Source organism: Agrobacterium fabrum str. C58 (assembly GCF_000092025.1).
Lineage (GTDB): Bacteria > Pseudomonadota > Alphaproteobacteria > Rhizobiales > Rhizobiaceae > Agrobacterium > Agrobacterium fabrum.
The window spans coordinates 1018538-1074647 of record NC_003062.2 but is presented as its reverse complement, the minus strand read 5'-3'; the positions used below and the strand labels follow the sequence as shown (position 1 = coordinate 1074647).

Annotated in this window: 58 protein-coding genes; 35 read left to right on the top strand and 23 right to left on the bottom strand. The window is 59.9% G+C overall.

Annotated elements, in window-relative coordinates; all coding sequences use genetic code 11:
* Positions 1-73 precede the first annotated feature (73 nt).
* From ATU_RS05365 to ATU_RS05355, 3 genes are all read right to left on the bottom strand, one after another.
* Complete coding sequence (locus ATU_RS05365) at positions 74-376, bottom strand: AzlD family protein (RefSeq protein ID WP_010971385.1); 303 nt, start codon at positions 374-376, stop codon at positions 74-76.
* Complete coding sequence (locus ATU_RS05360) at positions 373-1077, bottom strand: AzlC family ABC transporter permease (RefSeq protein ID WP_010971384.1); 705 nt, start codon at positions 1075-1077, stop codon at positions 373-375. Before ATU_RS05360 ends, ATU_RS05365 begins: the two co-directional genes overlap by 4 nt.
* A 98-nt stretch (positions 1078-1175) precedes the next feature.
* Entirely contained in the window at positions 1176-2033 is an 858-nt protein-coding gene (locus ATU_RS05355) for an AraC family transcriptional regulator (RefSeq protein ID WP_035256476.1), read from the bottom strand.
* Between the two features lie 86 nt (positions 2034-2119).
* On the opposite strand from ATU_RS05355, the gene alr reads away from it, so the two are divergent.
* The 13 genes from alr (at position 2120) to rarD (ending at position 13808) form a co-directional block, all read left to right on the top strand.
* Positions 2120-3295 (top strand): alanine racemase, encoded by a 1176-nt coding sequence (alr, locus tag ATU_RS05350; RefSeq protein WP_010971382.1) that lies wholly within the window; start codon positions 2120-2122, stop codon positions 3293-3295.
* 65 nt (positions 3296-3360) lie between these two features.
* Positions 3361-3630 (top strand): type II toxin-antitoxin system ParD family antitoxin, encoded by a 270-nt coding sequence (locus tag ATU_RS05345; protein ID WP_006314561.1) that lies wholly within the window; start codon positions 3361-3363, stop codon positions 3628-3630.
* Positions 3584-3937: a type II toxin-antitoxin system RelE/ParE family toxin gene (locus tag ATU_RS05340; RefSeq protein WP_338081340.1), complete on the top strand. Its 354-nt coding sequence runs from the start codon at positions 3584-3586 to the stop codon at positions 3935-3937. The genes ATU_RS05345 and ATU_RS05340 overlap by 47 nt, the downstream gene beginning before the upstream one ends.
* Before the next feature lie 6 nt (positions 3938-3943).
* A complete protein-coding gene (gene radA, locus ATU_RS05335) occupies positions 3944-5350 on the top strand; it encodes a DNA repair protein RadA (protein ID WP_010971380.1) in 1407 nt (468 codons plus the stop codon).
* An 89-nt stretch (positions 5351-5439) separates the two neighbouring features.
* Positions 5440-6027 (top strand): CvpA family protein, encoded by a 588-nt coding sequence (locus tag ATU_RS05330; protein ID WP_006314559.1) that lies wholly within the window; start codon positions 5440-5442, stop codon positions 6025-6027.
* Between the two features lie 138 nt (positions 6028-6165).
* A complete protein-coding gene (purF, locus tag ATU_RS05325) occupies positions 6166-7674 on the top strand; it encodes an amidophosphoribosyltransferase (RefSeq protein WP_006314558.1) in 1509 nt (502 codons plus the stop codon).
* 145 nt (positions 7675-7819) lie between these two features.
* Positions 7820-8560: an SDR family NAD(P)-dependent oxidoreductase gene (locus tag ATU_RS05320; protein WP_010971379.1), complete on the top strand. Its 741-nt coding sequence runs from the start codon at positions 7820-7822 to the stop codon at positions 8558-8560.
* A gap of 212 nt (positions 8561-8772) precedes the next feature.
* Positions 8773-10158 (top strand): cysteine--tRNA ligase, encoded by a 1386-nt coding sequence (cysS, locus tag ATU_RS05315; RefSeq protein ID WP_010971378.1) that lies wholly within the window; start codon positions 8773-8775, stop codon positions 10156-10158.
* Positions 10159-10416: 258 nt separating this feature from the next.
* A complete protein-coding gene (locus tag ATU_RS05310) occupies positions 10417-10785 on the top strand; it encodes an endonuclease domain-containing protein (RefSeq protein WP_010971377.1) in 369 nt (122 codons plus the stop codon).
* Complete coding sequence (locus ATU_RS05305) at positions 10782-11255, top strand: GFA family protein (protein WP_006314552.1); 474 nt, start codon at positions 10782-10784, stop codon at positions 11253-11255. The genes ATU_RS05310 and ATU_RS05305 overlap by 4 nt, the downstream gene beginning before the upstream one ends.
* Complete coding sequence (locus ATU_RS05300; protein ID WP_010971376.1) at positions 11255-11713, top strand: GFA family protein; 459 nt, start codon at positions 11255-11257, stop codon at positions 11711-11713. Before ATU_RS05305 ends, ATU_RS05300 begins: the two co-directional genes overlap by 1 nt.
* Before the next feature lie 3 nt (positions 11714-11716).
* Complete coding sequence (gene pip / locus ATU_RS05295; RefSeq protein WP_010971375.1) at positions 11717-12673, top strand: prolyl aminopeptidase; 957 nt, start codon at positions 11717-11719, stop codon at positions 12671-12673.
* A 226-nt stretch (positions 12674-12899) separates the two neighbouring features.
* Positions 12900-13808: an EamA family transporter RarD gene (gene rarD / locus ATU_RS05290; protein ID WP_010971374.1), complete on the top strand. Its 909-nt coding sequence runs from the start codon at positions 12900-12902 to the stop codon at positions 13806-13808.
* 36 nt (positions 13809-13844) lie between these two features.
* Here the strand turns inward: rarD and ATU_RS05285 are convergent, their stop codons facing one another.
* Both ATU_RS05285 and ATU_RS05280 read right to left on the bottom strand, forming a co-directional pair.
* A complete protein-coding gene (locus ATU_RS05285) occupies positions 13845-15605 on the bottom strand; it encodes a peptidoglycan D,D-transpeptidase FtsI family protein (protein ID WP_010971373.1) in 1761 nt (586 codons plus the stop codon).
* Positions 15606-15867: 262 nt separating this feature from the next.
* Positions 15868-16488, bottom strand: coding sequence for an LOG family protein (locus ATU_RS05280; RefSeq protein ID WP_080817300.1), 621 nt, complete (start codon positions 16486-16488; stop codon positions 15868-15870).
* Positions 16489-16644: 156 nt separating this feature from the next.
* Here ATU_RS05280 and ATU_RS05275 point away from each other — a divergent pair, with 156 nt between their 5' ends.
* From ATU_RS05275 to ATU_RS05255, 6 genes are all read left to right on the top strand, one after another.
* Positions 16645-18669: a LysM peptidoglycan-binding domain-containing protein gene (locus ATU_RS05275; RefSeq protein WP_010972650.1), complete on the top strand. Its 2025-nt coding sequence runs from the start codon at positions 16645-16647 to the stop codon at positions 18667-18669.
* 111 nt (positions 18670-18780) lie between these two features.
* On the top strand, positions 18781-20667 hold the full coding sequence (locus ATU_RS05270; protein ID WP_010971371.1) for an ABCB family ABC transporter ATP-binding protein/permease: 1887 nt from the start codon (positions 18781-18783) through the stop codon (positions 20665-20667).
* 175 nt (positions 20668-20842) lie between these two features.
* The gene (locus ATU_RS05265; RefSeq protein WP_010971370.1) at positions 20843-21541 is read left to right on the top strand and encodes a phosphatidylserine decarboxylase; all 699 of its coding nucleotides are present in this window, start codon (positions 20843-20845) and stop codon (positions 21539-21541) included.
* A 23-nt stretch (positions 21542-21564) separates the two neighbouring features.
* The gene (gene pssA, locus ATU_RS05260) at positions 21565-22431 is read left to right on the top strand and encodes a CDP-diacylglycerol--serine O-phosphatidyltransferase (protein WP_010971369.1); all 867 of its coding nucleotides are present in this window, start codon (positions 21565-21567) and stop codon (positions 22429-22431) included.
* A gap of 171 nt (positions 22432-22602) precedes the next feature.
* Complete coding sequence (locus ATU_RS26885; protein WP_006314540.1) at positions 22603-22734, top strand: hypothetical protein; 132 nt, start codon at positions 22603-22605, stop codon at positions 22732-22734.
* A 387-nt stretch (positions 22735-23121) separates the two neighbouring features.
* Positions 23122-24414: a GGDEF domain-containing response regulator gene (locus tag ATU_RS05255; protein ID WP_010971367.1), complete on the top strand. Its 1293-nt coding sequence runs from the start codon at positions 23122-23124 to the stop codon at positions 24412-24414.
* A gap of 46 nt (positions 24415-24460) precedes the next feature.
* Here the strand turns inward: ATU_RS05255 and ATU_RS05250 are convergent, their stop codons facing one another.
* Entirely contained in the window at positions 24461-25222 is a 762-nt protein-coding gene (locus tag ATU_RS05250; protein ID WP_010971366.1) for an SOS response-associated peptidase, read from the bottom strand.
* A 10-nt stretch (positions 25223-25232) separates the two neighbouring features.
* Positions 25233-25556 carry a YnfA family protein gene (locus tag ATU_RS05245; RefSeq protein WP_010971365.1) on the bottom strand — a complete coding sequence of 108 codons (324 nt, stop codon included), beginning with the start codon at positions 25554-25556 and terminating at the stop codon, positions 25233-25235.
* A 131-nt stretch (positions 25557-25687) separates the two neighbouring features.
* On the opposite strand from ATU_RS05245, the gene ATU_RS05240 reads away from it, so the two are divergent.
* The 9 genes from ATU_RS05240 (at position 25688) to ATU_RS05200 (ending at position 31657) form a co-directional block, all read left to right on the top strand.
* Positions 25688-26104, top strand: a complete 417-nt coding sequence (locus ATU_RS05240) for an NUDIX hydrolase (protein ID WP_006314525.1) — start codon at positions 25688-25690, stop codon at positions 26102-26104.
* 98 nt (positions 26105-26202) lie between these two features.
* A complete protein-coding gene (locus ATU_RS05235; protein ID WP_010971364.1) occupies positions 26203-26640 on the top strand; it encodes a TIGR02301 family protein in 438 nt (145 codons plus the stop codon).
* Between the two features lie 105 nt (positions 26641-26745).
* Positions 26746-27003 (top strand): hypothetical protein, encoded by a 258-nt coding sequence (locus tag ATU_RS05230; RefSeq protein WP_006314521.1) that lies wholly within the window; start codon positions 26746-26748, stop codon positions 27001-27003.
* Positions 27004-27017: 14 nt separating this feature from the next.
* Positions 27018-27785 carry a hypothetical protein gene (locus ATU_RS05225; RefSeq protein ID WP_006314519.1) on the top strand — a complete coding sequence of 256 codons (768 nt, stop codon included), beginning with the start codon at positions 27018-27020 and terminating at the stop codon, positions 27783-27785.
* Positions 27786-27907: 122 nt separating this feature from the next.
* Complete coding sequence (ygfZ, locus tag ATU_RS05220) at positions 27908-28756, top strand: CAF17-like 4Fe-4S cluster assembly/insertion protein YgfZ (protein WP_010971363.1); 849 nt, start codon at positions 27908-27910, stop codon at positions 28754-28756.
* 2 nt (positions 28757-28758) lie between these two features.
* Positions 28759-29382 carry an HD domain-containing protein gene (locus ATU_RS05215; RefSeq protein ID WP_035256472.1) on the top strand — a complete coding sequence of 208 codons (624 nt, stop codon included), beginning with the start codon at positions 28759-28761 and terminating at the stop codon, positions 29380-29382.
* Positions 29379-29897, top strand: coding sequence for a tyrosine phosphatase family protein (locus ATU_RS05210; RefSeq protein ID WP_010971361.1), 519 nt, complete (start codon positions 29379-29381; stop codon positions 29895-29897). The genes ATU_RS05215 and ATU_RS05210 overlap by 4 nt, the downstream gene beginning before the upstream one ends.
* Positions 29898-29974: 77 nt before the next feature.
* Complete coding sequence (locus ATU_RS05205) at positions 29975-30796, top strand: mechanosensitive ion channel family protein (protein ID WP_010971360.1); 822 nt, start codon at positions 29975-29977, stop codon at positions 30794-30796.
* 177 nt (positions 30797-30973) lie between these two features.
* Positions 30974-31657: a ZinT family metal-binding protein gene (locus ATU_RS05200; protein WP_010971359.1), complete on the top strand. Its 684-nt coding sequence runs from the start codon at positions 30974-30976 to the stop codon at positions 31655-31657.
* 51 nt (positions 31658-31708) lie between these two features.
* Here the strand turns inward: ATU_RS05200 and ATU_RS05195 are convergent, their stop codons facing one another.
* From ATU_RS05195 to ATU_RS05185, 3 genes are all read right to left on the bottom strand, one after another.
* Positions 31709-32527, bottom strand: a complete 819-nt coding sequence (locus ATU_RS05195; RefSeq protein ID WP_010971358.1) for an ABC transporter permease — start codon at positions 32525-32527, stop codon at positions 31709-31711.
* The gene (locus tag ATU_RS05190) at positions 32524-33312 is read right to left on the bottom strand and encodes an ABC transporter ATP-binding protein (RefSeq protein ID WP_035256469.1); all 789 of its coding nucleotides are present in this window, start codon (positions 33310-33312) and stop codon (positions 32524-32526) included. The genes ATU_RS05195 and ATU_RS05190 overlap by 4 nt, the downstream gene beginning before the upstream one ends.
* A gap of 250 nt (positions 33313-33562) precedes the next feature.
* A complete protein-coding gene (locus tag ATU_RS05185; RefSeq protein ID WP_010971356.1) occupies positions 33563-34606 on the bottom strand; it encodes an ABC transporter substrate-binding protein in 1044 nt (347 codons plus the stop codon).
* A 291-nt stretch (positions 34607-34897) separates the two neighbouring features.
* Between ATU_RS05185 and ATU_RS05180 the strand changes: the two genes are divergently transcribed.
* From ATU_RS05180 to ATU_RS05165, 4 genes are all read left to right on the top strand, one after another.
* The gene (locus ATU_RS05180) at positions 34898-36457 is read left to right on the top strand and encodes a VOC family protein (protein ID WP_010971355.1); all 1560 of its coding nucleotides are present in this window, start codon (positions 34898-34900) and stop codon (positions 36455-36457) included.
* Positions 36458-36589: 132 nt separating this feature from the next.
* On the top strand, positions 36590-39361 hold the full coding sequence (locus tag ATU_RS05175; RefSeq protein WP_035256467.1) for a DUF2339 domain-containing protein: 2772 nt from the start codon (positions 36590-36592) through the stop codon (positions 39359-39361).
* Positions 39358-40002 carry an HD domain-containing protein gene (locus tag ATU_RS05170; RefSeq protein WP_010971353.1) on the top strand — a complete coding sequence of 215 codons (645 nt, stop codon included), beginning with the start codon at positions 39358-39360 and terminating at the stop codon, positions 40000-40002. The genes ATU_RS05175 and ATU_RS05170 overlap by 4 nt, the downstream gene beginning before the upstream one ends.
* Positions 40003-40013: 11 nt before the next feature.
* Positions 40014-40856 (top strand): MOSC domain-containing protein, encoded by an 843-nt coding sequence (locus ATU_RS05165; protein ID WP_010971352.1) that lies wholly within the window; start codon positions 40014-40016, stop codon positions 40854-40856.
* Between the two features lie 209 nt (positions 40857-41065).
* Here the strand turns inward: ATU_RS05165 and ATU_RS05160 are convergent, their stop codons facing one another.
* Positions 41066-41800, bottom strand: coding sequence for a class I SAM-dependent methyltransferase (locus tag ATU_RS05160; protein WP_010971351.1), 735 nt, complete (start codon positions 41798-41800; stop codon positions 41066-41068).
* A 164-nt stretch (positions 41801-41964) separates the two neighbouring features.
* Between ATU_RS05160 and ATU_RS05155 the strand changes: the two genes are divergently transcribed.
* Positions 41965-43179: an MFS transporter gene (locus tag ATU_RS05155; protein ID WP_035256756.1), complete on the top strand. Its 1215-nt coding sequence runs from the start codon at positions 41965-41967 to the stop codon at positions 43177-43179.
* Between the two features lie 54 nt (positions 43180-43233).
* Here the strand turns inward: ATU_RS05155 and recO are convergent, their stop codons facing one another.
* From recO to rpoZ, 11 genes are all read right to left on the bottom strand, one after another.
* Positions 43234-43998 carry a DNA repair protein RecO gene (gene recO, locus ATU_RS05150; RefSeq protein ID WP_010971349.1) on the bottom strand — a complete coding sequence of 255 codons (765 nt, stop codon included), beginning with the start codon at positions 43996-43998 and terminating at the stop codon, positions 43234-43236.
* A 56-nt stretch (positions 43999-44054) separates the two neighbouring features.
* Positions 44055-44432: a response regulator gene (locus tag ATU_RS05145; protein ID WP_010971348.1), complete on the bottom strand. Its 378-nt coding sequence runs from the start codon at positions 44430-44432 to the stop codon at positions 44055-44057.
* Between the two features lie 135 nt (positions 44433-44567).
* A complete protein-coding gene (locus tag ATU_RS05140; RefSeq protein WP_006311539.1) occupies positions 44568-45320 on the bottom strand; it encodes a Crp/Fnr family transcriptional regulator in 753 nt (250 codons plus the stop codon).
* Positions 45321-45468: 148 nt separating this feature from the next.
* A complete protein-coding gene (gene era, locus ATU_RS05135; protein ID WP_006311538.1) occupies positions 45469-46419 on the bottom strand; it encodes a GTPase Era in 951 nt (316 codons plus the stop codon).
* A gap of 74 nt (positions 46420-46493) precedes the next feature.
* The gene (gene rnc / locus ATU_RS05130; protein WP_010971346.1) at positions 46494-47213 is read right to left on the bottom strand and encodes a ribonuclease III; all 720 of its coding nucleotides are present in this window, start codon (positions 47211-47213) and stop codon (positions 46494-46496) included.
* Positions 47210-47956: a signal peptidase I gene (gene lepB / locus ATU_RS05125; RefSeq protein WP_006311536.1), complete on the bottom strand. Its 747-nt coding sequence runs from the start codon at positions 47954-47956 to the stop codon at positions 47210-47212. Before lepB ends, rnc begins: the two co-directional genes overlap by 4 nt.
* Before the next feature lie 206 nt (positions 47957-48162).
* Positions 48163-48567 (bottom strand): holo-ACP synthase, encoded by a 405-nt coding sequence (gene acpS, locus ATU_RS05120; protein ID WP_010971345.1) that lies wholly within the window; start codon positions 48565-48567, stop codon positions 48163-48165.
* On the bottom strand, positions 48564-49142 hold the full coding sequence (locus ATU_RS05115) for a DUF2062 domain-containing protein (RefSeq protein WP_010971344.1): 579 nt from the start codon (positions 49140-49142) through the stop codon (positions 48564-48566). Before ATU_RS05115 ends, acpS begins: the two co-directional genes overlap by 4 nt.
* Before the next feature lie 267 nt (positions 49143-49409).
* A complete protein-coding gene (locus ATU_RS05110) occupies positions 49410-49556 on the bottom strand; it encodes a hypothetical protein (RefSeq protein WP_035214828.1) in 147 nt (48 codons plus the stop codon).
* Between the two features lie 196 nt (positions 49557-49752).
* Positions 49753-51987, bottom strand: a complete 2235-nt coding sequence (locus ATU_RS05105) for a RelA/SpoT family protein (protein ID WP_010971343.1) — start codon at positions 51985-51987, stop codon at positions 49753-49755.
* 132 nt (positions 51988-52119) lie between these two features.
* Positions 52120-52509 carry a DNA-directed RNA polymerase subunit omega gene (gene rpoZ / locus ATU_RS05100; protein WP_006311530.1) on the bottom strand — a complete coding sequence of 130 codons (390 nt, stop codon included), beginning with the start codon at positions 52507-52509 and terminating at the stop codon, positions 52120-52122.
* Between the two features lie 392 nt (positions 52510-52901).
* Here rpoZ and ATU_RS05095 point away from each other — a divergent pair, with 392 nt between their 5' ends.
* On the top strand, positions 52902-53471 hold the full coding sequence (locus tag ATU_RS05095) for a LabA-like NYN domain-containing protein (protein ID WP_006311529.1): 570 nt from the start codon (positions 52902-52904) through the stop codon (positions 53469-53471).
* Positions 53472-53684: 213 nt separating this feature from the next.
* The gene (locus ATU_RS05090) at positions 53685-55184 is read left to right on the top strand and encodes a globin-coupled sensor protein (RefSeq protein WP_010971342.1); all 1500 of its coding nucleotides are present in this window, start codon (positions 53685-53687) and stop codon (positions 55182-55184) included.
* Between the two features lie 304 nt (positions 55185-55488).
* Here the strand turns inward: ATU_RS05090 and smpB are convergent, their stop codons facing one another.
* Positions 55489-55971 carry an SsrA-binding protein SmpB gene (gene smpB / locus ATU_RS05085; RefSeq protein ID WP_010971340.1) on the bottom strand — a complete coding sequence of 161 codons (483 nt, stop codon included), beginning with the start codon at positions 55969-55971 and terminating at the stop codon, positions 55489-55491.
* Between the last annotated feature and the right edge of the window lie 139 nt (positions 55972-56110).

Here is a 56110-nt window from a genome sequence, read left to right as displayed (position 1 = left end):
TTTCACCCCCGCTGCCCGCTTCGCATTACAGACGCCGAGTCCGGAGTCTTTTCAGGACGTTGGCGCGATTTTCTTACAATCCGATTCCGCGCAGCAACGCCACGGTGACGACGCCGAGCGTGGCGGCCGGCAGCAGGCTGAGCCGCAGCGCCGCGATTGCCGTTACCGCGCAGGCGATAGTTTCGGCCGCCCCGCTGGCGAGTGCAGTCGGCGTGACCACGGCCATCAGGACGGCAGGCGGCACCACGCCGAGCGCCTTTTTCAGACGCGGCGTCAGGGTGAAATGACTGACCAGCAGCAGGCCGCCAAGGCGCGTTGTAACAGTTGCCGCCATCATGGCGAGGATCGTCAGGAGCGTGTTCGGATCGAGCGTCATGCCGGCTGCTCCACCTGTTCCGCACGGCCGAAGGCGGCGACCGCAAGCCCCGCCATCGCGCCGGCGGCGATATACCAGGCGCCCGGGACCAGCGCGTGGGTAAGACAGGCAGCGGATGCGCTTGCCAGAAGCACCAAGCCGGTTTCCCTGCCCTTCCAGAAGCCCATGAGCAACACGATGAAGACGGCTGGAAAGGCGAAATCCAGACCGATGACCGACATGTCCCCCACCACCGCACCGAGTAGCGCGCCGGCGAGTGTTGCAAGATTCCAGACCAGATAGATGGAGAGCGCGGCACCGGCGAAAAAGGCTGCCGTGAGCCTGCCGGCAATGACCCGGAATTCCGCAAGGGCCCAGGATTCATCCGTCAGCACCAGCATGGCCGCATATTTCCGCCAGCCCTTGAAATCATCCAGCTTGCCGGCAATGGAGGCGCTCATCAGCACATGGCGCAGATTGACCAGTAGAGCCGCAAATCCGAGTGCGGTCCAGCTGGCCGGGTGGGTCCAGAGATCCATGGCGACGAATTGCGAGCCGCCGGCAAAGACCAACAGCGACATCAGCGAGGCCTCGAGCGGCGACAGGCCCTTGCCGATGGCAACCGCGCCGAACACCACGCCGATCGGCACCATGGCAACCAGCAAAGGAGCGGCGGACCTCAGCCCCGCAATCAACTCTGCGCGTTTTTCCGATGTGGACATCGCATTCTCCCTTTCAGGCGGGAGGAATTACGCCGGGGACGCCAGGGTGGTCTTGAACGAAAGTGCTGCCGCACGGTTTTTATGGAAAACCGTTGCCCTTACCCAAGCCGAAATTGGCCCGGCGTGACGCCGGTGCGCGCCTTGAAATGCCGGGTAAAATGCGCCTGATCGGCAAAACCGCACAGTGCCGCCACCTCGGCCGGCATCTCACCGGCGCGTAGCAGGCGGCGCGCCTGCCGGATGCGCACATCCGTCAGATAGGCATGTGGAGTGATGTGAAACTCCTTGCGAAACGCGCGGATGAGGTGGGCACGGCTGAGACCGGCGATGGACGCCAGTTCCTCCAAGCCGATATCGGTTTCGTAATTATCGGTAAGATAGTCGCGGGCGTTATAGACCGCCGTTTTTTCGCGGGTTTCGACGGCCAGGATGATGGCGCTGCCGTGCCTTCCAAACAGCGCGGCGAGAACCGAGAACATGCCCTCATCCGCTTCCAGCGCGCCGGTTTTGGCTTCCAGCCGCCGATGCGCCATCTGGAAGGAGGCGGCCATCTGAGGATCGCGCGGCAGAAACTTCGGGAAGGACGGCATGCCGTGAAAGACCCTGCCCGTCACGTCCTCGATGATGTCGCGCAACAGTTCCGCGTCGGGGTAGATCATGCGGTAGCGATAACCGCCACCGCCCGGCGCTCCGTCGTGAACCTCGTCGGGATTGATGAGATAAAGGTGCCCCGGCCCCGTCTGTTCAGTGGTGCCCTGAATGGTGGAAATCTGCGAGCCGCTTTCGATGGCGCCTATGGAAAACGTGTCATGCGCATGCGGCGAATATTCATGGGTGAGGAACGTCGCGCTCAGGCATTCCATGCCGCCAAAACGCCGGTCACGCCAGAAACGCGTGGTTTCCGTCGTGGCAACGGGCATGACATCCAGAGCCTGTTCCTGCGAAACATTGTGCATGAGTCAAGTTTAAAGCATTCGATCCTTACCGTCTTGAACAAAAGTGCTAGGGTCTGGCCGGTTCCAAATCAACCGGACGCAATGGCATGACAGACGACTTCGAAGACAGCTTTCCCGACAACGAAACCGATGCGTTCGAGCAAGCCCCGCTGCGATTGACCGTCGATCTCGGCGCTCTCGCCGACAATTGGCGGGACATGAAGAAGCGGTCCGGAAGAGCCCGCACGGCCGCCGTCGTCAAGGCCGATGCCTATGGTCTCGGCATCGAGGATTGTGGTGCGACGCTTTACCATGCCGGCGCGCGGGACTTCTTCGTGGCGACGGTGGCCGAGGGCGCGACCCTTCGCTCCTATGCTCCGGAAGCGCGCATCTTCGTATTGTCAGGCATCTGGCAGGGCCAGGAACGGCAGGTGTTCGACAATGATCTGGTGCCGGTGCTGGCCTCCGAGGAGCAACTGTCCTTCTGGATGGCGACGGTCGCCGAGCGGGGTGACCACCCCTGCGCGCTGCATGTGGACACCGGCTTCAATCGCCTCGGCCTGCCGCTTGATGACGCGCTGTTTCTGGCCGACGACGTGACACGGCCGGCGAGTTTCGACCCGGTTCTGGTGCTGTCGCATCTCGCCTGCGCCGATACACCGTCCTCCCCCATGAACAGGGCGCAGCTCGAATCATTCCGAAGGGTTAGCGCCGCCTTCGAAGGTATCGAATCAAGCCTTTCGGCATCCGCCGGTATCTTTCTCGGTCCCGACTATCATTTCGACCTCACCCGCCCCGGCATCGCCCTTTATGGCGGCGAGGCGGTCAACGATGTGGCCAACCCGATGCGGCCCGTCGCCAAGGCCGAGGCCCGGATCATCCAGATACGCGAAGCAGGCGAAGGCCAGACGGTGAGCTATGGCAGCAGCTTCCTGCTCAAGCGCGCAAGCCGGCTTGCCATCGCATCCGTCGGTTATGCGGATGGCTATCAGCGTTCGCTGTCCGGCTCGGGCATTCCCTTACGTGAAATGGGCCATGGCGGTGCATATGGCGTCGTCAACGGCCACAAGGTGCCCGTGGCCGGGCGCGTGACCATGGACCTGACTATTTTCGACGTCACGGATGTGCCGGCAAATGCCATTCGCGCTGGCGACTATATCGAGCTTTTTGGCCCCAACGTTCCAGTCGATGAAACCGCACGGGCGGCCGGCACGATCGGTTATGAGATGCTGACGGGGCTCGGCCTGCGTTACGAACGGCAATATCTGGTAGCGGATGACTGAGGGCGGCCTTTAGCTCTTGGAAAGCCGACGCGACCTGTGCTAAAAGAGAACAAAAGGAGATCGAAATGCCCGAAATCCATTTGAGCGAGCAGGACGAGAAGTTCATCGAGGAGCAGGTTGCGGCAGGCATCTATAGCGATGCAGATGCCGTTATTCATGCGAGCTTGCAATTGCTGAGCAGTGACGAAGGCAAAAGAGCCGCGCTGAAGTTGCTGATACAGGAAGGCATTGACGACGCTGAGGCTGGACGGGTTCACCGCTATGCCTCACAAAACGACTTTCTGAGCGATATCAAACGCGTTTCCGCCCAGCAAAAAACGGGGACCGATCATTAAAATTCGGACCCCTATCTGGACCACGAGGGCAAGGCGCGATCTTGCCGAAGACCATGCTTACATTGAGACCGAAAATCCCGTTGCTGCGGATCGCCTCGTTCTCGATATCTACAACAAAATCGAATCGATAGCGGCAATTGGTTTGACCGGCGTCTCAAGACATGGATACGGCACGGGGCTTCGCAGCATTGCGTATCGAGATCGTGTGATTTTCTTTCGTGTCAACAATGGCGAACTAACCGTAATGCGCGTGCTGCACGGCCATCAAGACATTTCCGCCGACGATTTTAAACAAGAAGAAAACTGACGAAACATGGCCAAAGCCAAGACCCAATTCGTGTGCCAGAACTGTGGCACGGTGCATAACCGCTGGGCGGGGAAATGCGAAGGCTGCGGCGAGTGGAATACCATCGTCGAAGAAGACCCGATGGGCGGCATCGGCTCCGGGCCGGGCAAAGTGCCGAAGAAGGGCAGACCCGTCACGCTGACATCGCTGTCCGGCGAGATCGAGGAAGCGCCGCGCATTCCGACCGGCATCAGCGAGCTGGACCGGGCGACCGGCGGCGGTTTCGTGCGCGGTTCGGCTGTGTTGATCGGCGGCGATCCGGGCATTGGCAAATCGACCCTCTTGATGCAGGCGGCGGCCGCCCTTTCGCGGCGTGGTCACCGCGTCATCTATGTCTCGGGCGAAGAGGCGGTGGCACAGGTGCGCCTGCGCGCCCAGCGGCTCGGTTCGGCGGATACCGACGTGCTTCTGGCGGCGGAAACCAATGTCGAGGATATTCTGGCGACGGTTTCCGAGGGCAAGCGGCCCGATCTCATCATCATCGATTCCATCCAGACATTGTGGAGCGACACGGCCGATTCCGCCCCCGGCACGGTGACGCAGGTGCGCACCGGCGTGCAGGCGATGATCCGTTTCGCCAAGCAGACGGGTGCGACCATGGTGCTTGTCGGCCATGTCACCAAGGAAGGCCAGATCGCCGGGCCGCGCGTGGTGGAGCACATGGTCGATGCCGTGCTTTATTTCGAGGGCGACCGCGGCCACCACTATCGAATCCTGCGTACCGTCAAGAACCGCTTCGGGCCGACGGACGAGATCGGCGTGTTCGAAATGTCGGATGGCGGTCTGCGGGAAGTCTCCAACCCCTCCGAATTGTTCCTCGGCGAGCGCAATGAAAAATCCCCCGGTGCTGCGGTTTTTGCCGGTATCGAAGGCACGCGGCCCGTGCTGGTCGAAGTGCAGGCGCTGGTCGCGGCGACGTCGCTCGGCACCCCGCGCCGCGCCGTGGTCGGTTGGGACAGTTCGCGGCTCGCGATGATCCTTGCCGTGCTGGAGGCCCATTGTGGCGTAAAGCTCGGCCAGCATGACGTCTATCTGAACGTTGCCGGCGGATACCGCATTTCCGAACCGGCGGCGGATATGGCGATTGCCTCGGCTCTGGTTTCCTCGCTTGCCGGTCTTGCCCTGCCCGCCGATTGCGTCTATTTCGGCGAAATCAGCCTGTCGGGTGCCGTCAGGCCAGTGGCGCATACGGTGCAGCGATTGAAAGAAGCTGAAAAACTTGGCTTTTCCGCCGCACTTCTGCCGTCAGGTTCGGCTGAATTGCCGAAAGCGGGCAAGGGTCGCTGGACGGAAATTGAAAGCCTTCCGGACCTCGTGGCCCACATCGCCGGCTCCGGCAACCGGTTCAAACAGGTTGAGGACGACGAATATTGATCCTTTCGCCAAGGGAAACAGTGGTGTAAGAGGATCGCAAAATTGGCAAGGCAGCGTCTGACAAGGCGTCGCACCTCCGGAGTTGGTATATGCCCATTACAATTTTCGACGGCATCGTCATCGCCGTTGTTCTTTTCTCCGCCCTTCTTGCGATGGTGCGCGGTTTTTCCCGCGAGATTCTGTCGATTGCGAGCTGGGGCGGCTCGGTCGCCGCGGCCTATTATCTTTATCCGGTCCTGCTGCCCTATGCGCGCAACTATACCGATGACGACAAGATCGCCATTGCCGGTTCGGCAGGCGTGGTCTTCCTCGTCTCGCTGATCGTGATTTCCTTCATCACCTCGCGCATTGCAGATTTCATCATCGACAGCCGCATCGGCGCGCTGGATCGCACGCTCGGTTTCCTGTTCGGCGCGGCGCGCGGCATCCTGCTCTTGGTCGTCGCCGTCGCCTTCTGGAACTGGCTCGTGGATGTGAAGACGCAGCCGCAATGGGTGACGCAGGCCAAGTCCAAGCCCTTCCTCGACGGGCTGGTGGGCAAGCTGGAGGCGGTTCTGCCTGACGATATCGAACCGCAGATCCGCGCCCGCATCCTTGGAAAACCACAGGAACCGGCAGCCGCACAGACGCCTGCGGAAGATGTGCCGGCAACAAATCAACCGGCAACGAATAATTGACACAGTGTCGCGCCTTGCAATGCATGCAAGGCGCGCTATTTGTGCTAAATATCAAGCACGACACAGATGGGCCGACCGGAAGAGATACTTACCGGAGGGGTCTTTCTTTTTTCTCGGTAGAGAGCAAGGGCAAGCCGGATGATTGAGCCGCTTTCGCATTCCCCGTTTTCTGGGTCCACTTTCAAGGAAGAGATCGATGGCGATACGCTGCATGAAGAATGCGGCGTTTTCGGCATTCTCGGCCATGACGATGCCTCGGCGCTGACCGCTCTCGGCCTGCATGCGCTTCAGCATCGCGGCCAGGAAGCAGCCGGCATCGTCTCCTTTGATGGCAAGCGCTTCCATCAGGAGCGCCATATGGGCCTCGTCGGCGATCATTATACCGATCCGGCAACCCTTGCCCGCCTGCCCGGCTCCATCGCGATTGGCCACACCCGTTATTCCACGACAGGCGAAGTGGCGATGCGCAATGTGCAGCCGCTGTTTGCCGAGCTGGAAGAAGGCGGCATTTCGATTGCCCATAACGGCAATTTCACCAACGGCCTGACGCTGCGCCGCCAGATCATCGCCACCGGCGCCATCTGTCAGTCGACATCGGATACCGAAGTCGTGCTGCATCTCATCGCCCGTTCACGCCACTCTTCCACCGCCGATCGTTTCATCGATGCTATCAGGCAGATGGAAGGCGGTTATTCGATGCTGGCGATGACGCGGACCAAGCTGATCGCCGCCCGCGACCCGATCGGCATCCGCCCGCTGGTCATGGGAGAGCTTGATGGCAAGCCGATCTTCTGCTCGGAAACCTGTGCTCTCGACATCATCGGCGCGAAATTCGTGCGCGACGTGGAAAACGGCGAAGTCATCATCTGCGAAATCCAGCCTGACGGTTCTATCACCATCGATGCCCGCAAGCCCTCGAAGCCGCAGCCGGAGCGTCTCTGCCTGTTCGAATATGTCTATTTCGCCCGTCCCGATTCCGTCGTCGGCGGCCGCAACGTCTATACGACGCGCAAGAACATGGGCATGAACCTTGCCAAGGAAGCGCCGCTGGAAGCCGATGTCGTGGTTCCGGTTCCCGATGGCGGCACGCCGGCAGCGCTCGGTTTTGCGCAGGCAAGCGGTATTCCCTTCGAATACGGCATCATCCGCAACCATTATGTCGGTCGCACCTTCATTGAGCCGACACAGCAGATCCGCGCTTTCGGCGTCAAGCTCAAGCATTCCGCCAACCGGGCGATGATCGAAGGCAAGCGCGTGGTGCTGGTGGATGATTCCATCGTGCGCGGCACGACTTCGGTGAAGATCGTGCAGATGATCCGCGAGGCGGGCGCCAAGGAAGTGCATATCCGCGTCGCCAGCCCGATGATCTTCCATCCGGATTTCTACGGCATCGACACGCCTGACGCTGATAAGCTGCTCGCCAACCAATATGCCGATGTGGACGCCATGGCGAAATTCATTGGTGCCGATTCGCTGGCTTTCCTGTCGATTGACGGGCTGTACCGCGCCGTTGGCGGTGAAAACCGCAACCACGCGCGCCCGCAGTTCACCGACCATTATTTCACCGGCGATTATCCGACCCGTCTTCTCGACCAGAACGGCGAGGCCATGGGCAGCAAGATTTCCATGCTGGCCAGCAACGGCTGATTTTTAACAACGACAAAGCGGCCATCGGCTTCCGGGGCCGCTTTTTTCTTGCCTTTTGTTCAGGCCGGTGCGTGCGACGATATGATCGCTTGCGAAAGGCCGGCAGCGCTTCGTAGAAGGAAGCGCAATCATTTCGGGGGAGACCATGACTATCGATCTCAAGGGCCGCATCGCTCTCGTTACCGGCGCTTCGCGCGGCATCGGCTATTTCACGGCGCTGGAACTGGCCAAGGCCGGCGCGCATGTCATCGCCTGCGCCCGCACGGTCGGCGGCCTTGAGGAGCTTGACGACGCCATCAAGGCCGTTGGCGGCACGGCGACGCTGGTTCCCTTCGATCTCGCCGACATGAAAGCCATCGATGCGCTGGGCGCCAATATCTACGAGCGCTGGGGCAAGCTCGATATTCTGGTCGCCAATGCCGGCGTTCTCGGCGTGATTTCCCCGGTTGGCCATATCGAGGCGAAGGTCTTCGAAAGGGTCATGAACATCAACGTCACCGCCACCTGGCGGCTGATCCGCTCGGTGGAGCCGCTGCTGTTGAAATCGGATGCCGGCCGTGCGCTGATTCTGTCTTCGGGTGTCGCCCATAGCTGTCGCCCCTTCTGGGGCGTCTACGCCACCTCCAAGGCCGCCGTGGAAGCGCTCGCCCGCACCTGGGCCGCGGAAACGCAGAAGTCCCCGCTGCGCATCAACAGCATCAATCCCGGCGCCACGCGCACCGCCATGCGCGCCCAGGCCATGCCCGGCGAGGACCCGGCAACCGTGCCGCATCCGTCCGAAGTTGCCGCTGCCATCCTTCCCCTCGCCTCGCCCGACCTTACCGAAACCGGCAAGCTCTTCCTGGTGCGCGACAAGAAATTCGTGGAATATCGCCAGCCGGAATAAGCTTTTGGCCAGCGTCATTACGGCACCGGCGAGAAACGCTTGACCACACAGAACCGCCGCGCCATAAGGCAAGGTATGAAAACAACGATCTGCACCTGCTGCTGAATAATTTTTGCTGGTTCGCCACCGGCCAGATCGTTTTCGTCTTCCCGCAAGGTCCAACAGACAAACGGTCCGGTCAGGACAATTGACTGCCTTTAGGGAACACCCGCATGTCCTTGCGCCTGAAACTCCACAACACCCTGACCCGCGAAAAGTCGGAATTTGCGCCGATCGACGCTGATAATGTGCGCATGTATGTCTGCGGGCCAACGGTCTATGATTTCGCCCATATCGGCAATGCGCGCCCGGTCATCGTGTTCGATGTTCTCTTCCGCCTGCTACGCCACGTCTATGGCGAAGACCACGTAACCTATGCCCGCAACATCACTGACCTCGACGACAAGATCAACGCGCGGGCACTGCGCGACTATCCGCATCTGCCGCTCAACGACGCCATCCATGCGGTGACGAAAAAGACCGCCGACCAGTTCCATGATGACGTCGCCGCACTCGGCTGCCTTCAGCCGACTGTGGAGCCGCGCGCCACCGACTATATTGCCGAGATGATCTACCTCATCGAGAGGCTCATCGAACGCGGCCACGCCTATAAGGCGGGCGGCGAGGTTCTGTTCGACACCCGGTCGATGGCCGACTACGGCCAGCTTTCCAAACGCCCGCTGGACGAACAGCAGGCCGGCGCGCGTGTTGCGGTGGAGGCCCACAAAAAGAACCCCGGCGATTTCGTGCTGTGGAAGCTCTCCTCCGAGAGCGAACCGGGCTGGGAGAGCCCATGGGGTCTCGGTCGCCCGGGCTGGCACATCGAGTGCTCGGCCATGGCTGGCCGCTATCTCGGCGAAGTCTTCGATATTCACGGCGGCGGGCTCGACCTCATCTTCCCGCACCACGAAAACGAAATCGCGCAATCGCGCTGCGCCCATGGCACACATGTCATGGCCAATGTGTGGATGCATAACGGTTTCGTGCAGGTGGAAGGCCGCAAGATGTCGAAGTCCGAGGGCAACTTCGTGACGATCTACGAATTGCTGCACACGGATAAATTCGGCGGACGGCAATGGCCGGGCGAGGTTCTGCGCCTCGCCATGCTGATGACGCATTATCGCGAGCCGATCGATTTTTCGGTCAAGCGTCTGGAAGAGGCCGAACGCCTGCTCTCCAAATGGCCGGCAGCCGAGACCTCCGACGCCGCGGCGGATGAAACCGTGCTGGAGGCGCTCGCCGACGACCTCAACACGGTTGCGGCCGTGCAAGCACTGCATGCGCTGGCACATGCGGCAAACACCGACCCATCCAGGCTGCCCGCCTTCGCCGCAAGCGCCGCCCTGCTGGGCGTCCTGCCGAAGAAGACGGAGATGGACGAGGCCATCGTTTCGGCCGTGGATGCACTGGTGGAATTGCGCCTTGAAATGCTGAAGGCGAAGAACTTTGCGGAGGCCGACCGGTTGCGGGATGAGCTTTCCGAGAAGGGTATTCAGCTGAAGGATGGCAAGGACAAGGAGACTGGGGAACGGACGACGACGTGGGAGTTGAAGCGGTAGGCCTGCGTTGGTGGTTGGGGCTTACCCCCCTCTGCCCTGCCGGGCATCTCCCCCTCAAGGGGGGAGATCGGCAAGAGGCGCTCCTACCACTGCATTCGCCAACGTTGAGATGGGCGAAACCTAGCGGCATATCGATCTCCCCCCTTGAGGGGGAGATGTCCGGCAGGACAGAGGGGGGTGAGGCCGCACGACGAGCCCTTGCTTTCACCCTGTCGATGTTTCAATCTCGCCGCAACCTGTCAAGCCGCGAGCAGACCCATGCCCCACGCCAAGGTCAAACCCCAACACCGGGAACATGCGCGGCAAATGCGAAAGGCTCTGACCGACGCCGAACTGAAATTCTGGAACGCGGTCCGTGCTCATCGCCTCGACGGCCTCTCTTTCAGACGCCAACTGCCTGTCGCCGGATATATCGTTGATTTCGCTTGCCCGTCACATAAGATCATCGTCGAACTGGATGGGTTTCAGCACGCTGAAGATGCTGCGGCAGCTTACGACCGGCAGAGAACACGGACACTTGAGGAACTAGGCTGGACCGTCCTCCGTTTCTGGAACGATGATATCCTCAAAGACATCGACAACGTCTGTCTCCACATTATCCGAACGGCAGAGGAGAACCAACCATGACCACCCACACCGGCGGATGCCAATGCGGCGCGGTCCGTTTTCGCGCCACGGGCGACCTGCAAGACAGCTCCATCTGTCACTGCCGCATGTGCCAGAAGGCCTTCGGTGCCTATTACGCGCCGCTCGTTTCGGTGCGCAACGTGGAATTCGAATGGACGCGCGGCGAGCCGAAACGGTTTCAATCCTCCAGTGTCGTCAAACGCGGTTTCTGCCCGGAATGCGGCACGCCGCTGACCTATGAGGCACCGGATGGCGTGGCGGTTGCGGCCGGCGCGTTTGACGATCCAGCAGCCCTGCCGCCAACCATTCAATGGGGCGTGGAACGCAAGATCGATTTCGTCGACACGCTTCACACCCTGCCCGCCGTCGCCACCGAGGACGACCTGACGCAGGTAGACTATCTCACCAACCTCGTTTCCTACCAGCATCCCGACCACGACACTGAAAACTGGCCACCGGAGAAAAGATAATGAGTGAAAAAGGGTTTTCCGGCGGCTGCCAATGTGGTGCCGTGCGGTTCCATGCGGGCAAACTCGGCCGGCCCTCCATCTGCCATTGCCGCATGTGCCAGAAACATTTCGGCAATTTCTTCGGCGCGCTCGTCACCGCCGATCAGGCGCATCTGGCCTGGACGCGCGGCCAGCCTACCCTCTTCCGCTCATCGGCAAGAATCCATCGCGGCTTCTGCAATAAATGCGGTACGCCGCTCACCTATCATTATCCCGGCGGTGTGGAGATCGCCATCGGCGCCTTTGATCATCCGGAACAGATCGAGCCGCAGGCGCAGGTCAATATCCACAAGCGCATGCCTTGGATCGAGCAGCTATTCTCCAAACCGGCAATCGAGCAGAGCGTCGACGAGGCGGAGATCACCTCCTACCAGCACCCGGATCACGACACGGCCACGTGGCCGCCCGAAGGACCATAAGACATGACTGAAGAACTGCGCGGCTTTTACCCCGAGATCGAACCTTTCGAAACCGGCATGCTGGATGTCGGCGACGGGCATGTGATCTATTGGGAGCGGGTGGGCACCCGTGGCGCGAAACCGGCGGTTTTCCTGCATGGTGGGCCGGGTGGCGGGGTAAACCCCACCCATCGGCGGGTTTTCGATCCCGCACTTTACGATGTCATCCTGTTCGATCAGCGCGGCTGCGGCCGCTCCACGCCGCATGCGGCGCTTGAGGCCAACACCACGTGGCATCTGGTTGCCGATATCGAAAGGCTACGTGAACTCTGCGGCTTCGAAAAATGGCTTGTTTTCGGCGGCTCCTGGGGTTCGACGCTGGCGCTCGCTTATGCCGAGACCCATCCCGACCGCGTCAGCGAACTCGTCCTGCGCGGCATCTACACCGTCACCAGGCCGGAGCTGGACTGGTATTATCAGTTCGGCGTTTCCGAAATGTATCCGGACCACTGGGAGAGATTCATCGCGCCCATTCCGGAGGGGGAGCGCGGTGAGATGATGCAGGCCTATAATCGCTATCTTACCGGCGCCGACGAAGCGAAAAAGCTGGAATGCGCCAAGGCCTGGAGCCAGTGGGAGGGTGCAACCATTGCGCTCGTCACCGACCCCAGCCGTGTGGATGATTTCGGTGAGGATAAATACGCCATCGCCTTTGCACGCATCGAGAACCATTTCTTCGTCAATGACTGCTGGCTGGAAGAAGAGCAACTGCTGCGGAACGCCGGCAGGCTGAAAGATATTCCCGGCGCCATCGTGCACGGGCGTTATGACATGCCCTGCCCGCTGAAATATGCCTGGCAGTTGGCCAAGGCCTGGCCGAAGGCGGATTTCCACATCATCGAAGCGGCCGGGCATGCGCTGAGCGAACCCGGCATTCTTGACCAGCTGATCCGCGCAAACGATCGCTTTGCCGGGAAATGAGAGTCTTTTCAGATGCTTGAGGCGTCCTGATGAGACATTGATTCACACGTGATTTAAAGCAGGGTTCCTGGGAAGATCAGCCGGCGTATTGCGACGTGAGCTCATTTCAAGGGCACGGCGCCTGTTATTCGTGCAGTTTTTCTCATGGACCCTTCACGGAAATGAATTGGCCGCCGCCAAACCGATCCGGTATAAAATGCCATCCGAACAATTGGCGGCACTCCCCATGGCACTCGACAAAACGCTCCCGGCCCAAGAGGGCGGCGATAGCGCGCGCGGTTTTGCTTTCGCGCTCTCTGCATATCTGCTGTGGGGTTTCCTTCCCTTTTACATGAAAGCGGTCGCGCATATTTCGCCGATCGAGGTCATCGTGCATCGCGTCATCTGGTCGGTGCCGATTGCGGCGGTCGTGCTGATTGCGCTCGGGCGCACGGCGGAAATCAGAACCGCGCTGAGAAATCCGAAAATGCTGGCCATGGCGAGCCTGACAGCCGCCCTCATCAGCATCAACTGGGGCGTCTATATCTGGTCGATCGGTGCGGGCCGGGCGCTGGATGCCGCATTGGGTTATTTCATCAATCCGCTGTTCAGCATCTTCCTCGGCGCCGTTCTCCTGAAGGAGAAACTCTATCCGGCGCAGATCGCCGCCATCTGCCTCGTGGGGCTGGCCGTTGCGATCCTCACCTGGCATGCGGGCAGCCTGCCGTGGGTATCCATCGCGCTCACCGTGTCCTGGGGTTTTTACGCCTTCTTCCGCAAGACATTGCCGATCGGCGCCACACAGGGCTTCCTGCTGGAGGTCATGCTTCTCTCCATCCCCGCCGTGCTGGTCATGATCTGGCTTGCCTTCAGCGGACAGGCGCATTTCATGGGCGGCAATTCCGCCGACACATGGCTTCTGGCGGCAAGCGGCGTGATTACCGCCGTTCCGCTTATTCTCTATGGTAATGGCGCCAAGCTGCTGCGGCTGTCGACCATCGGCATCATGCAATATATCGCGCCGACGATGATCTTCCTCATCGCCATCTTCATCTTCAAGGAACCCTTCGACATGGTGCGGATGGCAGCCTTTGCGATGATCTGGGTGGCGCTGGCGATCTATACCGGCTCCAGCCTGATGCGGCTCAAGCGGTAGGCGGGCGTATTGCCGCCTCCCTCACCAAGTCAGGGCTCAATAATCCACCAGCAATTGCGGCGTCGCGTCATAACCAAAACGCGGCTTCACACCGAGAAGCCCCGCCGTCTGCGCGATGATCTCCCGCGTCATCGGGGCTGCGGTGGAAGCCGCCGTGCGCCCGCCATTCACGCCGGTCTTCGGGGCGTCAATCATCGTCAGCACGACGTATTTCGGCTTGTGCATGGGAAAACCGGCGACGAAGGCGTTGAAATTGATATTCTTGGCGTAACGGCCGTTGATCACCTTGTCGGCCGTTCCGGTTTTGCCGCCCACATGAAATCCCTCCACCTGTGCGCCGCGGCCGGAACCCTTGATGCCGTTCCAGTTGAACAGGTAGCGCATATCCGCGCTCGTCTTCTGCTCGATGACGCTGCGTGAAATCGAGGCCGCATCCTCTTTCGAACGCGGCAGGAACGTTGGCGACATCAGGTTGCCGCCATTGATGAGGGCTGCGGCCGCCACCGCCGTCTGCAGCGGCGTGGTGGCAACGCCATGGCCGAAGGAGATGGTAACGGAATTGATCTTCTTCCACACTCTCGGCTGGGTCGGCGTCGCTACTCCAGGCATCTCCGTGTCCATTTTCGTCAGCAGCCCGAGTTTCGTCAGGAACTGCTGGTGGCCTTCGACGCCCACCTTGTCGGCCACCGCCGCCGTGCCGATATTCGATGAATATTGAAACACTTCCGGGATCGATAGCGGGCGGTTCCGGCCCTTGAAATCCTTGATGGTGAAGCCGCCCATGCGGATTGGCCGCGAGGCGTCCACCACCGAATTGAGGGTGATCGCCCCGGCATCCAGCCCCATGGCGAGCGTGAAGCTCTTGAAGGTGGACCCCATTTCGAAGGTGGCGTTGCTCATGCGGTTGAACCAACCCTTTTCATAGTCCCTGTCGATGCTGCCATCGGCAAGGGTGCGGGACGGTTCGTTGGGGTCGTAGTCCGGCACCGAGGCCATGGCCAGCACCTCGCCGGTCTCCACATCGAGGATGACCGAGCCCGCAGCTTCCGCCTCATAGGCGCTCTTCGCCTTCACGACGACCTCGCGGACGATGTTCTGCACCCGCATATCGATGGAAAGCTTCACGGGCTCCAGCGGTGCGCCGCTGGCAAGGCCGACGGCGCGCAGATCAGCCAGCCCCTGCTGGTCGAGATAACGCTCCATGCCGGCAAGACCCTGATTGTCGACATTGACGTGGCCGATAATATGCGAAGCGGCCGGACCGCCCGGATAGAACCGTCGTTTTTCCGGCCGGAAACCGATACCCGGTATGCCGAGATTGAGAATATCCGCCTGTTGCCGGGGCGTCAGCTGGCGCCGCAGCCACTGGAAGCCGGTGTCCGAACGCAACCGGCGATGCGTTTCACGCCAGTCGAGATTGGGGATGACGCTTGCTAGCTTCTCCACCACCTCATCGGGATCAACCACCCGGCGCGGATCCGCATAAAGCGACACCATGTTGAGATCGGTCGCCAGAAGCATGCCGTTGCGGTCGACAATATCAGGCCGGGAGGCGACGGCATTGGCCCCGGTATTGATCCAGGCCGTCGCCACGGGTTCGGCGAGGCCATATTGGACGAGCCGTGCTGCCACGACGACATAGATGGCGGCGAAGACGGCGATCACAATACCGAGCCTCACCCGCGCATCGACCCGGCGGCGGGCGGCGGAACCGAGGATGGCATCGCCAGTCTTACCGGGATGTCTCTGAATAATAAAATGCGCCCGGCTCCTGAGCCGCATCACAAAAGCAATCATGTCTGATGCCGCCCACTTCATGGCTGCAGAAGAAAATTCCGCACCACCAACGCCTCTGGAGAGGCTGGCACAGGATCAGTCGCGGGGCCATGAAAAGAGCGGGTGGAACGATGCCGCTGTTAAATCTGTATTAATATACACTTAAAATTGTAACGAGCCGCCGGGCGGCCGTTAACAATGGTAGCCTCCATCGCCCGTCTGCCAAAATATGCAGCGGTTTTGGACGAGCGCGTTACATGAATACGACTAGACGCGACGCGCTCTAGAGCCGGGAAATTACCGAAGGATCGCCTTCGGGGTTCTGCTGCGCCAGCGCCCGGTCGATGATGGCGGGCACGATGTCCTTCACCTCGTCGACGATGAGCGGGTTCAGAAGATGGGCGCGGTGGATGAAACCCTGGTCGCGCATGTGCTGCACCAGTTCCAGCATGGGGTTCCAGAAACCGTTGATATTGGCGAAGACCATCGGCTTGGCATGGCGGCCGAGCTGCGCCCAGGTCATGATCTCGACGATCTCTTCCAGCGTGCCGACGCCGCCGGGCAGGGTCACGAAGGCATCCGAGCGCTCGAACATCATATGTTTGCGCTCATGCATGTCCTTGGTGATGACAAGCTCGTTCAATTGTCCGAGAGAATGGCGTGTTGCCTCCATATCGACCAGAAATTCCGGTATGATGCCGGTCACTTCGCCGCCATTGGAGAGAACGCCGCTGGCAACCGCGCCCATGATGCCCTTGGTGCCGCCGCCGTAGACGAGGCGAATGCCGTTTTCGGCTATGGATTTCCCAAGCGCGCGGCCTGCTTCCATATGAGCCGGGTCACGTCCGGGCTGGGAGCCGCAATAAACGCAGATGGATCGAATCGCTGTATTTTTGTCCGTCATGGAGGGAAGGAACAATGTGCGATGCGGCACGTCAAGAAAATTTGGGAAATCCCTTGCAAATATGGCCTTTTGCCCACTCGCCGCTTGTCTGGCGAAGGGTAAGACGCTAGCAATCTCAACTCGTGTGAAAAGCTTGAAATATCCGGAGATTCCAGGATGAAAAACAATAAGGCCGGTTTGCTGGCGCTGATCGTGCTGGGCATTGCGTCCCTGCTCATGATCTTTTTCGTCCTGCCGAGGATTTCCAACGACGGCAAACCGATCGGCGACGCCATCAACGAGGCCGGCAACGCGGTGAAGAACAGCGTTGAAATGGGAGCCGACAAGGCGGGTGACATCCTCTCCGACGCGGCCGAGGAGACGGCCAGCATTGCCGACAAGGTCGGCCGCCGGGCGGCTTCCGCAACCCAGTCGATCAAGGACATGGCCTCGCTTTTCGCCGACAACAAGGTTCCGTCCGATGCCGATTTTGCAGCGGCCCGCAAAAAGGTCGAGGCTTCGCTGAAGGAACTGACCAATATCGACATTCCAGAGTCGCTGGACGAAACCACGTCGCGGCTCATCACCACGGCGCGTGCCGCGGCCGAACGCACTACTGCCTTCCTGCGCGGCCTGCCTGACAATGCGGCTGCCGCGGCAGCACAGGTCCGCCGTCTGGCTGGCGTATTTGCCGGCACCGACGATGGCGCGCCTCAAGCCGCAAATCCGACCGCCGCCCCCGCCGATGCCGCCCAGGCCTCTTCCGGCACACCGACATTCGACGTGCTGCGCGTCGAGCCCGATGGTTCGGCCGTGATCGCCGGCAAGGCGCAGCCCGGCGCAAAGCTTGAAATTCTGAGCAACGGCAAGGTGATCGCCCAGACGACCATCGACGGCACGGGCGATTTCGCCGCCGTTTTCGACAATCCCCTGCCGCCCGGCGATCATGAGCTGGTGTTGCGTTCAACCGATGCCAACGGCAAGGCGACGCAGTCCGAGGAAGTGGCGACCGTTTCCGTACCGCAGAGCAAGTCGGGCGAGCTTCTGGCCATGGTTTCCAAACCCGGCAAGGCAAGCCGTGTGCTGGCCATGCCCGAGGCAGCACCTCCAGCGCTCCAGCCGCAGCAGGCCACGCCGTCGCAACCGTCTGCCGCAACCTCCGAAACCACCGCCAACAATACGCCCGTGCCCTCTTCGGGCACTGCCGCTCCCACCGCTGCCGGATCGACTGCCGTTGCCCCGCTCACGTCGAGCGTTCAGGTCACCGCCGTCGAATTCGAGGGATCGAAGATCTTCGTCGCGGGTTCCGCGCCAGGCGGTTCGACCGTTCGCGCGCTTGTCGACGACAAGGAAATCGGCAAGAGCACGACTGAGGCATCCGGTCATTTCGTCATCGAAGGCGATGTCGATCTTGCCGTCGGCAGCCACATCATCACCGTCGAGGAACTGAATGCCGATGGCACGGCGAAGGTGCGGGTGCGCGTTCCCTTCGAGCGGCCGCAGACCGATCAGGCAACCGTTGCCATGCAGGCCCCATCGGCCTCATCGTCGGCCAACACGACCGCGGCACCGGCTGAAAACCAGAGCACGGCGAGTGACCGCGCCGCATTTGAAAAGCTGCGCACCGATGTCGCCAAGGCGTTCGGCATCCTCTCCAATCTTTACAAGGATCAGGCGACGCCGGCGCTCGATCAGGCCATTGCCGGCCGCTCCGCGGTGGTGATCGCGCTGAAATCGCTCTCCGAGTTCCGCACTGCCGCTGCCACGGAGCCTGACTTCACCGCTTTTGCCGGCGATATCACGGGCAAGGCGCGTCAGCTGCTTGCGACGGTAGAAGCCTGGCCGAACGATGTGGCCGCCATCGGCAAGGGCATCGCCTCGCTGGCAAGCCGCCTCGCCGAACTGCACATCATCGCTCCGCCTGCGCCCGTGCCGCAAGTCCCTGCCGGCCCTCAGACCTTCGAGCAGGCACCGCTTGCCGAAAGCCAGAACAGCGTCATCATCCGCCGCGGCGACACGCTGTGGCAGATTTCCCGGCGCGTTTACGGACAGGGCGTGCGTTACACCACGATCTACCTCGCCAATGAGGACCAGATCAGAAACCCTGACCTGATCGAGCCCGGCCAGATTTTCGGCGTGCCGAAAGAGGCACTGCCGAACGCGGAAGAACTCCACCGCAAGCGGCTGAAGAGTGGCTCCTGAGGATGTGAAGACGTTGCGATGAACCCGCAACGATCCTATCTGTGACACGCGCGGCGGCTTGACCAAAGCCGCCGTCCTGCTGTCGGCTTCCGGCAGTGACCGGAGAGAATGATGGCCACGAAGAAAAAAACCATTTCGGCGGATTCCAGCAATCCGACCCAGACCCTGATCAATCTCTGGCCCTATATGTGGCCAGAGGGTCGGTGGGACCTGAAGATGCGGGTGATCTGGGCAACCGTGTTCCTCATCGTCGCCAAGCTGGTGCTGATCGCGGTTCCCTATTTCTTCAAATGGGCGACGGATGCGCTGAACGGCAAGCTCGACATGGCAGGGCTGGTTCCGGCCTTCCTGCTCGGCGCGGTGGCGCTGGTCATCGCCTATAATCTGACGCGGCTGATCCAGGTCGGGCTCAACCAGCTGCGCGATTCGCTGTTTGCCAGCGTCGGCCAACATGCGGTGCGCCAGCTCGCCTATCGTACCTTCGTGCACATGCACCGGCTTTCGCTGCGTTTCCATCTGGAGCGCAAGACCGGCGGGCTGTCGCGGGTCATCGAGCGCGGCACGAAGGGCATCGAAACCATTGTCCGCTTCACCATTCTCAATACCGCACCGACCTTCATCGAATTCCTGCTGACGGCCATCATCTTCTGGGCGTCCTATGGTTTTTCCTATGTGCTGGTCACCGTCGTCACCGTCTGGGCCTATATCTGGTTCACGGTCAGGGCCAGCAACTGGCGTATCGGCATCCGCCGCGCCATGAATGACAGCGATACCGACGCCAATACCAAGGCGATCGATTCGCTACTCAACTTCGAGACCGTCAAATATTTCGGCAATGAGGAAATGGAGGCACGGCGTTTCGACGTCGCCATGGAGCGTTACGAAAAATCGGCGATCTCGATCTGGACCTCGCTCGGCTGGCTGAACTTTGGCCAGGGCGTGATTTTCGGCATCGGCTCCACGATCATGATGGTGATGTCGGCACTGGCCGTGCAGCGCGGCGAGCAGACCATCGGCGATTTCGTGTTCGTCAATGCGCTGCTGCTGCAGCTTTCCGTGCCGCTCAATTTCATCGGCTTCGTTTATCGCGAAATCCGCCAGGGCCTGACCGACATCGAACAGATGTTCGATCTTCTCGAGGTGGAGGCCGAAGTCACCGACAGGCCGGATGCGAAGCCGCTTGCGGCCGGTCCCGGCGCGATCTCCTTCCGCGACGTGCATTTTGCCTACGACCCTGAAAGACCGATCCTCAAGGGCGTTTCCTTCGATGTGCCGGCGGGCAAGACGGTGGCGATCGTCGGCCCTTCCGGTGCGGGAAAATCGACGATCTCGCGGCTGCTTTATCGTTTCTACGATATTCAGGAGGGCGCCGTTACCATCGACGGGCAGGATATTCGCGACGTGACGCAAAAGAGCCTGCGCTCGATGATCGGCATGGTGCCGCAGGATACCGTGCTGTTCAACGACACCCTCGCCTACAATATCCGCTACGGTCGCCCCTCCGCCACCGACGAGGAGCTGAAGGCAGCGGCGGATGCAGCGCAGATCAGCGCCTTCATCGGCAAACTGCCGGACGGTTACGCCACCATGGTCGGCGAACGGGGACTGAAGCTTTCGGGTGGCGAAAAGCAGCGCGTGGCGATTGCCCGGACCATTCTCAAGGCACCGCCGATCCTGATCCTCGACGAGGCGACCTCGGCGCTCGATACGCATACCGAGCAGGAAATCCAGAGCGCCCTCGACATCGTCTCGAAAAACCGCACCACGCTGGTCATCGCCCACCGCCTCTCCACGGTCATCCACGCGGACGAAATCATCGTGCTGAAGGAAGGACTGATCGCCGAGCGGGGAACGCATGCCTCGCTGATGGCGCATGATGGCCTCTACGCCTCGATGTGGAGCCGCCAGCGCGAGGCGATCCGCGCCGAAGAGATGCTGCGCCATGTTCGCGAAAGCGACGATCTCGGCGTCGTGGACCGCGGCGAACCGGCGCATTGACGGCATAAACTCGGCATAAACTCCGGGGGAACCGGGGTGGGAGACCCGCCGGGCCATTGCCGGGCGGGACGTTTGGCTGTAACCAGCAAGGCGAAGTTTGTCGCATGCCCGTATGGATCGTGTTGTATGAAGACCACATATGGAGGCGCAGACAAAAACCGGAGCAAGGAACCATATGAATCTGTTCGACACCATTCGCAACACCATCGTACCGATCCACAAGGAAGGTTATGTCTTCGTGGCGGCCTTCTTCGTCGCATCGCTGGTGCTCGGCTGGATCGCCGAACCGCTCTTCTGGGTCGGTCTCGTGCTGACGGCCTGGTGCGCCTATTTCTTCCGCGATCCCGAGCGTGTCACGCCGCAGGATGACGACCTCATCATCAGCCCGGCCGACGGCAAGGTTTCGGCCGTGCAGAGTGTCGTTCCGCCGCTGGAACTGGAACTCGGCAAGGAACCGATGGTTCGTATTTCGGTGTTCATGAACGTGTTCAACTGCCATGTGAACCGCGCGCCCGTGCGTGGCCGCATCGTCAATGTCGCTTACCGTCCCGGCCTCTTCCTCAATGCCGAAGTCGACAAGGCTTCGGAAGACAATGAGCGCAACGGCCTCGTCATCGAGACCTCGCATGGCAAGGTAGGTGTGGTGCAGATCGCCGGCATGGTCGCCCGCCGCATCGTCTGCTGGGTGAAGCCGAATGAACCTGTTGATGCCGGTGAGCGTTTCGGCCTTATCCGTTTCGGTTCGCGCCTCGATATCTTCCTTCCCGCAGGTTTCGAGCCGCGTGTATCGGTTGGCCAGACGGCAATCGCCGGTGAGACCGTGCTTGCCGAATTCGGCTCGGCCAAGGGTCCGGTCCTTAGCCGTCGCGGCTAAGGATAAACAGGAAGGGCATGCGCATGGAAACGCCGATTTCGGAGCCGCAGCAGAACGGAAAACAGGAGGGCCGCAGTGATAGCGGCCGTGGGCCGCGCCTGAGGGAAATTCCCTTTCGCCTCCTGGTGCCCAATCTGATCACCGTTCTCGCGATCTGCGCAGGCTTGAGCGGCGTACGCCTTGCCATCGAAGGCCGCTTTGAACTCGCCGTCGGTATGGTGCTCCTCGCCGCCTTTCTCGACGGCGTGGACGGGCGTGTTGCCCGCATGATGAAGGCGACCTCCAAATTCGGCGAGCAGATGGATTCGCTTGCCGATATCGTCAATTTCGGTGTCGCTCCTGCTCTCGTCGTCTATATCTATCTGCTCGATCAGGCGCGTTCGATTGGCTGGATCGGCGCCCTCATCTATGTCATTGCCGCCGGCCTGCGCCTGGCGCGCTTCAACGTCATGATCGAGCGGCCGGTAAAGGCGCCTTGGCAGAGCGAATTTTTTGTCGGCGTTCCGGCCCCGATGGGCGCGATGCTGGTGCTTCTGCCGGTCTATCTCGGCTTCCTCGGCGTGGAGCCGGACAAGCCCTTCGCTTACGTCGCCGCCGCCTACACCGTCCTGATCGGTTATCTTCTCATCAGCCGTCTGCCGGTCTGGTCGGGAAAGTCCAGTACCCGCATTCGCCGTGATCTGGTGCTGCCGATGATCCTCGTCGTCGTGCTCTATGTGGCGATGCTGATGAGCTTCACCTGGGAAGTTCTGGTTCTGACGGTCGCCGCCTATCTCGTCTTCATTCCCATCAGCGCCCGCCTCTGGCATCGCCGCTACGGTACGCTGACCATCGAGGAAGACGCGCATGACGATGCCAATGGCGGCAACGGCCTCGATCGCGGCATTTAAAACCGCAGGTTTATTTTTTGCCAGACAAGCCGGTGCAGGATGTGACGCAAAATGTCGCAGCCTGAAAAACCGTCTTCGTCTCTTTCGCCTCGAATCCGTCAAGATTAGCCTCGAAAGAAGGGGCTCACACGCATCGCAAAGGCGATTGGCGTGAATTGTGGAGAGAGAGAAATGACGAACGAGACGAAGGCACAGCCGCAGGCGAAGCCCGACCTCAAGAGCCACTACCGCCCGCTCGGACTGAAGGCCGTTGCTGCCGCAGCCCTGATGCTGAAGCGTAAGCCCACCGCCAAAACCGCCTGAAAACATTCATTTTTCTGATATCAGCGGATATTGGGGATTTTCCGGAAAACGGAGAAATCCTGACGGAAGATCAACAATCGCGCGGCGCCTTTTGCAGGCGCCGTTTTTGTTTCTTGCACCCCGCGATATTGTCGATCGCAAACTATTCATAGAAATGGCCGACTTCCGTAACGAAGCCGCAACGAAACTGCAGTACAAAGCCCGCCTTCGACAAGAAGGCTATACGAGCGCCAACGTATAGATTAGTGAATACAAAAGAACTTTTCTATTCCGCATTTTTTCCACAACAATGCATAAGCTGGCCTTCGAATTCGCGGATACGCGAATGACGAATATTCGGCGTTGAGGAAAGACTGGGGAGACGGGCCAGGGGGGCTTGGGACGGCCATGCAGGATAAAATCCTTCTGATTGAAGATTCCGTTGCGCTTTCCATGCTGCTGAGGACGCGGCTTTCGGATGAAACGGAAGCCGAGGTCGTCCATTGCGCCAGCATGGCCGAGGCCGATGCCCTGATGCAGGCCAATAATTTCACGCTGGCGCTGACGGGTCTCAACCTGCCCGATGCGCCCAAGGGGGAAATTCTGACGCTTCTATCCGAGCGCAAGGTGCCGGCCATCGTCTTCACTGCAACGGTGGATGAGGAAGCGCGCAAGCGTTATGCCGAAAAGAAGATCATCGACTATATCGTCAAGGACGGCCATCGCACCGTCGATGCCGTGGTCAAGACGGTCGACCGGATTATGACCAACAAGCGTTTTTCCGTTCTGGTGGTCGATGATGCGCGCACCGCACGCTCCGGCCTCGTGGAAATTCTGGAGCGGCAGAATTTCAAGGTCAGCGAAGCCCATTCGGGCAACCGGGCGCTGGAAATCCTCTCGCAGGACCCGTCAATCCAGCTCGTCATTACCGATTACCACATGCCGGATATGGACGGTTATGAACTGACACGGCGCATCCGCGACAGCAGGTCCTCCGAAGACCTGCGGGTGATCGGCATATCCTCCTCCACGGACCGCCTGCTTTCGGCAAGCTTCCTCAAGGCCGGCGCGTCGGATTTCGTCTACCGCCCCTTCGTACCGGAAGAATTGCAGTGCCGCATCGACAACAATATCGAGACACTGAAGCAGCTCAAGCGCCTGCGTGAACTGGCCGAACGGGACCACCTCACCGGCCTGCCCAATCGCCGCTCCTTCTTCGAGCGCACGCGCGCGCTGATGGATGTCATCAATGACAATGACGAGAGCGGCGCAGTCGCCATTCTCGACATTGACCATTTCAAGAAGATCAACGACACGCTAGGGCACGATGCCGGCGACAGGGCGCTGAAGAAGCTGGCTGAACTGCTGCAGGGCATGTGCGACGAGCAACGCCATATTCCCGCCCGCCTCGGCGGTGAGGAATTTGCCGTGTTCCTGCGAGGGCTGGATGCGCGGGCTGCCTATGCCTTCTGCGAGGAACTGCGCGAACAGGTGGAAAAGAACGGCCGGCAGCTGAGCGGCAGCAGCCTGGCACTGACAATTTCACTCGGTGTCGTGGAGATCGAAAAGGGCGAGCCCTTCGACAACCAGCTGAATGCGGCGGATCAGTTGCTCTATCTCGCCAAGGCGAATGGCCGCAACCGCGTTTATTCCGACATCATGATCCAGGAAGGCCTGCAGAAAATCGGGCTGAACGGCTGAAGGCCGCGGCAACGCTCAGCTCTAGTCTCTAGGCACAAAAAACGCCTCAAAACAGCGACATCTGCCCGTCATCCTTCGCCGGCCTGACCTTCGCCAGCGGCGCGCTTTCCGGCACCGGATCGATGAGATCGGCCCCGACATTGGCGACCTTGTTGACCTTGTCCGAGACCGGAATCATCTCGAAGAAATCACCCTGAACCGGTCGCATCAGATCAGCGACCTCGCGTGGCTCCTGGGTCTTGCAGTCCAGCCAGCGGCTGAAATCCTCCGGCGCAATGACAACGGGCATACGATCGTGAATACGGCCGATCGCGGCATTGGCGGCGGTGGTGAGGATCGCGCCGGTATCGACCTCCGAGCCGTCGGCAGAAGACCAGGTTTCCATGAGGCCGGCGAAAGCAACGATGCCGCCGTTTTTCGGGCGGATAAAATAGGGCTGGGCTTTGCCGCCCTCCTCCTTTGGCGGGCGTCGCCATTCGTAAAAGCCGGTTGCCGGGATGAGCACGCGGCGATGGCGCATGGCGGCTCGGAAGGAGGCCTTGCCGATTGCGGTTTCGGAACGGGCATTGATGAGCAGCGGAAAGTCCTTCGGATCCTTCACCCAGCCCGGCATGAAACCCCAGCGCACCAGCACGGCCCGGCGGTTGGGCAGGTTGCTGCCGCGCTCCTGCTGCTCGCCTTCCATGACGACCAGAATGGGTTGGGTCGGCGCGATGTTGAAACGGGCGGGAAAATCCTCAAGGCCGATCAGATCGAGATAATCGGCGATCTCTTCCGGCGTTGCCTTTAGCACGAAACGTCCGCACATGGCCTTCTCCTCAACCCCTTGGTCCGAACAGGATGATGGCGGTGCCGGCAAGGCAGACGACACCGCCGGCAATATCCCACCTGTCCGGTGCATGGCCTTCCACGCCCCAGAGCCAGAACAGCGAGGCGGCAATATAGATCCCGCCATAGGCGGCATAGGCCCTGCCCGCCGCCTCCGTCGCAACCAGCGTCAGAAGCCACGCAAAAGCGGCCAGCGCCACCATGCCGGGCAGCAATATCCAGCCGGTCTTGCCGAGTTTCAGCCAGGCCCAGAAGGAAAAACAGCCGGCGATTTCGGCAACGGCCGCCAGAACATAGATAAGATAGACCTTCATTCCACCGTCTTTAGCATGCACAATCGCACCCGTTCCGGACTATAACCATCGGCGCGGAAACCGGAATCGATTTTTCCGAGTGACGACCACTATAGACAGGCCGGAAACGGCCGAAACAAGCGAAACCATTCATGACCCTTCGTATCAAGCCCCGTGCCGCCTCCTCCGCCATCGTCAGGAATGGAGACCGGCTGCTTCTGGTGCGCCGTATCAACCCGCCCTCCAAGGACATGTTCGCCTTTCCCGGCGGACGGGCCGAAGAAGGGGAAACTCCGGACGAGACGGCATTGCGCGAGCTGCACGAGGAAACCGGTATCATCGCCCGCAGGCCGCAGCTTTTCGCGACCTACGATCTTCCCACCCGTGACGCTAAAGGCGTGCTGACGAGCCACTATTTCCTATCAGTCTTCACCGTGGAAACAGATGCAGATCCGCTGGTGACAGTGGGTGATGATGCGGCGGATGCGGGCTGGTACACCTTGGCGGAGATTCGCCTTCTGCCGGCGCCCGAAAGCGTTGTCGAATGTGCCGAGCGCCTGCTTGCATGATTGCCAGCCAGCCAGAATCGCTATTATCTAGGACCGACCCGCCCGCCGGATGGTCACGAGCCAACAGTTCACGAGTATGTGTGGGGCAGAATAGAATTTTGATACGACCAACCATCTTCCTGTCTCTTTTTCTGACAATGCTTGCCATATCAGGGCAAGAAGGCGTCGCTTATGCGCAGCCCTCAAAATCCGTTTCCGAGGCACGTCCTGCGGAAGCGGCGCCGCCCAAACCTGCCCCTTATGACGACAAGCTGGCGCGGCTTTCGGAAATATTGGGCGCGGTGCAATATCTGAGAACGCTGTGTCCCTCTTCCGGGCCGGAGGACTGGCGCAAATCGATGAGCGCCCTTCTGGCTGCGGACACGGCGAGCGAACCCGAACGACGCCAGCGCATGACGGCTGCATTCAACCGTGGATACCGCTCCTTTGCAGCCATCCACACCAGTTGCACACGCGCCGCCATCATGGCAGAAGAGAACTACCGTAACGAAGGGGCAACACTCGCGCAGGAAATCGCGTCCAGGTTCGGAAATTAAAGGTTTATTAACCTCTTTTCGCCGCAGCCCGTGCCGTTTTGATAAAAGGCTGCTAGTGTTGTTAACAGGGTGGTAAGGACTTGCCCGCCCTGTCGAGGATGAAAAATGCAGACGAGCCGTAACGAAATCGACGATATGATCGTGCATGAAAAGATGCAGGTCGCTCTGGAACACCAGAACGAGGCATGGGCTGACGGCATGGCCGACGGCATCGAGCCTGAGATCATCGCCGATGCCGCGATCGCTCTGGCCATGCGTGAAACCATCCGTATCCACGGCGAGGCCGGCGCGGAAGCAATGCTGGAATCGCTGCGCCAGCGTATGCTTCAGGGCGAATTTTCGCCGCAGCGGATCATACAGTAAAGCCGGAGTCTATCATGTCTTGCCTGAGCAAGGGGCTTTTGCGCTCTTCCGCCCTGCTGTCCATCCTGCTTGCGCTCACCGCCGGCCCTATAGGCCTGCCTGAAAAAGCCTTTGCCCTTTCCGAGCTGAAGCCGGCGCAGAAGGGTGAAAGCGAACCGCAGGCACAAAACGGCGAACAGCCGCAGCAGGCACAGCCTGCGGAGCCCGACGAAGTCGAAGGCGATTCGGATGGCATTCCCCTGCCCGACCCGCTGGTCGACCGTTCCGCCGGCAAAGCGAACCAGCAATCCGCCAAGCCCGACACGACGCCGGAAATGTCTGTTGTCATCGAGCACGATATTTCCAAGGCGCCCGAGCCCGTGCGCAAGCTGCGCCAGCAGATCATAGATGCCGCCGCATCAGGCGATATCGAGAAACTGCGGCCTTTCATCGTTGCCGGACAGAATCAGTTCCGCATCGACGGCAGTGACAGCGAAGACCCGATCGCGGCATTGAAAAGCTATTCCGGTGATCCTGATGGCCTGGAAGTGCTGGCGATCATCATCGACCTGCTCTCAACAGGCTATGCCCATATCGATGCCGGCACGCCCGACGAAGCCTATGTCTTCCCTTATTTCGCCGGGAAACCGCTGAATACGCTGACTGCACCGGAAAAAGTGGAGCTGCTGCGCATCATCACGGCGGGCGATCTGGCGGACATGCAGGAATATGGCAATTACAGCTTCTACCGCATCGGCATTTCGCCCGATGGCAAATGGAAGTTCTTCACCGCCGGCGATTGATCGCATCCCGGCGCTTGCCGTTCTCGGGTAAAAATCCTAACTGTGCGAAATGAGCATCCCGGGAAAGTGCATCTGCATTTTGCCTGATATCGCGCAGTCTCGATGAACCGAATGGTGACGCCATGTCTTCCGCTTTTCTTGCCGACCGCCGCCTGATCCGGGTTTCCGGCACCGGCGCCGAAGAGTTTCTGAACAATCTGATCACGGCCGACATCGAAAATCTGCCGGAGGGCGAAACCCGTGCGTCGGCGCTTCTCACGCCGCAGGGCAAGATCCTGTTCGATTTCCTGATCTGGCGCGACGGTAGAGATTATCTTGTTGAAACGGGTGCCGCCGAACAGGATGCGCTGCTGCGCCGCCTGACCATGTACAAACTGCGCGCGCCCGTCGAGCTGAAAGCCGAGACCGTGGAAGGCATCGGCGTTTTCTGGGGGAACAGCGTGACGGAGGCAGGCGTGCGGGATGGCCGTTTCGCCAAGGCGGGTGTCGATCTCCGGCGTGTGCCCGGCGCATCTGCCTCTGGCGAGGCTGCGGCCTATGAGGCGCTGCGCGTCGAGCACGGCATTGCCGAATCCGGCCGGGATTATGCACTGCAGGACGCTTTTCCCCATGATGTGCTGATGGATGTGAATGACGGCGTTTCCTTCAAGAAGGGCTGCTTCGTTGGCCAGGAAGTCGTTTCCCGCATGAAACATCGCGGCACTGCAAGACGGCGCGTCGTGACCGTTTCGGCCGATGGCACGCTTCCCGCCAGCGGGACGGAGATTACCGCCAATGGAAAACCCGTCGGTGCACTGGGAACCGTCTACGGCAACAGGGCCCTTGCCATTGTGCGGACCGACCGCGTTGCCGATGCGCTTGCCGCCGGCACGCCGCTTCTTGCCGACAATGTCGCGGTAAGCGTGGCCCTGCCAGCGTGGAGCGGGCTTTCATTCCCGGCGGCCGATCCGGCGGCTCGGGCGGAGGACTAAGAGTGGCCCCCGCAAAAAGTCCGCGCGCCTGGCAGCGCATGCTGTCGGGACGACGGCTCGACCTGCTCGACCCTTCCCCGCTCGATGTGGAAATTGCCGACATTGCTCATGGCCTTGCCCGCGTCGCCCGCTGGAACGGCCAGACGCGCGGCGACCACGCCTTTACCGTCGCCCAGCATTGCCTCATCGTCGAGACCATTTTCTGCCGCATGTGCCCGGGTGCCACGCCTGACGAGATGCAGATGGCGCTTCTGCACGATGCGCCGGAATATGTGATCGGCGACATGATCTCGCCGTTCAAATCCGTGGTCGGCGGCGGTTACAAGACCGTGGAAAAGCGGCTGGAAGCCGCCGTGCATCTGCGTTTCGGCCTGCCACCGCATGCGTCCCGCGAGTTGAAGGATCGCATCAAGAAGGCCGACACAGTGGCCGCCTTTTTCGAAGCGACCGAGCTTGCCGGTTTTTCCACCGCCGAGGCGCAGAAATTCTTCGGCCTGCCGCGCGGCATCACCCGCGATATGTTCGATATCATCCCCCTTCCCTCGACGGAGGCGCAAAGACTGTTCATCGCCCGCTTCGAGGCAATCGAGACGCTGCGCGTGACCAGAACCGGGGGCGCAGTATGACCTGTATCGTCGTATCGCCGCTGTCGCGGATCGCCGAAATGGCCGTAAAGCACAAGGCCCGCGAAATGGTGACGCTGATTGCCAAGGAGCAGAGCTTTCACCGCCCGGCCGTCGTCGCCGCCGAGCGGCATCTGACACTTGCCATGAACGATATCGCCTTCAAGGGCACCGGCGATCTCATTGCACCCGATGATGCGCATGTGTTGAAGCTGATCGATTTTGCGGGGGAATGGGATCAGTCCGCGCCGCTGCTCATCCATTGCTGGATGGGGATCTCGCGCTCGCCGGCCGCCGCTGTCATCGCCGCACTCAGCCTTTATCCTGATCAGGACGAGACTGAGCTTGCGCAACGCCTGCGCACCGTTTCACCCTATGTCACGCCCAATTCCCGCATCATCGCCATCGGCGACCGGCTGCTGGGTCGCGAGGGTAGGCTTGTCAAAGCGATCAAGGCGATCGGCCGCGGGGCGGATACCGATGGCAACGTGCCTTTCGTGCTGCCGCTTGCCGGCTGAGGCCCGATTTTGGGCGGAACCGCTGCGGCACCCATTCGTTACCAAATCTGAACGGCAATAGAATCACGGGATAATTCATGGAACAACAGGCAACCGATATCCTCGTCGCATCGCAGACAGCCGTGCGGCAGGCGAGCGCGCTGGCGGTGCAATATTCCTTTTCGGTCATTGGTGCGCTGCTGCTGCTGATCATTGGCTGGCTGGCCGCCGCCTTCCTGCAACGCTGGGCGTTTCAGGGCCTGTCACGCATTCGCGGTTTCGATGCAACGCTCGCCGGTTTCTTCGCGGGCGGCATCCGTTACGTCGTGCTCATTCTGGTCATCGTTATGGTGCTTGGCCAGTTCGGGGTGCAGACGGCCTCGATTCTCGCCGCCCTCGGCGCTGCCGGCCTCGCCATCGGTCTTGCGCTACAAGGCACGCTGCAGAACATCGCCGCCGGCATCATGTTGCTTGTGTTGCGCCCTTTCCGGGTTGGCGAATATATCGAGACCAGCACGGTCAGCGGCACGATCATCGAAATCGGGCTTTTCGCCACCGAACTCAAGACCAGTGACGGACTTTACCGGCTTGCGCCGAATTCCACACTCTGGAACGTGCCTATCACCAATTACAGCCGCTTTCCTTCACGCCGCCACGAACTCAGCCTGACTGTCAAGAACGACGAGGATATGGCTGCCGCGCAGGATATGCTGATGACCGTGGTGCGCTCGGAAAGTCGTATCCTGCTCGACCCCGCCCCGGTCACATTCGTGGATTCCGTTACCGCCGACAGCGCCACCGTTAAATTGCGGTATTGGGTGCGCAGCGACAACTATTTCGTAACGACGCGCGACGTGACAAAAGCCATGCGGCTCGCTTTTGACGAACGCAAGGCCGAGGTAAACGCACAGCCTGCCTGAGGCCTGACGGTTAATCCTGCCCGCATATTTTAAGCGCGGTGGCTGAACAGCCATCGCGTTTTTCATGACCCGACGTCAACACCCACCCTTGCATCCTGCCAAAGACGCCTCTATAGGTCGAAATGTAATGTTATTACGTTACTTGTTTTTGATCGCAGACTGAAGAGGGCCGAAACAATGCAGAAGACACTGACCCGCGTCACCGGCGCGCTCGCACTTGGTTCCATGCTGGTGGCGGCTGCCGCGGCAACGGCTGCCGGCGGCGACAAACCCGCTGCCCACAGCCATAACCATGGTCATGACCACAGCCAGATGACCGAGGCTGAAAAGCAGATTTACAAGGGATATTTCGAAGATGCGCAGGTAAAGCCGCGCCCGCTGACGGACTGGGAAGGCGACTGGCAGTCGGTCTATCCTTACCTGCTGAACGGTTCGCTGGATTCCGTCATGGCTGAAAAGGCAGCTCATGGCGACAAGACCGCCGCAGAATACCGCGCCTATTACGAAATCGGCTACAAGACCGATGTCAACCGCATCGTGATCGCGCCCGACAGCGTTACCTTTTATAAGGAAGGCAAGCCGACCAAGGGCACCTATGTCAGCGACGGCCAGGAGATTTTAACCTACAAGAAGGGCAACCGCGGCGTTCGTTACATCTTCAAGAAAACCGCCGGCGACGAGGCCGCACCGCAGTTCATCCAGTTTAGCGACCACACCATCGCACCGAAGAAGGCCGGACATTATCATCTTTATTGGGGCAACGACCGCAAGGCGCTTATGGACGAAGTCACCAATTGGCCGACCTATTACCCCTTCCTAATGGACGGCGCTGACATCGTTGAGGAAATGGCGGCGCATTAATTTTGCACCCCATGGTCAGCATGGGTGTTTTTTGCGCCCGTGCTGCATCTCTCACTGCCCCATGGTCGAACGATGGGCCCAGCCGGTCATGCGCTTTTCAAGCCAGGCCATGACCGCATACATGGCAATACCCTCCACCGCGAGCATCAGCAGGCCTGCAAAGACCAGCGGCACGTTAAACTGGCTCTGCGCCGAACTCATCATATTGCCGAGGCCGTAATTGGAGGCGACGGTTTCCGAGACGACCGAGCCGACGAAGGCGAGCGTGATGGCGATTTTCAGCGACCCGAAGAAATAGGGCATGGATCGCGGAATGCCGACCTTCAGCATGATGTCCATCTTCTTTGCGCCGAGTGCGCGCAACACGTCTTCGGTCTCCGGCTCGATGGTGGCGAGCCCGGTGGCGACATTGACGACGATGGGAAAGAAGGAAATCAGGAAGGCGGTCAGAACGGCGGGAACGGTGCCGATGCCGAACCAGATGACGAGGATGGGCACCAGCGCCACCTTCGGAATGGCGTTAAAACCGATCATCAGCGGATAAAGACCCGCATAGATGGTCTTCGACCAGCCGATGAACAGGCCGATAGCGAGACCGGCGGCGACGGCAATGGCAAAACCCAGTGTCGTGGTGTAGAGCGTCTGCAACGAATTTTTCCAGATCGGCGACCAATATTGCACGATGACCTGCCCGACCCTGATCGGCGACGGCAGAATAGTTGGCGGCATTTTCAACGCATAAACGAGCAGTTCCCACAATGCGAAAAGCGCCAGCGTATAAAGCCATGGCGCAGCCTTCACCCAGTTGACCCGCTCAATCAGCGGCTTGCGCGGTTCGGCCGCCACAGAGCTTTCCATGATCGCGCTCATGCCGCCACCCTCGCCTGCGCGATTTCGCCATGCAGTTCCTGCACCATGTCGTTGAAACCCTTGTCATACATGATATCGAGCTGGCGCGGACGGGCGAACGGCACGCGGTGTTCCGCCAACACCCGGCCGGGCCTTGCGCTCATGACGAAAATCTTGTCCGCCAGAAAGGTCGCTTCGCGCAGATCATGGGTCACGAGAATGATGGTGACGCGCTGCGCGGCATGCAGATCGCGGATGACGCACCACAGCTCTTCGCGGGTGAAGGCATCGAGCGCGCCGAAAGGCTCGTCAAGCATCAGAAGTTCCGGTTCGTGGATCAGGGCCCGGCAGAGATTGGCGCGCTGCTGCATGCCGCCGGAAAGCTGCCAAGGGTATTTGGAGCCAAACCCCTTCAAGCCGACGATTTCCAGAAGACGCTCGGCTTTCGCGACATAGCTCGCCTTGTGGGCGCGCAGCCGGCGACGGTGTTTCTCAACGATTTCGAGCGGCAGCAGGATGTTTTCCAGCGTCGTGCGCCAGGGCAGCATCGTCGGGTTCTGAAACGCCATGCCGACGATGGAGACGGGTTCGGTGACCTGCCGTCCGGCGACGATGACATTGCCCCTCTGCGGAATATGCAGCCCTGTCACCAGCTTCATCAGCGTGGACTTACCGCAGCCCGACGGGCCGACGACCGCCGCGAATTCACCCTTGTCGACCGCCAGGTTCAGGCCGGAGACGGCAAGCGTGCCGGCAGAGCCGCCGTAACGCATGTCGACACTGTCTATTTCCACGAGATGTGACAACGAAGTCCCCTATGTCTTCGGCAGGAATGGGCGCTTACGGCCTTCGTTTTCCTGCCCATTTTCAAAGGCAGCGGCCGTACTCGGCATCGCCGCCAGTTTCTTCTCCCCGCCGGGGAGAAGGTGGCCCGAAAGGTTAGATGAGGGGCAACGGCAGAGACGTCAGGAGAGCTTGCCCCCTCATCCCGCTGCCGCGGACTTCTCCCCGGCGGGGAGAAGAAGCAGGCCGCACCCACTCGCGCTACAATCCTCTTCAGGGAAGCATGCGTTCTTCCTTGGGCGGCAGGTAGGCCGCATCGAAGACCTGCTCGGCCTTGACGTTGCCCTTCAGGCCCATGGAAACCTTGAGTGTATCCAGAGAGGCGGCAAGCCGGGCCGGATCGACGCCGCCCATGCCGTTCTCCACCACGTAGGGCGTCTTGATATTCATGCTGTTGGCCATGTTGAGGCGTTCCAGCTCGATGGCGCTGTCGAGCGTCTCGTTGCGCTTCAACACCGCCGCCACGCCCTCTTCCGGCGTCTTGACCGAGTCGGCAAAGCCCTTGGCCAGTGCTTTCAGGAAACCCTTGACGGCTTCAGGATTTTTCTCAGCAAAATCAGTATTTACCAGCACCGCATTGCCATAGAGATTCAAGCCGTGCTCGGCCATCAGAATGGTCGAGATATCGTCATCGGCAATGCCCTGTTTCTTGAGATTGAGAATGACGGAAAAGGCAAAACCGAAAACGGCATCGACATCGCCCTTGGCGAGCATCGGTTCACGCACGGGAAAACCGATCGATTCGATCTTGATCTTGCTGTCATCGAGGCCCGCCACCTGCTTGAAGGCCGGCCATTGCGCGAAGGCGCCATCCGGCGGCGGTGCGCCGAGCTTCTTGCCTTCCAGCGATTTCGGATCGCCGGTGACGCCGAGCGATTTGCGGCCGACCACCGCGAAAGTCGGGCGCTCATAGACCATATAAACGGCCTTGATCTTCTGGCTCGGATCCTCGTCGAGGAACTTCATCACCGAGTTGATATCGCCAAAACCCATCTGATAGGCACCGGTCGCAACACGCGGGATCGCCTCGACCGAGCCGTTGCCGCTGTCGATGGTGACATCGAGGCCTTCGGCCTTGAAGTAGCCCTTGTCGAGCGCCAGCAGGAAACCGGCGGCCGGTCCCTCGAATTTCCAGTCGAGCGTGAATTTCACCGGCGTTTCAGCATAAGCACCCGTCGCCGGCAGCGAAAAGCCAGCGACCGCACCGATCGCGGCAATCGCCAACGTTCTGGACAACAACCTGCGCGTTAAAATCATCTATTCCCCCTGATGGTTTTGCTTGATTGGTTGCATAAGACCCAATTCCAACCCTCAAGGCAAGATAAAATTGCATACAAAATAGCCGTTATTTTGTATGCTTATTTTATATGCATAGATGATCGATACACAGGCAAACTGCTGGCAATTCTGCCCATCCCGCGTGCAACGAAGGTGCGGAAATATCGTTCACACGGAGAACACATCGTTCTCATTTGCCGGGGTTGCGGATCAGGGGCAGCTTGGGACAAATAGGGCCACAAACAGCAGGCGAAACGGCGGGACGGCGACATGAATTCTGCACTTGGCATACACCACATCACCATGATCACCCGGAAGGTGCAGGCGAATGTGGATTTTTACGCCGGCTTTCTGGGGCTGCGGCTGGTCAAGCGCACGGCCGGCTTCGAAGACGCCATGCAGCTGCACCTGCTTTACGGCGACGATATTGGCTCTCCCGGCTCGCTATTGACCTTTCTGGTCTGGGAAGATGGCGGCCAGGGCCGCGTCGGTTACGGGCAGACGCTGGAAATTTCCGTGGCGATCGATCCCGCGGCGATCGGATTCTGGCTGACACGGGCGCTGAAATTCGGCCTGCGCGCCGAGGGACCGTCGGATGAATTCGGCGCGCCCGTCATTCGGTTGAAAGACCCTGATGGCCTGATTGTCAAGCTGGTCGGCACCCATGCCTTTGCCGATGCGACGCCGCATGTGACGGCCGATATCTCCGCCGAAGACGCCATTTGCCGAATCTATGGCGCAACCATGCTGAGCGAGGTGCCGGAAGAAACCGTGGCGTTTCTGGAAAAACACTTCGGTTACCGGCAGGAAAGCCAGGCGGGCGCGATCCGCCGGCTCGTTTCCGATAGCGGCGACATCATCGATGTGCGCGACGCGACCGGCTTCTGGTCCAGCGCGCCCGGCACCGGCACAGTCGACCACATCGCCTTCCGTGCGAAGGACATGGATGAGCTGAACACGGTTCTCACCGGCTTGAAATCGCTGAATTCCAGCACCACCAATGCCCATGACCGGAAATATTTCCACTCGCTCTACGTCCGCGAACCGGGCGGCGTGCTGATTGAAATGGCGACCGATGCGCCCGGCATGACGGTGGACGAGCCGCTGGCGACGCTTGGCGAAGAACTGTTCATTCCACCGCTGTTCATGAAGGATGAAGCGGATGTACGCGTTGCCCTGCCGCAATTTGCGATGCCGGGCGAAGAGCGGATCGTTTATCGCGACCTGCCCTTCGTGCACCGTTTCTACACGCCGGAGGAGCCTGACGGCAGCACCATCATCCTGCTGCACGGTTCCGGCGGCAGCGAAACGAGCCTGATGCCGCTGGCGCACCGGGCGGCCCCCGGCGCTACCCTTCTCGGCGTGCGCGGACGCAGCACGGAAGAAGACATCGCCCGCTGGTTCCGGCGCTTCCCCGATTTCAGCTTCGACCAGAAGGATATCCTCTTGGAAGCGGAGGCCTTTGCCGCCTTCGTGGAAGGGGCAATCCGCGCCTATGGTCTCGATCGCTCGAAACTGCGGTTCATCGGCCATTCCAATGGCGCGAACTTCTATGCGGCCTTTGCCGCGCTTTATCCGGAGCTTGCCGGCGACGCCCTGCTCTACCGCCCGATGCCGGTTCTTGAAACATGGCCGCAGAGCGATCTTTCCGGCCGCAATTTCGTGCTCGTTGCGGGAGAACGCGACAAATACCGCGACGGGGCAAGCGAGCTGCAAGGCAGACTTACGGCAAGCGGCGCGAGGGCTGAGGTGGAAACGGTCGAGGATGGACACGAATTGGGGCTTCCCGATCTCGAAGCAGCACGGCGCTGGCTGTCGGATGCGTCCTGATACGAGGCGGTTCGGGTGTCACCCACGAGTGGCACTCGCTCGCTCTCCCCGTTACCCACACCTCCATCAACCGGGCCTTGCATAAATTCACCAAAAGGGCTTTAAAAACAGCTTCGTAATTGGAGAGTCCGTTTGGAAATCCCGCTGTTTATCCTTGCCCTCGTCGCGGCCTTCATCTACACGCTGGTCGCGAGCATCCGCAACTCAGGCCGAATCAAGTCTCTGGAACGGGAGGTTCACAGCCTCAAGCGGCTGATGGCCGCGGGTGTGGTCGCTCCGGCGATGACGCAGGCAGAGGGCGCGGAAGCAGCGGAAAAACCGGATTTCTCAGCGGAAGCGGAAAGCGAAGCCGCACCGGAAGCAACAGCCTTCCAAGCTGAAGAAGCATCCGAGCCCGGCGAAACGGTAGCCACGGCAGCACCGGAAGAAGTCGCACGCGAAGAAGCACAGCCTGCGCCTGCCGCGGCGATTGTCGAAACACCGGCAGCGAAGGAGAGCTTTGAAAGCCTGCTCGGCGCCCGTTGGGCGGTCTGGGCGGGTGGTCTGGCGCTGGCGCTTGGCGGCATTTTCCTCGTCAAATATTCAATCGAATCGGGGCTCTTGAGCCCGGCGGTCAGGCTTTCGCTCGCCGCCATTTTCGGTCTCGTTCTCGGGCTTGCCGGCGAGGCGATCCGCCGCAAGGCGGTGCCGGGCATTGCCACCGCTTATTCCAACGCGATGATACCGGGCGTGCTGACGGCAGCCGGCGCGTTGACGCTGTTCGGCGTGGTCTACGCGGCCTATGGCATTTACGATTATATCGGATCTGGAACGGCTTTCATCCTGCTTGGGCTTGTCGCCTTTGCCACCATCGGACTATCGCTTCTGCACGGACAGGCGCTGGCCGGTCTCGGCCTTCTCGGTTCGATGCTGACTCCGGCGCTGATTTCCAGCGAAAAGCCAAATATCTGGGCGCTTTTCGTGTTCCTGACGATCTCGTGGCTGGCGACCGCAGCGGCAGCGCGCCGGCAGGGCTGGACGGTGGTTCCATCGCTTGCCAATGCCGGCATCGGTCTCTGGGCGCTGGGTTATATCGGTTTTTCCGATACGATCAGTGCCGAACCGCCGACGCTTGCCCTGCTCGTCATGTTGGCCGGCACGATCTTCCTGTGGCCCGGAAAGCAACTCGACACTCCGCCTGCGCAAGTTGCCGAAACAGCAGCTTCCGAGCGGCGCGCGGTCCGCATCATGCGGCTTCTGCTGCGCCCGTCGCTCGCCATCAATCTCACGGTATCCATGGCCGTGATCCTGCCGGCCATCGGCTTCCTCTTTGCCGAGGGCAGCGTCGACACCCATCCGGCCCTGATCGTTTCGGCGCTCATCGCTGCACTTGCCGCCCTTGGCGCCGCCCGCCACTATGCTGTCTGGCCCGCGATCATCGCCGCGCTCGGCGCCCAGACGGCGGTGTCGCTGATGTCACGGCAGGGCATCGACTTCATTGGTCTCATCAATGATACCGGCGTGACGCTACCGCCCGTCGGAACAGGCTACACCGCGGAAATCGCCATGGCGCTCGGCCTCGGCGTGATCCTGGTGCTGTGTGCCTTCTCCTTCCTCAAACGCAAGGGCGCCGAAGATGCGGATTTCGCCCAGCTCTGGGCCGGTATCGCAGCACTTTTCCCGGTCTGGCTCGCCACGGCAAGCTTCGTCGAATATGGCAATCTCGGCCGAGACTGGCTGCACGCGGCCTATGGCCTCGGGCTTGGCTTCGTGCTGCTTGCAGGTGCCGAATGGCTGCACCGGCAGAACGATGAGGCCTATCGCAAACCGCTCAACATTCTCGTGCTGGGTTCCTTTGCCGCCTTCGCGCTCAGCCTGCACACGCTGACGGAAGGGCTTGTGACAACCGTTCTGCTTTCCGTCATCGGCTTTGCCTATGTGCTGGCCAGCCGTTACCGCAAGTGGGAGGTGCTGCCCTGGGTGATGGCGGTGGCCAGCGTTGCCGTTCTCGGCCGCATCGCCTGGGAACCCACCATCGTCGGGCCACAGAACCTTGGCACCACGCCGGTCTTCAACGCGCTTCTGCCGGGTTATGGCATTCCGGCACTGTTGGCCGTCGCCTCTGCCTGGCTGCTGCGTGATTGGCCGGGAGTAAGGGCCAAGAACTTCCTGCAGGCGATTGCCAGCGTCATGGGTCTTCTGGCAGTCGCCATCCTCATCCGCCACGCGATGAATGGCGGCACACTTGACAACAGCGTGCCGACGCTCGGCGAACAGTCGATCTACACGCTGCTGACCATCGGTTTTTCTGGCGTGCTGATGACGCTCGATCTCAAAAGCCCTAGCCCCGTCTTCCGTTACGGCTCGATGATTGCCGGCGTGATCGCCGTCATCAACGTGCTGACGATGCATTTCTTCACGCTCAATCCCTATTTCACCGGCGAAAATACCGGTCGCATCCCGGTCCTCAACCTGCTGCTGATCGGTTACCTGTTGCCGGCGCTCGCTTATGGTGGCCTTGCCTATTATGCGCGGGGAAAACGTCCGCCGCCCTATGTCAGCATGCTGGCGGTGGCGGGTGCAGCACTCGGCTTCGCCTGGGCCACACTTTCGGTGCGCCGTTTCTGGCAGGGTGAAAACATTGCCGACTGGAAAGGCTTTATGCAGGGCGAGACCTACAGCTATTCGGTGGTCTGGCTGCTGATCGGCGTGCTGCTGCTCGTGCTCGGTTCGCGCTTTAATGCCCGCAGCCTGCGTCTGGCATCGGCCGCCTTCGTGCTGATCTCGGTTGCCAAAGCCTTCCTCATCGACATGAGCAACCTTGAAGGTGTGCTGAGAGCCCTGTCCTTCATCGGCCTCGGTGCGGTGCTGATCGGCATCGGCCTGTTCTACCAGAAAATCCTGACCCGGAAGCCGCAGGCATGATCGCGGCCGAGGCTTTCGCACCCCATGCGGCGCTTGCGCAGGACCTGATACCGCACGCCGCCGATACCGGCGACGGCTCGCACGACCTTGCCCATATTCACCGCGTCTTCCGCAACGCCATGCGCATCCATGCGGGCGAAGGCGGCGATGGCAATGTGCTGGCGGCAAGCGTGCTGCTGCATGATTGCGTGGCGGTGGAGAAGAACTCGCCCTTGCGGGCACAGGCCTCAAGGCTTGCGGCGGAAAAAGCATCAGGCATTCTGGCGGGGCTCGGCTGGCAGAAGCAGGATATCGATGCCGCCGCGCATGCCATCACCACCCACAGCTTTTCCGCCAATATCGAGCCGCAGACACTGGAGGCAAAAATCCTTCAGGATGCCGACCGGCTGGATGCCATCGGCATGGTGGGGGCGGCCCGCTGCTTTTATATTGCCGGGCGCATGGGCTCGGCGCTTTACGATCCGGCCGATCCGCTGGCGAAGGAGCGACCGCTTGATGATCGCGCCTTTGCCATCGACCATTTCGAAACCAAGCTATTCAAACTGGCCGATGGCTTCCGCACCGAAACCGGGCGGCAGATGGCCAAAGCCCGCCATGAGCGGCTGAAACAGGTGCTCGACCTGTTTCTCGACGAGATTTGAGGATATCGAAGATGCTTGTGACCGAACTCAACATCTATCCGCTGAAGAGCGCGCGCGGCATTGCGCTTAAGGAAAGCGCCGTTTCGGCCGAAGGCCTGCCGGGAGACCGCCGCGCCATGCTGACCGACCCTTCCGGCCATTTCATCACCCAGCGCGAGTTGCCCGCCATCGCCACCGTGCTGGCGCGGCATGAGGATGGCGGCATGGCGCTTTCGCGCGAGAGGAGCGGCGAGATTTTCGCAAGACCCTCCGGGCAGCGTATGGATGTGGCGGTGTGGAAATCAATCGTCAGCGCCAATATCGCCGATGATGAAACCAACGACACACTCTCGGCCTGGCTTGGGCGCGAGGTGAAGCTGGTATTCTTTGACGATGCCGCAAAACGCATCGCAAGCCTTGAATGGACGGGCAATGAGACACCCGTCACCTTTGCGGATGGCTACCAGATCCTCGTCACCACCACCGCCTCGCTTGCCGCACTCAACGACAACATGCGCGGAAATGGCGAAGACGCCGTGGGCATGGAGCGGTTCCGGCCGAATATCGTGCTGGAGACGGAAGAGGCCTGGGCGGAGGACCGCTGGGCTGCCATCGAGATCGGCGGCATTCGTTTCGATCTCGTCAAACCCTGCGCCCGCTGCATCATGACCACGCAGGACCAGATGACCGGCTCCCGCGACGTGCCCTCCCCCATGAAAGCCATGGGCCGCATTCGCATGTCCGGCGACCGGCGCGTGCCGGGTCCACTGTTCGGCTGGAATGTGACGCCGCGCGGAGAAGGCAGGCTGTCCGTCGGCGATGTAGCAAGAGTGGTCGAGGAACGGCCGGAGGGCTGGGCGATCAAGCGGCGGTAGGCAGGCGGCTTGGTTCTAACGGGACCCGCAGCAGGCTTCATGTTCTCATAGATGGCACACCCTCTCTCCCTCATTCCTGTGCTCGTCACAGGAATCCAGCCGACGCGCGTCGGCGCGGCGGAGAGACTATTTTCAGCCCAAGGACTTGGGCTGGACGCGCCGATCTCCATCATTGTTTCACACCCGCAAATGCGATGCGGAGTCTCAAGTCACGGCTTCTTCGCCCCGACAATCAGAAAGATCGGGCGGCGATCCTCGTGCTTCAGTTCTGGCCGCTCGGCCATCAAAGCCGGATCAGGCCGTGGTTCCGCCAGCTGCGTCAGGGCAAAACCGGCAGACAGCAAGCCATTGAGAATGCCTGACACGGTGCGGTGATATTTGACTACATCATCCGCCATCCAGTTGGAGTGGCGCACGCCCTCGTTCTGGTAGTTGTCGAGCGGCCAGTGCAGGATTTCGCCACCCTCGCCATAAAACCAGTCCTGTTTTTCCAGCGCCGTGAAGACCGGATGCTCAATGGAAAACACGAAATCGCCGCCCGCCTTCAGCACAGCGAAAATCTTTGCGAATGCCGCGTCGAGATCACGGACGTAGTGGAGCGCGAGCGAACTCAGCACCACATCGAAACTCTCCCGCGGAAAATCGATGTCTTCGATCGCCGCCCGGCGATAATCGATGCCCGGCCCGCCATTGATTTCGGCAGCGCGGCGCAGCATGTTTTCCGAGAGATCGACGCCGACAATGCGGGCCGCCCCCTGCTCCGCCGCATAACGACAATGCCAGCCGAAACCGCAACCGAGATCGAGAAAAGACCTGCCTTTCAGGTCCGGCAACATGGCGCGCAGCTCATGCCATTCGCCGGCCTGGCGCAAACCCTCGATGGAACGCGGCATGGCGCTATAACGTTCGAAAAATCCTGCGTCGTCGTAGATATTCTGTTTCATCGTCGTCGCTCCGACCGTATTCCATCAATGCCATGAATAATGGCCGTCAAGAAAAGTCGCTAGTGGGACAGCCTGACAAAAGATAATATTCATCCCATCATAGAGGAATCCGCAGCAAGCCATGGCCCTTTTTTTTGGGTGCGCGCTGCGATGGGGGAATGTTCATGTCGCAAGCCACACGCCAGACCATGCCCTGGCTGATCATCGCAGCCGGGTCGCTGATTGCGGTCATGACCTTCGGTCCCCGTTCGGCCATGGGGTTCTTCCAGTTACCGATGCTTGCCGATACCGGCTGGGATCGTTCCACCTTCGGTCTTGCCATGGCTTTGCAGAACCTGTTCTGGGGTCTTGGCCAGCCGTTCTTCGGCGCGATTGCGGATAAATACGGCACGGGCCGCGTGCTCGTTCTGTCAGGCATTCTTTATGCCGCAGGTCTCGTCTGCATGTCCTTCGGCACCTCGCCCTTCTGGCTGCATTTTGGCGGCGGCGTGCTTGTCGGGCTTGGCATTGCCGCCGGTTCCTTCAGCGTCATTCTTTCCGCCTTCGCGCGCCATGTCACGCCGCAGCAGCGCTCGCTTGCCTTCGGCATCGGTACGGCGGCGGGTTCGGCCGGCATGTTCCTGTTTGCACCTATCAGCCAAGGGCTGATTTCCGCCTATGGATGGTCGGACAGCCTCGTCTGGCTGGCTGCCATGATGGTGCTCGTTCCGCTGCTGGCATGGCCGATGCGCGGCAATTCCTCCTCCGGCAGCCAGTCGCAGGCGCAGTTTCAGCAGACGGTGGGCGAAGCGCTGAAGGAGGCGCTTGGCCACAAGAGCTATCTGCTTCTGACCACCGGTTTCTTCGTCTGCGGTTTTCAGGTGGCCTTCATAACAGCACATTTCCCGGCCTATCTCGGCGATATCGGCATAGAACCACGTTACGCGGTCATCGCCATGGCGCTGATCGGCTTCTTCAACATCATTGGGTCGCTTGCCGCCGGGGTTATCGCCCAGCGTTATTCGAAACCCTATCTGCTCGCCTATATCTATATTGCCCGCTCGGTCGTGGTCACGGCCTTCCTGCTGCTGCCGCAATCGCCGCTTTCGGTCATCCTCTTCGCCTCCTTCATGGGCATTCTGTGGCTTTCCACCGTGCCGCCCACCAATGCGCTGGTGGCGATCATGTTCGGCACCCGTCACCTCGGCATGCTGGGCGGCGTGGTTTTCCTCACCCACCAGATCGGCTCGTTCCTAGGCGTCTGGCTGGGTGGCTTCCTTTATGACCGGTTCGGCACCTACGATATCGTCTGGTGGCTCGGCGTTGGCATGGGGATTTTTGCGGCCATCGTGCACTGGCCCATTCAGGAGCGACCGGCACCAAGGCCGGTTATGGCATGAGACTGGAGCGCATTTCCTGACGGAAAACCGGGGTCCACTTTTCCTGGAAATGCTCTAGACCGCTTTATCGAGAGCGGGCGGCTCAGCCTTTCGCTCCAGCGCCTTCAGCGCCGCCTGCACGAAACCGTCGCGGGCGGCGTTTTCATTGAGGCCGCGCGGATCGTAAACATGCCGGTGGAGGAAATGGTCGGTCAGCCGGAACGCCGCCGCGAGGCTTTCGGGATCGGCAGCCTTCGACTGGCCTTCGCCGAGAAAGGCGGGAAGCGCAAGCATCCTTGCCGCATAGGGGGCGCCCGCCGTGCGGCAGACCGCCCTGCCCGTCTTTGGCGAGACATAGATGAGATCGCTGCGCAGCCCCGTCGCCGCACATTCGCTGAGGTCGAGGCCGAAACCGAGATCGTTCAGCACCGCCAGTTCGAAGCGCACGAACAGTTCGCCGGCATCGACGGGATCGTGGAGATTGTCGAGAATGACATCGAGCGCCTGGTAAAGATGCGGATGCGGGTCACGCTCCGGCAGAAGCCTGAGCAAAGCGCCCATAGCCTGCACGCCATATACGGCTGTTGCCGTCTCCATCAGCTGCCCTGCGCGCAATTGCAGCGGTTCGATACGGAATTCACCGAGATGATCGTGCAGGCGGGCGCGCCAGATGACGTCCACCCGGTTTCCGGCCTGCAGCACCGGCTGCATGGTGCGGGATCGGCCGGAGCGCACCATGCCCAGATGGCGGCCGCGCGAAGGGGTCATCACCTCGGCGATGACACTCGTCTCGCCATGGCGTTTAACGCCGAGAATGATCGCCTCATCCTGCCACTGCATGAAACCTGTCCGAATTTCGATTCAAGCCCGATCATAACCGATCTGGCGGCGAAACGTTATTCTTTTACGGCGTCGCGCGGCATGCCGACGAGTCTAAGAACAAAATCCATGATTTCCGTTTCCCCGAAGGGCTTGCCGAGCAGAGGCGAATGCAAGAGATCATCGGGAAACCCCGTCGTGTCGCCGTAACCGCTGACGAAACCGAAGGGAATTCCCGCCATCCGCAGCTGACGCGCAAAATCGTAGCTCTTGCCGTCGGAAAGGCTGACATCGAGAAGCACGCAATCGGCACCATCCTGTTCAACGACCTGTCTTGCCTGGGCAAGCGTCGTGGCGATGATGATCGATTCGACACCCATGGACTGGAGAACCGCTTCAACATCAAGCGCCACCAGATATTCATCCTCAACGACGATAACCCGTTGTGGCACCATAATTTTTTCATCCTAATGACGAGACCGCATGGCTAAAAAAAAGCAGTCTCCAGTATAATTCTCGCGGGAGATATGATCACAGCAGTCGCAAATTGCGGCCTCACCGTCATTTAAAAAAGACATGTCGTAAAACAATCAGATGAACGGCCTTTGCCGCTTTTCGTCGCTTTCCCAGCCCGCCACATGGCTCAAGCCTGCCTCGTCCAGCACCAGGCAACCCTTGTCAATCCAGCGAATGAGGCCGCGATCGACCAGCTTTCTCAGGGTCTTATTGGTGTGGACGATCGAAAGACCGAGTGTGTCGGCGACATGCTGCTGGGTGACGGGGATCGGTGTTTCACCAGGCAGCAAATTGGCTGCTTTGGCCTTGCGATAAAGGAAGGCAATGAGATAGGCGGCACGTTCGATGGCAGTGCGACGCCCGATGCTGAGGAGGTGATTGTCGAGCATGCGTTCTTCGCTTGCCGCAATCCATGTCAGGTCAAATGCGAGCGTTGGATGATCAGTGAAGAGATTATTGAGGCGGGAGCGCTCGAAGACGCAGAGCGTGACCGGCGACAGCGCTTCGACGGAGTGCTCCATTTCCCCCATCACCGTGCCCTGAAGGCCAACAAGGTCGCCCGGCATCACATAATTGAGGATCTGTCGGCGCCCGTCCTCCAGCGTCTTGTATCGGAAAGCCCAGCCATGCAGGACAGTATAAAGATGAGCGCTGTGTGAGCCCTCCATCAGAATGACAGAGCCGCTTTCCACTGCGAGTTCCCCCGTCTTGAAACGGGAAACAAAATCGAGTTCGGAGGAGGAAAAGTCCCGGAAATGCGGCAGGTCGCGCAAGGGACATTGCTGGCACGGGGTAGTGGAAATTCCGTTCGGTTTTTTTGGCGACATGAATATCCATCATCAAAAAAAGGTTGCGCCCAATTGTTTTGGAACAACCGGCCCGAACGTGTTCGGTTCCCGGTGGTAGACGAAGATATTCCCACCTCATTCCTGCGCTTGTCACAGGAATGAGGTGCCGGGGAAAACCGAGCGTGCGTTAACCCCGCGGGAATTCCAGACCCATTTCACGGAAGCGCTCGGGGTCGTCGCCCCAGTTCTCGCGGACCTTCACGAACAGGAAGAGATGCACCGGCTGCTCGAGGATTTCTGACAGCTCCTTGCGCGAGGCGGTGGAGATCGCCTTGATCGCATCGCCGTTCTTGCCGAGCGCGATCTTCTTCTGGCTGTCGCGCTCGACATAGATCACCTGCTCGATGCGCACGGAGCCATCCTTGCGCTCTTCCCACTTTTCCGTCTCGACATGCGAGGCATAGGGAAGTTCCTGATGCAGGCGCAGGAAGAGTTTTTCGCGGGTGATTTCGGCGGCGAGCTGGCGCATCGGCAGATCGGAAATCTGGTCTTCCGGATAATACCACGGGCCTTCCGGCAGGGTCTCCACCAGATAATCCATCAGGTCTTCGCAGCCCGAACCGTTGGTGGCGGAAATCATGAAGGTGCGATCAAACGCGACCTTTTCGTTGGCGGCGGCGGCGAGCTTCAGAAGGTCTTCGCGCTTCACCTGGTCGATCTTGTTGAGGCACAGGATTTTCTTCTGCGGAACATCCTTCAGCCCTTCGAGAATGGCCTCGGCATCACCCTTCAGGCCGCGCTCGCTGTCGATCAGCAGCAGAATGAGATCCGCATCCTTCGCACCACCCCAAGCCGAAGTGACCATGGCGCGGTCGAGCCTGCGGCGCGGCTTGAAGATGCCGGGCGTGTCCATGAAAACGATCTGCGCATTCTTGTGAATGGCGATGCCGCGCATGACCGCGCGCGTCGTCTGCACCTTGTGGCTGACGATCGAGACTTTGGCGCCCACCAGCCGGTTCACCAGCGTCGATTTTCCAGCATTGGTCGGGCCGATGAGGGCGACGAAACCGGAACGGGTCGGAAGGGCATTGTCTTCGCCCGTTACGGCGGGATTTTCGTGATCGGTCATGATATCCATCAAGGTCAGAGGTATTCAACATGCGGCCAAAGGGTCCGCCATGCGCTCGGTTGCAGCACCCTGTCGTCGGGTGCTCAGTTTCCGGTGGGGCTTTTCCGCCAGACGCCTTCGCGTTCCAGCAATCTGGTTGCCGCCACCTGTTCGGCCGCGCGCTTGGAGCGCTCAACGCCGGTTTCCGGCTTCACGCCGGGAATTTCCACCGTCACGGTGAAGCTGGGATCGTGATCCGGTCCGGAGCGATCGTCAACCCGGTAAGCGGGCGTCGCCGCAAATCGGGCATGCGCCCATTCCTGCAATTCGGTCTTGGCGTCACGCCGCCCGGCATCCACGCTGGTTGCGCGGCCCTGCCAATATTTCAGAATGAATTTGCGCGACGCTTCCAGCCCGCCATCCAGATAGAGGGTGGCGATCAGGCTTTCGACCACATCGGCGCGCACGTTCAGCATCGCCTTGCCGGTCAGCTTCTTCACATCTGATCCAGTGCGAATGAAATTATGCAGGCCCATTTCGTCGCCGATTGCGGCGCAGGATTCAGCGCTGACAAGCTGGTTCAGCCGGACGGACAATTCGCCTTCGCTGGCATTACGGAAGGTGGAAAACAGCAGTTCGGCGACGCAGAGACCGAGAACGCGGTCGCCCAGAAATTCGAGCCGCTCGTAATTTCCGGCGGCGGCGGAACGGGCGCTGGCATGGGTCAAGGCCCGGTCGAGCCGGGCCTTTTCCTTGAATTCATATCCGATCAACGCTTCCAGACGGGAAATTTCGTCCGCGGAAAGCGGCTTGGTCTTGCTCATCCCACAACCTTGAACAGGCGGTCCCAACGCATGTTGGCAGGCCATTCCCAAATGCGGCTGAACGGCGTGTCATTGCCCAGCGAGAAGAAGATGACGCTGGCGCGGCCGATCAGGTTTTCTTCCGGTACGAAACCGACGTCGAAACGGCTGTCGAGCGAATTATCTCTGTTGTCGCCCATCATGAAATAATGGCCTTCGGGCACCACGAATTCGCGGGTGTTGTCGCCGCGTGAGTCGGGCGACTGGTCGAGCGTGTCGTAAGTGACGCCATTGTCTAGCGTTTCGCGGAAGACCGGCACATTGGTGCCCGGATCGGCCCGATAATCGGAGGTGAAGGTGCCATCGGGCTGCTTCGGAACCGGCTGGCCGTTGATGAACAGCACGCCGTTCGTCACCTGCACGCGGTCACCGGGCAAGCCGACGAGACGCTTGATGTAATCCACTTCAGGATTGGGCGGCAGGCGGAAGACCACGACATCGCCGCGCTTCGGCTTGCTGAATTCGAGGATGCGGCCGGAAAAGAGGTTCGGCGAAAAGGGCAGCGAATATTTCGAATAGCCGTAGGAGAACTTGTTGACGAACAGATAATCGCCAACCAGAAGTGTCGGCATCATCGAGCCTGACGGGATCGTGAAGGGCTGAAACAGCACGGTGCGGATGACCATTGCCAGCAGCAGCGCCTGAATGATGACCTTGACGTTCTCCCAGAGGGCGTTCTGCTTCTTCTCAGCTTTTTCGGACACTTATAGACCTGCCTGATTGTTCCCCGGCTCCTTCGATTTCAGAAGCTCCCGGGCCGTTGCTTATCGCGCCTGCGGCGGGTGATGCTGTTTCACGCAGCCGGCAACGCTTTCATATTTCTGCGACTTCTCTAGAACCTTTCCAGCCCGAAGGGAAGCGCTTCTGTGACACCTCTGCAAATAGAGCGCCTTTACGGCGGCAGCGCGCCTTACCCATTCACGGGAAGCGCCTCGATGATCACAAATGCCTGAGCATAGGGAAAGTCGTCCGTGATCGTCAGATGGATATTGGCGCGGTGACCGGCGGGCAGCATGGCCGCCAGCCTCGCCCCTGCCCCGTTGGTGAGGATCATGGTCGGTTTGCCGCCCGGCAGATTAACGACGCCCATATCCTTCCAGAAAACGCCGTTCGCAAGCCCCGTTCCAAGCGCCTTGGAACAGGCTTCCTTGGCGGCGAAACGCTTGGCGTAAGACGCGGCGCGGTTTTTACGGCCATCGGATTTGGCGCGCTCTATATCGGTGAAACAGCGATGCGTGAAACGTTCGCCGAAACGCTCGATCGACTTTTCGACGCGGCGGATGTCGATCAGGTCGCTGCCCAATCCAATGATCATTTCAACATCTCCAGAGAAGCATTCTTATTGGCGGCGCGGTGGGCGAGATTTTCCATCTTGCGCCGCTGGAAGCCGCTGATGAGGCCGTAGACGGCGATATAGGTAATGACAGCGCTGATGGCGGCGGGAAAGACCGCGCCGATGGTCATGGGTTCCAGAACCGGCGTCCATATCTGCCGGAATTCGAGATGGCTGAACAGCGCAACGAAATCCACATGCCCCACACTTGCCGTCTTCTGCCGGCCGAGGATGAAGTGGCCCAGTTCCCAGGTGGATGCCCAGATAAACGGAAATGTCAGCGGATTGGCGAAGGTGGTGCCGAGCGCGGCTGCCACGAGATTGACGCGCAGGAGGAAACCGAGCGCCATGGCGATGACGATGTGGACACCGAGAAAGGGTGTCCACGCCACGCCCACACCGATGGCGACACCGGCGGCAACCGAATGGGGAGAAGCGGAAAGCCTGAGCAGACGCAGCTTCATATAGCGCAGCGAACGGGAAAAACCCGTGCGCGGCCAGAAGAGGTCACGAATCTTCTCTGAAAAACCAACGGGTTCACGGCGACGAAATGGCATGGGGTGCAGTTTATTTCATCGCCCGGGCCGCGCCAAGAGGTTGGTAGACGGCAAAGAACTTTTGCCGGACATTCTTCTCGCCGTCGTTCCGGCGTTGAGCCGGAATGTTCCGCGGAACGGGAGTAAGAAGGATGCTCCCGTCATGGATGCGCGCTTGTTGGTGCGCATCCGCATTGTTTTTCTGGCAGAGCACGAGACCGCGTCACAATGGCTGCGAAACTCGTGAACCACATACGCATGGCGAAGGGCTGCCATGCGCTGAGCGCATTACCGGCGGAACAGGCCTCGGTCGATTTCGCGCTGGCGGAACTCGAGGTCGACATTCGACACGGAGCCGCTGAGATAATCGAATTCGCGTTCCTGGGTGGTCTTGCCACGAACGGCACGGGCGATCTTGCGAAGCGGAGTAAACATGATTTCATGTCCTTTCAGTTTGGAAATGGCGTTTCTCATCGGTGTAGGACCACCGGCACGCCGCGTTTTCCGTTTTCAATTTCTGAAAGGAAGATAATCGCAAACCCCATCAACGACCAGAGACAGGAAAAGGCCGCTGCCATGCACTCGACGCATAACAACGGCCTTTTGGTATTTGCAGAAGATCAAAAATGCCTCAATCGAAGGCACGCGCGACAGTCGACACGCAATCGAGATCCTTGAGCTGCGACAGCAACTGGTTCAGTTGCCGCAAATCCCATACTTCGACATCCAGCGCCAGCTCTGAGAAGTCAGTGCCGATGCGGACCATGTTGAGCCCGCGGATGTTGACATCTAGCGTCGCGATCGATTGCGCCACCGAGGCAAGCGTCCCCGGCTCGTTCAGCGCATTGATCATCACCCGCGCCATGAAGCGCGACTTGTTCGCCTCGTCCAGATCCCAGCGCACATCGATCCAGCGTTCCGGTTCGTCGTCGAAGCGTTGCAGCGCCGGCGCCTGAATGGGATAGATGGTGATACCCTTGCCTTTTTCCATGATGCCGACAATGCGGTCACCGGGAACGGCGCCGGCGGCACTGAAATGCACGTCGACATTGCCGGAGAGGCCACGGATGGGCAGCGGGTCGGGTCCGTCCAGCATCTCGGCGGCGCCATCGTCCTCCAGAACGGAGCGCGACTTACCGGGAATCTTGAAGACCATGCCGGAAGCGCTGCGCATGTTGAACCAGCCGTCGTCGCCGGTCATCTTCACTGTCACGCGCTCGTCCTGATAATCCGGGAACACCGCACGCAGCACATCGAGCGACGAGACCTCACCGCGACCGACGGCGGCGATGGCATCTTCCACATCCTTCTGCGCCAGGCGATGCAACACGGGTTTCAAAGCTTCACGCGAGAATGCCTTGCCGGCGCGTTCGAAGGTTCGCTCGAGAATACGGTAACCGAGGCCGGAATATTGCTTGCGGATGGCCATGCGGGTGGCGCGGCGAATGGCCGAGCGGGCCTTGCCCGTCACCACAACCTCTTCCCAGGCCGCGGGCGGCACCTGCACGCCGGATCGGATGATCTCCACCTCGTCGCCATTGTTGAGCCGGGTCACGAGCGGCATGATCCGCCCGTTGATCTTCGCGCCGACGGTGGTGTCACCGATATTGGTGTGCACCGCATAGGCGAAATCGATGGGGGTCGCGCCCCGCGGCAGGGCAATCAGCTTGCCCTTGGGCGTGAAGCAGAACACCTGGTCCTGGAACAGTTCGAGCTTGGTATGCTCCAGGAACTCTTCCGGGCTGTCGCCTTCGGCCAGCGATTCGATGGTGTGGCGCAGCCAGGAATAGGCATTGCTTTCTTTCGAAAGCAGATCGCCCTCCCCGTTTTCACCATCCTTGTAGAGCGCATGGGCGGCGATGCCGAATTCGGCGATCTCATGCATGCGCTTGGTGCGGATCTGGAGCTCGATACGCTGGCGCGACGGGCCGACGATGGTGGTGTGGATGGAGCGATAATCGTTCTGCTTCGGGGTGGAGATATAGTCCTTGAAGCGGCCCGGTACCACGCGCCAGCGGGTGTGCACGATGCCCAGCGCCCGGTAGCAGCCGGGAATATCGTCCACCAGAATTCGGAAACCGTAAACATCGGAAAGCTGTTCGAAGGAGAGCGACTTCGACTGCATCTTGCGGAACACCGAATAGGGCTTTTTCTGACGTCCCTTGACGTGGGTGCCGAGCAACCCGTTGGCCACCAGAAGTTCGCGCAGCTCATCCTCGATCTTCTTGATGAGGCCTTCATTGCGCGTTTCCAGTTCCAGCAGGCGGTTGGTCACCGTCTCATAGGCTTCCGGATTGAGATAACGGAAGGACAGGTCCTCCAGCTCGTCGCGCATATCCTGCATACCCATGCGGCCGGCGAGCGGCGCATAGATTTCCATCGTCTCCTCGGAAATGCGGCTGCGCTTGTCGGCCGGCATATATTCCATGGTACGCATATTGTGCAGGCGGTCGGCGAGCTTGACCAGAAGAACGCGCACGTCGTCAGAAATGGCGAGCAGCAGCTTGCGCAGGTTTTCCGCCTGCTTCGCCTTGCGGGTGACGAGATCGAGCTTCTTGAGCTTGGTGAGCCCCTCCACCAGCCGGCCGATGTCTTCGCCGAAGAGTTCATCGATTTCAGCGCGGGTGGCGGTGGTGTCCTCGATCGTATCGTGCAGCAACGCCACCGCGATGGTCGATTCGTCGAGATGCATTTCGGTGAGGATCGCGGCAACTTCAAGCGGATGCGAGATATAGGGGTCGCCATTGGCCCGCTTCTGCTGGCCATGTTTCTGCATCGCGTAAACATAGGCCTTGTTCAGCAGGGCCTCATTCGCATCCGGTTTATATTTTTGAACCCGCTCGACGAGTTCGTATTGCCGCATCATGCGATATTCCACAAAAAGAAAGCGCGCCAACCTTGGGGTCGGCGCACAATGCTGCATCAATAGGGATCAGATTATGACGGCAACTATTGACAGACGGTAACCACCGCCTGCCAAAGGCATCATAAAACCGGATCAATAGTCGTCATTTTTTTCCGGCGGCACAAGGCCTTCGATACCGGCCAGCAGTTCTTCTTCCGACATCTGGTCGAAAGTAACGGTTTCCGGCTGATCATCGTCTTCGCCATCGGCAGCGGAGGCGGCGAGCGTGACCGGATCGGGCTCGGGCTCGTCCACTTCCACATGCTTCTGCAGCGAATGGATGAGGTCTTCCTTCAGGTCGTCGGGAGACAGGGTCTCGTCGGCGATTTCGCGCAGCGCCACGACAGGGTTCTTGTCGTTGTCGCGGTCAACCGTGATGGAGGACCCTTGAGAAATCTGGCGCGCACGGTGGCTCGCGAGAAGCACCAGCTCGAAACGGTTGTCTACTTTATCAATGCAATCTTCAACTGTGACGCGGGCCATTGCCTGTCCTTTGCGAGTCGTAATGTCGTGGATCAGAGCGCCGTGCTTTCTTTGGGATGCACAAGGGATGCTCTAACCTATTGAATCTGCGCTTCGTGCCTTGCGAAAAACGCTTGGGATTCCTCGCGACGAAGCCTTCCAGCTTCCGATACAGCCATTGGCCGCGGAATTCAAGTTTTTCCTGTCTTTGGCGTCTTTTGGCACCTTATTGCCCTTGTTTGGCGTCTGATGAACAAAATGTCTAGAAGAATTGTCTTGGAATACGGGTGAAGTTACCTTACTTAAAACGCAACGGCGCACCGTAAAATTCGTTGATACCACATGATTTTTTGCATTTGCGACCGGAAATAAAAGCCAGATAATGGCCTTTCCAAAAAAAGGAATGGGATGGAATGTTCGATCCACGGGAGAAAATTGCGCTCTTCATAGACGGAGCCAATCTTTATGCAGCATCGAAAAGCCTGGGGTTCGATATCGACTATCGCAAGCTTCTGAAGGCGTTTCAGAAGCGTGGCTATCTGCTGCGCGCCTATTATTACACCGCGCTTATCGAGGATCAGGAATATTCCTCGATCCGTCCGCTGATCGACTGGCTGGACTATAACGGCTACAAGGTCGTGACGAAGCCGGCGAAGGAATTCACCGACGCGCTCGGCCGCCGCAAGATCAAGGGCAACATGGATATCGAACTCGCAGTCGATGCCATGGAACAGTCCGAGACGGTCGATCACCTGGTTCTGTTCTCGGGCGACGGCGATTTCACCACGCTGGTGGACGCGCTGCAGCGCAAGGGCCGCAAGGTCTCCGTTGTTTCAACCATGGCCACACAGCCCGCCATGATCGCCGACGACCTGCGCCGCCAGGCTGACCACTTCATCGATCTGATGACACTGAAGGCCGAAATCGGGCGCGATCCGAGCGAGCGCCCTGTGCGTCACGCTGAAGGTCCGGAGACGGTCTGATACCGGTTCAGGCACCGCTGACTTTTAAAACGCGTCCGTTGAAAAACGGGCGCGTTTTTGTTTGTGCCGACGGCCGGAGTAAAATTTGCATTTAAACTTAACAAACATCAAATCCGGCCAGTCGAAATTATATCTTGGTTAATTTTAGACGTGTCTAAATCACGCAAAGACACCAGCGACATGAATTGGGGTGTCAGAGCAGGATGACTAGACATGCACGGCCAAGCAAAAACCGACCGACAACTTGATGAACGACTGAATTTTCTGGGGCTTGGCCACGGTGAGCGGCAAAATCTTTCAGATATGAAGGGTGTGATCACCGGTTCACTCGATGCGTCTCTCGATCGTTTTTATACAAAGGTTCGCGCGGTGCCAGAGACCGCGAAGTTTTTCTCCAGCGAGGCCCATATCCACCACGCCAAGAGCATGCAGCTCAAACATTGGTCCAGGATCGCCTCCGGCACGTTCAACGAGGATTACACCAATGCGGTGACCGCCATCGGCCGCACCCATGCAAGGCTGGGGCTGGAGCCGAGATGGTACATCGGCGGTTATGCCCTGATGCTCGACGGCATCGTCAAGGCGGTGATCGAGTCCGAATTGAAAGGCCTTTTCATGGAAAAGAAGGCGAAGAAGGTGAAGGACGCCCTCTCCGCCACCATCAAGGCCGCCCTTCTCGACATGGATTATTCGATCTCCGTCTATCTCGACGTGCTCGCCACCGAACGGCAAAAGGTGGAGGCCGAGCAGGCGCAGATGAAGAAGGAGCAGGATCACGTTCTCGAGCTGCTCAACAACGCTCTCGACCGGCTGGCCAATGGCGATCTCACCTCCAGCATCGCCGAAAAGACCGCGCCGCAATTCGAAGGGCTGATCGCCAATTTCAATGCCGCGGTCGGCAATCTCTCCGGCGCCTTTGCGCAGATCGTCGAAGAGGCCAACAAGATTTCCGGCAACACGCGTGAGCTGACCGCCGCGACCGACGACATGGCCCGCCGCACGGAGCAGCAGGCCGCCGCGCTGGAGGAAACCGCCGCCGCCGTCGAGGAAATCACCACCATTTCCAAACTCTCGGCGCAGCGTTCCGAAGAGGCCAAGGCCATCGTCGAAAGCTCGGCCGTGGAGGCGGCGCGCTCGCGCGATGTGGTGACGGATGCGGTGAAGGCGATGGGCGCGATCGAGGAATCGTCGCAGAAGATCACCCAGATCATTTCCGTCATCGACGAGATTTCATTCCAGACCAATCTTCTGGCGCTGAATGCCGGCGTGGAAGCCGCACGCGCCGGTGAGGCCGGCAAGGGTTTCGCCGTCGTCGCCCAGGAAGTGCGCGAGCTCGCGCAGCGCTCCGCCAACGCCGCCAAGGAAATCAAGACGCTGATTGCCAAGTCTTCCGAGGATGTGACGCAGGGCGTTTCGCTGGTCAACAAGACGGGCGAATCCTTGAATACGATCGGTAACAAGGTCGATCACATCAAGGATCACATTACCTCGCTAACCAAAGCGGCGCAGGAACAGTCGGTCGGCATTCAGGAAATCAGTGCGGCGATCAACAGCATGGACAATCTGACCCAGAAGAACGCGGCGATGGTGGAAGAAACCAATGCGGCCACGCATAATCTGAGCGATGTCAGCGCCAATCTGGCGGCGCTTGTGAGCCGGTTCAGCGTTTCGGCAACGCGGGCGCATGTGGAGCGGACCTATCGGGCTGCTTGAAAGACAACAGAGGCGCATTTCCCTCGTCATTGCGGCCTTGAACCACTGCTGCCCGGTTTAATTTTTTGAACGTCGACGTATCCACTCAACGTCATCCTCGGGCTTGTCCCGAGGATCTAACCAGGTCAACAAAATCAAGGCGTTGCAGATCCTCGGGACAAGCCCGAGGATGACGTATGCGTGAGTGGCGCGCTGGCAGTCCAAATCAAAAAACGCCGCATTTTTTGATGTCCAGTTCAAGCCCAACTCCTTGGGCCGAAGGGACTATGCAGGGAAAAACCGCAGTACCCCTACCCGGCAGAAACTACTGCGAATTACCCTTCAACAGCCGCGACTTCTGTCGGTTCCAGTCGCGTTCCTTCTCGGTCTCGCGCTTGTCATGCAGCTTTTTGCCCTTGGCGAGCGCCAATTCCAGCTTCGCACGACCCTTCTCGTTGAAGTAGACCTTCAGCGGCACCAGCGTCATGCCGTCGCGGTTGATGCCGGCGCGCAGGCGGTTGATCTCTCGCTTGTTCAACAGCAGCTTGCGGCGGCGGCGCGGCTCGTGGTTGAAGCGGTTGGCCTGCAGATATTCCGGCAGGTGGGAATTGATCAGCCAGATTTCATCGCCCTCGTCCGAGGCATAGGATTCGGCGATATTCGCCTTGCCTTCGCGCAGCGACTTGACCTCGGTGCCGGTCAGCACCAGCCCCGCCTCATAGGTATCGATGATTTCATAGTTGAAACGAGCCTTGCGGTTTTCCGCAACGATCTTGTTCACCACGCGCTGGCTGCCTTTGGGGGCCATGATATTTCAATCCCTTGTTTTTCTTATTGCACCTTCGGCCTTGCCGCCGAAAGCGGTTTTCGAACATCTATTTAATGTTGTCGCCGCAAAAAGAAAAGGCGCGCGGGAGGGCTTCTGTTATGAAGCGGTCCATGGCGCG

What these genes read in the sequence shown, in the direction of transcription:
- ATU_RS05365 (WP_010971385.1), bottom strand. Translation starts at nt 376, where the DNA reads ATGACGCTCGATCCGAACACGCTCCTGACGATCCTCGCCATGATGGCG.
- ATU_RS05360 (WP_010971384.1), bottom strand. Translation starts at nt 1,077, where the DNA reads ATGTCCACATCGGAAAAACGCGCAGAGTTGATTGCGGGGCTGAGGTCC.
- ATU_RS05355 (WP_035256476.1), bottom strand. Translation starts at nt 2,033, where the DNA reads ATGCACAATGTTTCGCAGGAACAGGCTCTGGATGTCATGCCCGTTGCC.
- alr (WP_010971382.1), top strand. Translation starts at nt 2,120, where the DNA reads ATGACAGACGACTTCGAAGACAGCTTTCCCGACAACGAAACCGATGCG.
- ATU_RS05345 (WP_006314561.1), top strand. Translation starts at nt 3,361, where the DNA reads ATGCCCGAAATCCATTTGAGCGAGCAGGACGAGAAGTTCATCGAGGAG.
- radA (WP_010971380.1), top strand. Translation starts at nt 3,944, where the DNA reads ATGGCCAAAGCCAAGACCCAATTCGTGTGCCAGAACTGTGGCACGGTG.
- ATU_RS05330 (WP_006314559.1), top strand. Translation starts at nt 5,440, where the DNA reads ATGCCCATTACAATTTTCGACGGCATCGTCATCGCCGTTGTTCTTTTC.
- purF (WP_006314558.1), top strand. Translation starts at nt 6,166, where the DNA reads ATGATTGAGCCGCTTTCGCATTCCCCGTTTTCTGGGTCCACTTTCAAG.
- ATU_RS05320 (WP_010971379.1), top strand. Translation starts at nt 7,820, where the DNA reads ATGACTATCGATCTCAAGGGCCGCATCGCTCTCGTTACCGGCGCTTCG.
- cysS (WP_010971378.1), top strand. Translation starts at nt 8,773, where the DNA reads ATGTCCTTGCGCCTGAAACTCCACAACACCCTGACCCGCGAAAAGTCG.
- ATU_RS05310 (WP_010971377.1), top strand. Translation starts at nt 10,417, where the DNA reads ATGCCCCACGCCAAGGTCAAACCCCAACACCGGGAACATGCGCGGCAA.
- ATU_RS05305 (WP_006314552.1), top strand. Translation starts at nt 10,782, where the DNA reads ATGACCACCCACACCGGCGGATGCCAATGCGGCGCGGTCCGTTTTCGC.
- ATU_RS05300 (WP_010971376.1), top strand. Translation starts at nt 11,255, where the DNA reads ATGAGTGAAAAAGGGTTTTCCGGCGGCTGCCAATGTGGTGCCGTGCGG.
- pip (WP_010971375.1), top strand. Translation starts at nt 11,717, where the DNA reads ATGACTGAAGAACTGCGCGGCTTTTACCCCGAGATCGAACCTTTCGAA.
- rarD (WP_010971374.1), top strand. Translation starts at nt 12,900, where the DNA reads ATGGCACTCGACAAAACGCTCCCGGCCCAAGAGGGCGGCGATAGCGCG.
- ATU_RS05285 (WP_010971373.1), bottom strand. Translation starts at nt 15,605, where the DNA reads ATGATTGCTTTTGTGATGCGGCTCAGGAGCCGGGCGCATTTTATTATT.
- ATU_RS05280 (WP_080817300.1), bottom strand. Translation starts at nt 16,488, where the DNA reads ATGACGGACAAAAATACAGCGATTCGATCCATCTGCGTTTATTGCGGC.
- ATU_RS05275 (WP_010972650.1), top strand. Translation starts at nt 16,645, where the DNA reads ATGAAAAACAATAAGGCCGGTTTGCTGGCGCTGATCGTGCTGGGCATT.
- ATU_RS05270 (WP_010971371.1), top strand. Translation starts at nt 18,781, where the DNA reads ATGGCCACGAAGAAAAAAACCATTTCGGCGGATTCCAGCAATCCGACC.
- ATU_RS05265 (WP_010971370.1), top strand. Translation starts at nt 20,843, where the DNA reads ATGAATCTGTTCGACACCATTCGCAACACCATCGTACCGATCCACAAG.
- pssA (WP_010971369.1), top strand. Translation starts at nt 21,565, where the DNA reads ATGGAAACGCCGATTTCGGAGCCGCAGCAGAACGGAAAACAGGAGGGC.
- ATU_RS26885 (WP_006314540.1), top strand. Translation starts at nt 22,603, where the DNA reads ATGACGAACGAGACGAAGGCACAGCCGCAGGCGAAGCCCGACCTCAAG.
- ATU_RS05255 (WP_010971367.1), top strand. Translation starts at nt 23,122, where the DNA reads ATGCAGGATAAAATCCTTCTGATTGAAGATTCCGTTGCGCTTTCCATG.
- ATU_RS05250 (WP_010971366.1), bottom strand. Translation starts at nt 25,222, where the DNA reads ATGTGCGGACGTTTCGTGCTAAAGGCAACGCCGGAAGAGATCGCCGAT.
- ATU_RS05245 (WP_010971365.1), bottom strand. Translation starts at nt 25,556, where the DNA reads ATGAAGGTCTATCTTATCTATGTTCTGGCGGCCGTTGCCGAAATCGCC.
- ATU_RS05240 (WP_006314525.1), top strand. Translation starts at nt 25,688, where the DNA reads ATGACCCTTCGTATCAAGCCCCGTGCCGCCTCCTCCGCCATCGTCAGG.
- ATU_RS05230 (WP_006314521.1), top strand. Translation starts at nt 26,746, where the DNA reads ATGCAGACGAGCCGTAACGAAATCGACGATATGATCGTGCATGAAAAG.
- ATU_RS05225 (WP_006314519.1), top strand. Translation starts at nt 27,018, where the DNA reads ATGTCTTGCCTGAGCAAGGGGCTTTTGCGCTCTTCCGCCCTGCTGTCC.
- ygfZ (WP_010971363.1), top strand. Translation starts at nt 27,908, where the DNA reads ATGTCTTCCGCTTTTCTTGCCGACCGCCGCCTGATCCGGGTTTCCGGC.
- ATU_RS05210 (WP_010971361.1), top strand. Translation starts at nt 29,379, where the DNA reads ATGACCTGTATCGTCGTATCGCCGCTGTCGCGGATCGCCGAAATGGCC.
- ATU_RS05205 (WP_010971360.1), top strand. Translation starts at nt 29,975, where the DNA reads ATGGAACAACAGGCAACCGATATCCTCGTCGCATCGCAGACAGCCGTG.
- ATU_RS05200 (WP_010971359.1), top strand. Translation starts at nt 30,974, where the DNA reads ATGCAGAAGACACTGACCCGCGTCACCGGCGCGCTCGCACTTGGTTCC.
- ATU_RS05195 (WP_010971358.1), bottom strand. Translation starts at nt 32,527, where the DNA reads ATGAGCGCGATCATGGAAAGCTCTGTGGCGGCCGAACCGCGCAAGCCG.
- ATU_RS05185 (WP_010971356.1), bottom strand. Translation starts at nt 34,606, where the DNA reads ATGATTTTAACGCGCAGGTTGTTGTCCAGAACGTTGGCGATTGCCGCG.
- ATU_RS05180 (WP_010971355.1), top strand. Translation starts at nt 34,898, where the DNA reads ATGAATTCTGCACTTGGCATACACCACATCACCATGATCACCCGGAAG.
- ATU_RS05170 (WP_010971353.1), top strand. Translation starts at nt 39,358, where the DNA reads ATGATCGCGGCCGAGGCTTTCGCACCCCATGCGGCGCTTGCGCAGGAC.
- ATU_RS05165 (WP_010971352.1), top strand. Translation starts at nt 40,014, where the DNA reads ATGCTTGTGACCGAACTCAACATCTATCCGCTGAAGAGCGCGCGCGGC.
- ATU_RS05160 (WP_010971351.1), bottom strand. Translation starts at nt 41,800, where the DNA reads ATGAAACAGAATATCTACGACGACGCAGGATTTTTCGAACGTTATAGC.
- ATU_RS05155 (WP_035256756.1), top strand. Translation starts at nt 41,965, where the DNA reads ATGTCGCAAGCCACACGCCAGACCATGCCCTGGCTGATCATCGCAGCC.
- recO (WP_010971349.1), bottom strand. Translation starts at nt 43,998, where the DNA reads ATGCAGTGGCAGGATGAGGCGATCATTCTCGGCGTTAAACGCCATGGC.
- ATU_RS05145 (WP_010971348.1), bottom strand. Translation starts at nt 44,432, where the DNA reads ATGGTGCCACAACGGGTTATCGTCGTTGAGGATGAATATCTGGTGGCG.
- ATU_RS05140 (WP_006311539.1), bottom strand. Translation starts at nt 45,320, where the DNA reads ATGTCGCCAAAAAAACCGAACGGAATTTCCACTACCCCGTGCCAGCAA.
- era (WP_006311538.1), bottom strand. Translation starts at nt 46,419, where the DNA reads ATGGATATCATGACCGATCACGAAAATCCCGCCGTAACGGGCGAAGAC.
- rnc (WP_010971346.1), bottom strand. Translation starts at nt 47,213, where the DNA reads ATGAGCAAGACCAAGCCGCTTTCCGCGGACGAAATTTCCCGTCTGGAA.
- acpS (WP_010971345.1), bottom strand. Translation starts at nt 48,567, where the DNA reads ATGATCATTGGATTGGGCAGCGACCTGATCGACATCCGCCGCGTCGAA.
- ATU_RS05115 (WP_010971344.1), bottom strand. Translation starts at nt 49,142, where the DNA reads ATGCCATTTCGTCGCCGTGAACCCGTTGGTTTTTCAGAGAAGATTCGT.
- ATU_RS05110 (WP_035214828.1), bottom strand. Translation starts at nt 49,556, where the DNA reads ATGTTTACTCCGCTTCGCAAGATCGCCCGTGCCGTTCGTGGCAAGACC.
- ATU_RS05105 (WP_010971343.1), bottom strand. Translation starts at nt 51,987, where the DNA reads ATGATGCGGCAATACGAACTCGTCGAGCGGGTTCAAAAATATAAACCG.
- rpoZ (WP_006311530.1), bottom strand. Translation starts at nt 52,509, where the DNA reads ATGGCCCGCGTCACAGTTGAAGATTGCATTGATAAAGTAGACAACCGT.
- ATU_RS05095 (WP_006311529.1), top strand. Translation starts at nt 52,902, where the DNA reads ATGTTCGATCCACGGGAGAAAATTGCGCTCTTCATAGACGGAGCCAAT.
- ATU_RS05090 (WP_010971342.1), top strand. Translation starts at nt 53,685, where the DNA reads ATGCACGGCCAAGCAAAAACCGACCGACAACTTGATGAACGACTGAAT.
- smpB (WP_010971340.1), bottom strand. Translation starts at nt 55,971, where the DNA reads ATGGCCCCCAAAGGCAGCCAGCGCGTGGTGAACAAGATCGTTGCGGAA.